Source organism: Streptomyces sp. NPDC002742 (assembly GCF_042888885.1).
GTDB lineage: Bacteria > Actinomycetota > Actinomycetes > Streptomycetales > Streptomycetaceae > Streptomyces.
The window spans coordinates 113105-170775 of the sequence record NZ_JBIAQF010000020.1 but is presented as its reverse complement, the minus strand read 5'-3'; the positions used below and the strand labels follow the sequence as shown (position 1 = coordinate 170775).

At 70.3% G+C, this 57671-nt stretch carries 41 protein-coding genes (2 of these 41 running past the window's edge); 23 read left to right on the top strand and 18 right to left on the bottom strand.

Annotation, left to right across the window (positions count from 1 at the left end; translation table 11 throughout):
* A protein-coding gene (locus ACFYW8_RS31205) for a helix-turn-helix domain-containing protein (RefSeq protein WP_389084507.1) crosses the window boundary here: on the bottom strand, nt 1-1038 show its start. It extends 2682 nt beyond the left edge of the window; 1038 of the gene's 3720 nt are visible here — the first part of the coding sequence; the start codon lies at nt 1036-1038; its stop codon lies off the left edge, out of view.
* Nucleotides 1039-1725: 687 nt separating this feature from the next.
* Between ACFYW8_RS31205 and ACFYW8_RS31200 the strand changes: the two genes are divergently transcribed.
* The 7 genes from ACFYW8_RS31200 to ACFYW8_RS31170 all read left to right on the top strand — a co-directional run bounded on the left by ACFYW8_RS31200 (nt 1726) and on the right by ACFYW8_RS31170 (nt 26026).
* Entirely contained in the window at nt 1726-3000 is a 1275-nt protein-coding gene (locus ACFYW8_RS31200; RefSeq protein ID WP_389084502.1) for an acyltransferase family protein, read from the top strand.
* Between the two features lie 460 nt (nt 3001-3460).
* Nucleotides 3461-5263, top strand: coding sequence for a fatty acyl-AMP ligase (locus tag ACFYW8_RS31195; RefSeq protein ID WP_389084499.1), 1803 nt, complete (start codon nt 3461-3463; stop codon nt 5261-5263).
* A gap of 327 nt (nt 5264-5590) precedes the next feature.
* Nucleotides 5591-20290 (top strand): SDR family NAD(P)-dependent oxidoreductase, encoded by a 14700-nt coding sequence (locus ACFYW8_RS31190; RefSeq protein ID WP_389084496.1) that lies wholly within the window; start codon nt 5591-5593, stop codon nt 20288-20290.
* A 96-nt stretch (nt 20291-20386) separates the two neighbouring features.
* Nucleotides 20387-23062, top strand: coding sequence for a thioester reductase domain-containing protein (locus ACFYW8_RS31185; RefSeq protein ID WP_389084489.1), 2676 nt, complete (start codon nt 20387-20389; stop codon nt 23060-23062).
* A complete protein-coding gene (locus tag ACFYW8_RS31180; RefSeq protein ID WP_365881066.1) occupies nt 23059-24195 on the top strand; it encodes an alpha/beta fold hydrolase in 1137 nt (378 codons plus the stop codon). The genes ACFYW8_RS31185 and ACFYW8_RS31180 overlap by 4 nt, the downstream gene beginning before the upstream one ends.
* A 93-nt stretch (nt 24196-24288) precedes the next feature.
* A complete protein-coding gene (locus tag ACFYW8_RS31175; protein WP_389084481.1) occupies nt 24289-25068 on the top strand; it encodes an alpha/beta fold hydrolase in 780 nt (259 codons plus the stop codon).
* A gap of 217 nt (nt 25069-25285) precedes the next feature.
* Nucleotides 25286-26026 (top strand): SOS response-associated peptidase, encoded by a 741-nt coding sequence (locus tag ACFYW8_RS31170; protein WP_389084475.1) that lies wholly within the window; start codon nt 25286-25288, stop codon nt 26024-26026.
* A gap of 289 nt (nt 26027-26315) precedes the next feature.
* Here the strand turns inward: ACFYW8_RS31170 and ACFYW8_RS31165 are convergent, their stop codons facing one another.
* From ACFYW8_RS31165 to ACFYW8_RS31155, 3 genes are all read right to left on the bottom strand, one after another.
* Nucleotides 26316-26882: a hypothetical protein gene (locus ACFYW8_RS31165; RefSeq protein ID WP_389084469.1), complete on the bottom strand. Its 567-nt coding sequence runs from the start codon at nt 26880-26882 to the stop codon at nt 26316-26318.
* 375 nt (nt 26883-27257) lie between these two features.
* Nucleotides 27258-28760: an FG-GAP repeat protein gene (locus ACFYW8_RS31160; protein WP_389084464.1), complete on the bottom strand. Its 1503-nt coding sequence runs from the start codon at nt 28758-28760 to the stop codon at nt 27258-27260.
* Between the two features lie 247 nt (nt 28761-29007).
* Nucleotides 29008-29418, bottom strand: a complete 411-nt coding sequence (locus tag ACFYW8_RS31155; protein ID WP_389084459.1) for a hypothetical protein — start codon at nt 29416-29418, stop codon at nt 29008-29010.
* Between the two features lie 986 nt (nt 29419-30404).
* Here ACFYW8_RS31155 and ACFYW8_RS31150 point away from each other — a divergent pair.
* Entirely contained in the window at nt 30405-34679 is a 4275-nt protein-coding gene (locus ACFYW8_RS31150; protein WP_389084451.1) for a discoidin domain-containing protein, read from the top strand.
* A 151-nt stretch (nt 34680-34830) separates the two neighbouring features.
* Here ACFYW8_RS31150 and ACFYW8_RS31145 read toward each other — a convergent pair whose 3' ends face one another.
* The 3 genes from ACFYW8_RS31145 to mmsA all read right to left on the bottom strand — a co-directional run bounded on the left by ACFYW8_RS31145 (nt 34831) and on the right by mmsA (nt 39001).
* Nucleotides 34831-35934, bottom strand: a complete 1104-nt coding sequence (locus tag ACFYW8_RS31145) for a sugar-binding protein (protein ID WP_365881080.1) — start codon at nt 35932-35934, stop codon at nt 34831-34833.
* 218 nt (nt 35935-36152) lie between these two features.
* The gene (mmsB, locus tag ACFYW8_RS31140; RefSeq protein ID WP_365881082.1) at nt 36153-37454 is read right to left on the bottom strand and encodes a multiple monosaccharide ABC transporter permease; all 1302 of its coding nucleotides are present in this window, start codon (nt 37452-37454) and stop codon (nt 36153-36155) included.
* A complete protein-coding gene (mmsA, locus tag ACFYW8_RS31135; protein WP_389084445.1) occupies nt 37451-39001 on the bottom strand; it encodes a multiple monosaccharide ABC transporter ATP-binding protein in 1551 nt (516 codons plus the stop codon). Before mmsA ends, mmsB begins: the two co-directional genes overlap by 4 nt.
* A 212-nt stretch (nt 39002-39213) precedes the next feature.
* Here mmsA and ACFYW8_RS31130 point away from each other — a divergent pair, with 212 nt between their 5' ends.
* Entirely contained in the window at nt 39214-40482 is a 1269-nt protein-coding gene (locus ACFYW8_RS31130; protein ID WP_389084440.1) for an ROK family transcriptional regulator, read from the top strand.
* Nucleotides 40483-40665: 183 nt separating this feature from the next.
* Here ACFYW8_RS31130 and ACFYW8_RS31125 read toward each other — a convergent pair whose 3' ends face one another.
* A complete protein-coding gene (locus tag ACFYW8_RS31125; protein ID WP_389084435.1) occupies nt 40666-42396 on the bottom strand; it encodes a RecQ family ATP-dependent DNA helicase in 1731 nt (576 codons plus the stop codon).
* A gap of 329 nt (nt 42397-42725) precedes the next feature.
* On the opposite strand from ACFYW8_RS31125, the gene ACFYW8_RS31120 reads away from it, so the two are divergent.
* Nucleotides 42726-43517: a GNAT family N-acetyltransferase gene (locus tag ACFYW8_RS31120; protein WP_389084429.1), complete on the top strand. Its 792-nt coding sequence runs from the start codon at nt 42726-42728 to the stop codon at nt 43515-43517.
* Entirely contained in the window at nt 43514-43738 is a 225-nt protein-coding gene (gene infA, locus ACFYW8_RS31115; protein ID WP_389084426.1) for a translation initiation factor IF-1, read from the top strand. Before ACFYW8_RS31120 ends, infA begins: the two co-directional genes overlap by 4 nt.
* 180 nt (nt 43739-43918) lie before the next feature.
* On the opposite strand, the gene ACFYW8_RS31110 is transcribed toward infA, so the two are convergent.
* Together ACFYW8_RS31110 and ACFYW8_RS31105 are read right to left on the bottom strand one after the other, a co-directional pair.
* Nucleotides 43919-44269: a PRC-barrel domain-containing protein gene (locus ACFYW8_RS31110; RefSeq protein ID WP_365881094.1), complete on the bottom strand. Its 351-nt coding sequence runs from the start codon at nt 44267-44269 to the stop codon at nt 43919-43921.
* Nucleotides 44270-44512: 243 nt separating this feature from the next.
* Nucleotides 44513-44683 carry a hydrophobic protein gene (locus ACFYW8_RS31105; RefSeq protein WP_389084418.1) on the bottom strand — a complete coding sequence of 57 codons (171 nt, stop codon included), beginning with the start codon at nt 44681-44683 and terminating at the stop codon, nt 44513-44515.
* A 182-nt stretch (nt 44684-44865) separates the two neighbouring features.
* Here ACFYW8_RS31105 and ACFYW8_RS31100 point away from each other — a divergent pair, with 182 nt between their 5' ends.
* From ACFYW8_RS31100 to ACFYW8_RS31050, 11 genes are all read left to right on the top strand, one after another.
* Nucleotides 44866-45042, top strand: coding sequence for a CsbD family protein (locus ACFYW8_RS31100; RefSeq protein WP_365881134.1), 177 nt, complete (start codon nt 44866-44868; stop codon nt 45040-45042).
* Nucleotides 45043-45468: 426 nt separating this feature from the next.
* Nucleotides 45469-45789 (top strand): gas vesicle protein, encoded by a 321-nt coding sequence (locus ACFYW8_RS31095; protein ID WP_389084413.1) that lies wholly within the window; start codon nt 45469-45471, stop codon nt 45787-45789.
* A 40-nt stretch (nt 45790-45829) separates the two neighbouring features.
* A complete protein-coding gene (gvpJ, locus tag ACFYW8_RS31090; protein ID WP_389084407.1) occupies nt 45830-46297 on the top strand; it encodes a gas vesicle protein GvpJ in 468 nt (155 codons plus the stop codon).
* 3 nt (nt 46298-46300) lie between these two features.
* Complete coding sequence (locus ACFYW8_RS31085; RefSeq protein ID WP_389084402.1) at nt 46301-47050, top strand: GvpL/GvpF family gas vesicle protein; 750 nt, start codon at nt 46301-46303, stop codon at nt 47048-47050.
* Nucleotide 47051: 1 nt separating this feature from the next.
* Entirely contained in the window at nt 47052-47306 is a 255-nt protein-coding gene (locus ACFYW8_RS31080; RefSeq protein WP_389084399.1) for a gas vesicle protein GvpG, read from the top strand.
* Between the two features lie 7 nt (nt 47307-47313).
* Entirely contained in the window at nt 47314-48231 is a 918-nt protein-coding gene (locus ACFYW8_RS31075) for a histone protein (RefSeq protein WP_389084394.1), read from the top strand.
* A 6-nt stretch (nt 48232-48237) separates the two neighbouring features.
* Nucleotides 48238-49353, top strand: coding sequence for an SRPBCC family protein (locus ACFYW8_RS31070; RefSeq protein ID WP_389084390.1), 1116 nt, complete (start codon nt 48238-48240; stop codon nt 49351-49353).
* A complete protein-coding gene (locus ACFYW8_RS31065; protein ID WP_389084384.1) occupies nt 49346-49696 on the top strand; it encodes a gas vesicle protein in 351 nt (116 codons plus the stop codon). The genes ACFYW8_RS31070 and ACFYW8_RS31065 overlap by 8 nt, the downstream gene beginning before the upstream one ends.
* 60 nt (nt 49697-49756) lie before the next feature.
* Nucleotides 49757-50569 carry a GvpL/GvpF family gas vesicle protein gene (locus tag ACFYW8_RS31060; protein ID WP_365881110.1) on the top strand — a complete coding sequence of 271 codons (813 nt, stop codon included), beginning with the start codon at nt 49757-49759 and terminating at the stop codon, nt 50567-50569.
* Nucleotides 50570-50572: 3 nt separating this feature from the next.
* On the top strand, nt 50573-50800 hold the full coding sequence (locus tag ACFYW8_RS31055; RefSeq protein ID WP_365881112.1) for a gas vesicle protein: 228 nt from the start codon (nt 50573-50575) through the stop codon (nt 50798-50800).
* Nucleotides 50797-51075, top strand: a complete 279-nt coding sequence (locus ACFYW8_RS31050) for a gas vesicle protein K (RefSeq protein ID WP_365881114.1) — start codon at nt 50797-50799, stop codon at nt 51073-51075. Before ACFYW8_RS31055 ends, ACFYW8_RS31050 begins: the two co-directional genes overlap by 4 nt.
* Before the next feature lie 166 nt (nt 51076-51241).
* On the opposite strand, the gene ACFYW8_RS31045 is transcribed toward ACFYW8_RS31050, so the two are convergent.
* From ACFYW8_RS31045 to ACFYW8_RS31010, 8 genes are all read right to left on the bottom strand, one after another.
* A complete protein-coding gene (locus ACFYW8_RS31045; RefSeq protein WP_389084370.1) occupies nt 51242-51718 on the bottom strand; it encodes an ATP-binding protein in 477 nt (158 codons plus the stop codon).
* Between the two features lie 350 nt (nt 51719-52068).
* A complete protein-coding gene (locus ACFYW8_RS31040; protein WP_389084366.1) occupies nt 52069-52437 on the bottom strand; it encodes an STAS domain-containing protein in 369 nt (122 codons plus the stop codon).
* Nucleotides 52434-53699 carry a SpoIIE family protein phosphatase gene (locus ACFYW8_RS31035; RefSeq protein WP_365881120.1) on the bottom strand — a complete coding sequence of 422 codons (1266 nt, stop codon included), beginning with the start codon at nt 53697-53699 and terminating at the stop codon, nt 52434-52436. Before ACFYW8_RS31035 ends, ACFYW8_RS31040 begins: the two co-directional genes overlap by 4 nt.
* The gene (locus ACFYW8_RS31030; RefSeq protein ID WP_389084512.1) at nt 53699-54508 is read right to left on the bottom strand and encodes an alpha/beta fold hydrolase; all 810 of its coding nucleotides are present in this window, start codon (nt 54506-54508) and stop codon (nt 53699-53701) included. Before ACFYW8_RS31030 ends, ACFYW8_RS31035 begins: the two co-directional genes overlap by 1 nt.
* Before the next feature lie 303 nt (nt 54509-54811).
* The gene (locus ACFYW8_RS31025) at nt 54812-54967 is read right to left on the bottom strand and encodes a DUF6131 family protein (protein ID WP_365881122.1); all 156 of its coding nucleotides are present in this window, start codon (nt 54965-54967) and stop codon (nt 54812-54814) included.
* A gap of 126 nt (nt 54968-55093) precedes the next feature.
* Nucleotides 55094-55675, bottom strand: coding sequence for a DUF2231 domain-containing protein (locus tag ACFYW8_RS31020; RefSeq protein WP_389084355.1), 582 nt, complete (start codon nt 55673-55675; stop codon nt 55094-55096).
* 523 nt (nt 55676-56198) lie between these two features.
* Nucleotides 56199-56606, bottom strand: coding sequence for a hypothetical protein (locus ACFYW8_RS31015; RefSeq protein ID WP_389084350.1), 408 nt, complete (start codon nt 56604-56606; stop codon nt 56199-56201).
* A 152-nt stretch (nt 56607-56758) separates the two neighbouring features.
* Nucleotides 56759-57241 (bottom strand): DUF6193 family natural product biosynthesis protein, encoded by a 483-nt coding sequence (locus ACFYW8_RS31010; RefSeq protein WP_389084345.1) that lies wholly within the window; start codon nt 57239-57241, stop codon nt 56759-56761.
* 353 nt (nt 57242-57594) lie between these two features.
* Between ACFYW8_RS31010 and ACFYW8_RS31005 the strand changes: the two genes are divergently transcribed.
* A protein-coding gene (locus ACFYW8_RS31005; protein ID WP_389084340.1) for a glycoside hydrolase family 5 protein crosses the window boundary here: on the top strand, nt 57595-57671 show its 5' end (the start). 2464 nt of this gene lie beyond the right edge of the window; 77 of the gene's 2541 nt are visible here — the first part of the coding sequence; the start codon lies at nt 57595-57597; its stop codon lies off the right edge, out of view.

Sequence of the window (57671 nt, the reverse complement as noted above, 5' to 3'; positions counted from 1 at the left end):
GCCGTGCAGGCATCCGGCCGCCTCGTACCCCGCCATGGTCAGTGTCTTGCCGCGGCGGCGGCGCCAGGTCTCCAGCAACGCGTGGGACAGGAGCGGCAGCCCTCCCGGCGCGTCGGTGACCTCCTTCACCAGCCGGTCGGTAAGGGCGCGTTCCACGGTCAGTCCGGCGGCGGTGGCCGGCTTGACGACGGCGTCGCGCAGTTCCGTCCGGCTCATCGCTCCGGCCAGGAGGTTGGCATCGCGCAACGCGTCTGCCAGGTCGCGGTGCTCGGCGCAGCGGCCGTAGAAGTCGCCGCGCACCGCCAACAGGACCCGCAGGCGGCTCTCGGGCTGCCGGGCCGTCAGCAACAGATCGATGAAGCGAGCGCGCTCGGCCGCATCGTGGCAGAGGGTGAAGACCTCCTCGAACTGGTCGACGATCACGAACGTGTCCGTCCCAGCGCCGCCGTCGTGGGCAGTTGCTGGTGTGAGGAGGGGAGCGTGGCTGCGGGCGGGGCGTTCGCCCGGTGTCAGGATCCGGATCGCGGCCGGTCGCAGGCCCGGCTCCTGAGCACGCCGGAGGACGGGTATCAGGCCGGCGCGCAGCAAGGAGGACTTACCGCTGCCGGACGGGCCGAAGAGGGCAACGAACCGCCGATGGCGCAGCAGATCGACCAGTTCGGCGGTGAGCTGGTCCCGGCCGAAGAACAGGCCGGTGTCCCCGCTCTCGAACCGTGCCAGGCCTCGGTACGGCGCGCGGGATCCATCGATGTCCCGAGAGCCGTCACCGGCGCACTCCTCGACCGCCTCGTTCCACCGGGCCTCCCAATCCGCCCGGTCTCCACCGCACGCCGCCGCATAGGCCAGGGCCACCGGCAGTGTCGGCAACTGCTCGCCCGCCGCCGCCTGGGACAGCGTGGTCACCGAGTAGCCCGCCCGCAGGGCCAGCGACCGGTACGTGATCCCGTCCGCGTCCGCCCTCAGCTTGCGTAACTCGAACGCGAACCGCTGCACCGGACCAGCCGCCGGATCCACCGGCACCTCACGACGCCCCGCCACACCTTCACCCCCTCCAGCACCCCGCATCACAGCGGGGAGCCGGTCGATACACCTCAGTGACACCCGCAGGGCTCGCGCGCCCCGTTCTTTGTTCGGCAGCCAGAACGGTACTGCCGAACAATGTTCCAGCCGCTGGACTCGGTGATGCGAGACGGCGCGGGGACCGCTCCGAGGGAACCCTTGCTGGTCGTCGGCGCCCCGCAGGGAGCGCGGCCCAAGCGTACGCAGCAGGCCCACGTCACCCCTGGGAAGCCGCCCGGCTCCTTCACGTCAAGGCCGCAGCGAAAGGGATGAAACAGTGCACCGGAACCGAGTCCGAGGCGGCGAGTGGGTATCTCGCCAACAGCCGCAGCAACAGCCGCAGCAACAGCCCACAACCGCGGGGGCGGAGTTCGGCGGGCGCAGGCAACCGGCACAGCACCGGGGCAGACAGGCCCATGGGCGCTGTCAGCCTGCAACGCGGGTGACGGGCATGCTCGCCGCCTTCTTGGACCAGGCCGGCCAGTGAACAGCACACCGGCGATCGCGACGTAGACCACTCAGGCACGCTTCGCGTTCCGCCGCCCACGGTCGCACCTTCGTCGGCCGACTCGAAGGCCTGATGATCCCCCGCCGTTGCGGACCGCGTCGGCACCGGCCTCACGACAGGCCCAACGGACACCCAACCGAAGAGGACTTCGTCCACGCATGGAATCCCCGCCCCTCGTTCCCGCTGCACCGAATCGATCGCTCTCCGTAGCTTCACGATTACTGAAAGTCATCTCGCCGACCGGTCCGTCACGGTTGGGCTGGCTGGACGCCTTGCGCGGCATCGCCGCACTCGTCGTGGTCTTTGACCACTCGTCGTACACCTTCATGGCGGAATTCCGGCGTGAGTTGATGCCTGAGTTCAACACCAGCCGCTACGGCATCATGGTGTTCTTCCTGGTGAGCGGCTACATCATCCCCGCGTCGCTGGAGCGCCGGGGCTGCGTCCGGACGTTCTGGATCGGACGGATCTTCCGTGTGTACCCGCTGTGGACGGCTGTCGTCACGGCGCTCCTCGCCGCCGACCTCTTGGGCATGGCGAAGTGGCGTGACTTCGGTCATCTGAGCGCTGCCACCGTGGTTTTCGCCCACGCGACAATGCTCCAGGAGCTACTGGGGACGCCCAGTCTCCTGCTCGTCCTGTGGACGCTCTCCTACGAGATGTCCTTCTACCTGCTGGTGGTCGCTCTCTTCACGGTCCGCCTTCACCGCCATTCTGCGGCGGCCGCGGTCATCTTGGCCGTGCTCGCCGCTGTGAGCGTGACGGCGGGAGTGGTGCTGCCGGCCTCTGCCCTGTCCGGCCTGGTCGGCACCGGCCCGCTGGTCGCGTTCGCCTCGATCGCCATGGGGGTCGCCGTCTGCTGTGCGGGCGCCAGGTCATCCGTGCTCCGCGTGTTCGGGGGCGTGCTGGGCGGTGCGTTGGCGCTCGTCCTCGTCTCGTTCAACGGCACGGTCCCGCAGTGGGAGGGGCTGGTGATCCTCGCCGTGATGTTCCTCGGCACCGCCGTCCACCGCGCCGAGAACGGTCAGGGAACCTGGCGCCATGCGGCCGGCGCCTCCGTCGTAGTGGTCGCCTGTGCCGCGGGGAGTGCGTACGCGTACGGCGACGGTGACCACTTCGCGCGGCGGGGCTGGATCGTCGCGTTCCTGCTGGCTGTGCTCACCTTCGGCGCCGGACTGGCGTCGCGCCGTCGGCGCGTCCCCCGGATGCTGACCGGATTGGGGACGATCAGCTACTCGGTCTATCTGGTGCACCCGGTGCTGCTGGCGGTGATCGACCACACGGCCGGCCGACAGCGGCAGGACAATCTTGCGCTCGAAGCGGTGTTCTTCGCCGTGCTGCTGCCCCTGTGCCTGCTGACCCACCAATACATCGAAGTGCCGAGCCAGGCCTGGGGCCGCGGGTTGGCGCGCCGCGTGCGGCCACCGTACTGAAGGCCGGTTCCTTCGGCGGTCACCCCTCAAAGGCGGCCGCGGCTCCGCGACATGCCCGGGATGGGGGTGGTGTCGGACGTGAGGGGCGCGACCAGGCGGCTCGAACGGTGTTCGGAGAAACGTGACGCGGCACACATGCCGCTCCGAGGCGTCCCGCTTACCAGCCACTTCACCCGGTTCACGTGTGGTGACTGAGCGTCAGATCGCCCAATTCCTCATTTAGTACCCGGAGTTACATCTGTGGGCGCGGTCGGACTTGCTATCGTGTTACTCGTTGGTAGCAATCCGTAGGGGGCCACGGGAGCCGGCGCGAGCATCGCCGCCGCATCCCGGGCGGATTGGCCGAGAAGGACGTTCTGGCAAGGGGGCCAGGCGGACACGGCATCTGCGGCGTACCCATGACGCGGCCTCCGAACTCCAGTCCTCCCGCTCACTTATCCGAACAGGTGAGACTCCTTTTATGGCTCGTTCCCTGGTCGATCTACTGACCACGCATGCCTCCCGACAGCCCGACCGGACCGCCTACCGGTACCTCGTCACGGGTGACTGCGACGGAGAGCTCCAGGACATCTCCTACGGGCGGCTCGCGGAGCGGTCCCGGGCCGTCGCCGCCTGGCTGCAGGAGCGTGGCCTGGCCGGTTCCCGCGCCATCCTGCTGTATCCGCCCGGCATCGAGTTCATCTGCGGTTACCTCGGCTGTCTTTCGGCCGGGGTCGTCGCCGTGCCGGGCCTGCCCCCGCAGGGGCGGTCGCAGAACCACCGTGCCCTGCTCCGGATGAAGCGACTGATCGCCGACGCGGACGCCAAGGTCATCCTGGGTGGCCGTGAGGTGCTCGCGGCCCTCGCCACCATGTCGGAACACCTGCCCGAACTCGCCGAGATCACCTGCGTCGCGACCGAGGACATCCCCGACGAGGCGGCCGGTTCCTGGCGCGAACCCGACCTCACCGCCGACTCGCTCGCCTTCCTCCAGTACACCTCCGGGTCCACCTCAGCCCCGCGCGGGGTGATGGTGACCCACGGGAACCTGCTGGACAACGAACGGGTCATCACGGAGCGGATGGGCCACACTCCCGACGTGATCGAGGAGTACGACCATGAACTCTTCGTCAGCTGGCTGCCCGTCTATCACGACATGGGCCTCATCGGTCCGGTCCTGAACGCGGTCTACCTCGGCGTGACCGCCACTCTCTTCTCCCCGCTGCACTTCCTGCAGCGGCCCGAGCGCTGGTTGACCGCCATCAGCCGGTACCGCCCGCACACCAGCGGCGGCCCCAACTTCGCCTACGAACTGTGCCTGAAGCACGCCACCCCGGACCTCCTCGACGGCCTCGACCTGAGCCGGTGGAAGGTCGCCTTCAACGGCGCCGAACCGGTGCGGGCCGCGACCCTGCGCCGGTTCACCGAGACCTTCGGTGCGGTCGGCTTCCGCCGTGAGGCCCTGTATCCGTGCTACGGCCTGGCCGAGGCCACGCTGATCGTGACCGGCGGTTCGGTGCAGGCCCCGCCCACCCTGGCCAGTGCCAGTGCCAGTGCCAGTGCCAGTGCCAGTGCCAGTGCCACTGACACCGCCACCGCCGACGGCTGGGCCGGGGCGGGGCCGCCCGCCGGCGCGGCGGAGGCCAGGTCGGCGGACGCGGCAGCGGTCGGCTCAGGCCGGCCCGGCCCCGGCATCACCGTGGTGATCGCAGACCCCGAACGGCAGGAGGAGCTGCCCGAGGGCGAGGTCGGCGAGATCTGGGTCTCCGGAGCGAGTGTCGCCAAGGGCTACTGGCGCAACGCGCTCGCCACCCGGCAGACCTTCCGGGCCACCCTCGGGGGGCGCGAGGGCCGGTTCCTGCGCACCGGCGACCTCGGATTCCTGCGCGACGGCGAACTCTTCGTCACCGGCCGTCTCAAGGACCTGATGGTCATCGACGGACGCAACCACTACCCGCAGGACCTGGAACTGTCCGCCGAGATGTCCCACTGGGCGCTGCGGCCCGGCTGCACCGCCGCCTTCTCCGTGGACGGCGGAGGGGAGGGTGAGCAGCCCGTCGTCGTCGCCGAGGCGGCACCTGAGGCGGCGGGCGAGTCCGAGAAGATCATCGATCTGATCCGCGGCGCCATCGGCGAGGCGCACGGTCTGCCGGTGCGCGACGTCGTGCTCGTCCACCCCGGCACCATCCCCAAGACGTCCAGCGGGAAGATCCAGCGCCGCGCCTCCCGGGCGGCCTATCTCGACGGCACTCTCTCCCTGGTCGGCGGGCCCGCGACGAGATGATCCGCACCGCCGACGGCGCGCCCACGCGCCGTCGGCGGCTCAACGGCGGCCTCGGGTAAGTCTGTTCCTCGGTCATAGGCCGTCGCTGCGGCGGTGGTGTGTCATCGCCGCGGGGGTCTTGCCGCGCTGGTACTGCCACCGGAGTCCGCCGCACGCCAACCGAATTCACCGTCTGCCGTCTGCCGTCTGCCGTCTGCCGTCTGCCGTCTGCCGTCTGCCGTCTGCCGTGCGACGTGCGTCGGCGGCATCCGTCGTACGCCGAGCGCGCCCGTCGCGCCGGTCGTACGGAATCCACTTGAGCCCAAGTTCACGAGGACACCAGCCCAGATGCCTGCGAACGAGTCCCCGAAGCAGCTCCCCGAGACGTCCCCGACGACCTCCGACGGGGTGCGGGCCTGGTTGACGTCGGCCGTCGCCGAGGTGGCCGGGCTTGCCCCGTCGAACGTATCGCCGGAGCGCCCGATCGCCGAATTCGGTCTGGGATCACGGCAGTTGGTGACGTTGGCCGTAGGCCTGTCCGAGTGGACCGGGCGGCCCGTTGAGCCTTCCCTCGTGTTCGACCACCCCACGATCGCGGGGATCGCCGAGGCCGTATTCGAGGAACAGCCCCGGGGTGCGGCCGATCCCGCCCCGGCCTTCGCGCCCGCGGTCCCCTCCGCGCGGAGGGACGACGACATAGCGATCATCTCCATGGCCTGCCGGTTCCCCGGGGGCGCCGACGATCCGGAGGCCCTCTGGCGGCTGCTGGCGGCTGGAGAGGACGCCGTCGGCGAAGTGCCCGCGGACCGCTGGGACACCCAGGATCTCTACGACCCCGACCCGGAGGCCATCGGCAAGGCCTACACCCTGCGTGGCGGCTTCCTGACCGGCATCGACCGTTTCGACGCGGCCTTCTTCGGGATCTCGCCGCGCGAGGCCGCGGCCATGGACCCGCAGCAACGGCTGCTGCTGCAGACCGCCTGGGAGGCGATCGAGCGCGCCGGGATCGTCCCGGAGACGCTGAACGGCAGCTCGACGGGCGTCTACGTCGGCCTGTACGACAGCGGATACCTCGCCTCGGCCCCGCTGGACCGGCTCGACGGGCACGTCGGCACGGGCTCGGCGTCCAGCGTGGCGTCCGGGCGCATCGCCTACACCCTCGGACTCCAGGGGCCGGCCGTCACGGTCGACACCGCCTGCTCCTCCTCTCTCGTGGCCCTGCACCTGGCGGCGCGGGCACTGGCCGGCGGCGAGTGCGACCTCGCGCTGGCCGGTGGCGCGACACTCCTCGTGACACCGCGCGGGCACGTCGAGTTCAGCAGGCTGCGCGGGCTCTCGCCGTCCGGGCGGTGCAGCCCGTTCTCCACCGAGGCGGACGGGGTGGTGTGGGCCGAGGGCTGCGGTCTGGTGCTCCTCAAACGGCTCGCGGACGCGCGCCGGGACGGCGACCGGGTCCTGGCGGTCGTCAAGGGGTCGGCGATCAACCAGGACGGCCGCAGTCAGGGCCTGAGCGCGCCGAACGGCCCGGCACAGGAACGGGTGCTGCGCGCCGCTCTCGACGACGCCGGGCTCCGGCCGGAGGACCTGGACCACGTCGAGGCGCACGGCACGGGCACGCGGCTCGGCGACCCCATCGAGGGCCGGGCCCTCGCCTCGGTCTTCGGACCGGGGCGCCCGGCGGACCGGCCGCTCGGCGTCGGCTCCCTGAAGTCCAACATCGGTCACACGCAGGCCGCGGCCGGCATCGGCGGCGTCATCAAGACGGTCCTGTCCTTGGGGCACGAACGGCTGCCGGCGTCCCTGCACGCCGAGACCCCGACCGAGCACGTCGACTGGGCAGCCGGCGGCCTGCGTGTGCACAGCGGCGCCGAGGCGTGGCCACGGCGCGGTGACCGGGTACGGCGGGCCGGGGTGAGCGCGTTCGGGATCAGCGGCACCAACGCGCACGTGGTGCTGGAGGAGTCGCCGGAGGATCTGACACGACCGGCCGCGACGCTGACACCGGCTGCGGCGCCGGCAGCGGCCACGACGCCGACACCAACTCCGGCCGCGATGCCGACACCAGTACCGGCGCTGACATCGGCACCGGCCGCGACGCTGGCACCAACTCCGGCTGCGGCACCGGCACCGGCACCGGCACCGGCACCGGCTGCGGCAGCGGCCGCGACGCCGACACCAACTCCGGCCGCGACGCCGACACCAGTACCGGCACTGACATCGGCTCCCACTCCCACTCCCGCTCCGGCGCTCGCCCAGCACCCCCGTACCGGGGAGCCCACCCTCTTCCCGCTGTCCGCCCGCACCCTCCCGGCCCTCCGAGGGCAGGCGGCCCGCCTGCTCGACGTGCTCGCCGCACGACCGTGTCCGGCGCTGTCCGACGTGGCCGCAACGCTGACCCACCACCGCACACACTTCGAGCACCGCGCCGTCGTCCTGGCGGGCGACCACGACGAACTGCTCACCGCGCTCCGCGGCCTGGCCGAGGGGACCCCGGACCCCGACCTGGTCGTGGGTCCGCAACAGACCCTCCCACCGGGCAAGTTGGCGTTCGTGTTCCCCGGTCAGGGTGCCCAGTGGTCCGGTATGGCACGCGAACTCCTCGACCGGTCGCCGGTGTTCGCCGACGAACTCGACCGCTGCGACGCCGCACTGCGTCCGTTCACCGACTGGTCGGTGGCGGCCGTCCTGCGCGGCGACGAGGGCGCCCCGTCCCTGGACCGGGTGGACGTCGTCCAGCCGGTCCTCTTCGCCGTGATGGTCTCCCTGGCGGCGGTGTGGCGGGCCCGTGGCGTACGGCCCGACGCGGTGATCGGACACAGCCAGGGCGAGGTCGCCGCAGCCTGCGTCGCGGGGGCGCTGAGCCTCAACGACGCCGCCGCGGTGGTCGCCCTGCGCAGCCAGGCCCTGACCGAGCTCTCCGGCACCGGGACCATGGCCGTCGTCGCCCTGCCGCACACCGAGGTCGCGGCGCGCCTGGCCGGTCTCGGCGGCCGGGTGTCCGTCGCCGCAGTGAACAGCAACCGCTCGACGGTGATCGCCGGTGACGTGGAGCCGCTCGACGCCCTGCTCGCCGACCTCGACCGGGAGCAGGTGTTCGTCCGCCGACTCGACGTCGACTACGCCTCCCACAGCGCCCGGGTCGAGCCGCTGCGCGCGACGGTCCTCGACGAACTCGACGGCGTCACCACCTCCCCGACCGCTGTCGCCTGGTACTCCACGGTCACGGGCGAGCCGGTCACGCAGGAGCTGGAGGCCGACTACTGGTACACGAACCTGCGTGAACCCGTACGCTTCGCGCCGACCGTGGAACGCATGGCCGCCGACGGCTACCGCCACTTCGTCGAACTCAGCCCCCACCCCTCCCTCGTCACCGCCGTGCGCACGGTCGCCGAGGACCGCGGCCACGAGGACCTGATCGCCGTCGGATCGCTGCGCCGTGACGAGGACGGGCCCGCCTGTCTGGACCGCGCCGCCGCCGAACTCCACGTCCACGGACGGCGGATCGACTGGCGCCGTCTCGTTCCCGACGGGCCGACGGCCGACCTGCCCACGTACGCCTGGGATCCGCAGTCCTACTGGATCGAGCCGGAACCCGGGTCGGGGACCGTGGACTCCGGTCTCTTCGACCGCGCCGCGCACCCGTTGCTCGGGGTTCAGCTGCAGTCGGCGGACGAGACCCGCTGGACCTTCCGCAACGAATGGTCCCCGGCCACCGCCGACTGGCTGCCCGACCACGCCGTGTTCGGGCGGACCGTGGTGTCGGGCACGACAGTGATGGAGCTGTGCCGTGCCGCGCTCGCCGTGGCCCGCCCGGACGCTTCCGGTGACGTGACCGATCTGCTCCTGCTCGCGCCCCTCGTGCTGCCGGGGACCGGCACGGTCGAGGTGTCGGTCGAAGTGGTCATCACCGGATCCGCGCCCGAGGTCACCGTGCACAGCCGCCCGCGCGGCGGGGAGGCCCAGGGCTGGACCCTGCACGCCACCGCGTCGGAGGCCGCCCCCGCCCCCGCCCCGGCGACGGCGGCGCGGCCGCCGGTATGGCCGGAGGGCGCCGAGTCCGCCTGGAGCGCCGGGACGTACGAACGGCTGGCCGCGCTCGGTCTCGGCTACGGGCCCTCCTTCCAGGGCGTCCGGTCGGCGGTCACGACCACCGCGGACGGGGAGCTGCTGGCCAGGCTGTCGCTGCCCGCCGTGGCCCGCGACGCGAGCGATCCCTACCCCCTCCACCCGGCGCTGCTGGACGCCGCGCTGCACGTGGCAGCCGCGCTGGACGCGTCCGACGGCCGGGTGCTGCTGCCGGTCGCGGTGGGCCGCTGCGTCCTGCCGCCCGGAGGCGCGAGCGACCTCACGGCGCTGGTACGCCGTACGGGCGGTTCGGGGACGGACCTCACCCTCGACGTGACCCTGTGGGACACCGACGGCCTCCCGGCGGGCCGACTGGAGGACGTCCGGCTGCGGGCCGCCGACCCGGCGGACCTGAACGGCGCGTCGGAGAACGGCCGTCACCTGTACGAAGTCGCGTGGACGGCCGTGACCGGACAGCCCGCGGCACTCCCGGGCGCCACGTGGGCCGTCCACGGCGACCGCTCGGACCCGCAGGTCGCGGCCGCCCTGCGCGGCCTGGCGGCGGCAGGCATCCAGGTGCGCGAGACGGGCGCCGACGTCGTCGTACGATTCTGGTCGCGTCCGGCGACCGACGCCGAACCGGCCGCCGCTGCCCAGGAGTTGGCCGCCACGGCGCTGGCCGAACTGCGCGCCCTGATCGTGCCTGCGGACGACCGGCCGTCCGCCCGGACCGTCTGGGTCACCTGCGGCGCGGTCGCGACCGGCGCCGCGGACACCGTGCCCGGCCTCGCCCAGTCGGTGCTGTGGGGCCTCGCCCGCACCGCCCGGACCGAACACCCGCACCTCGGGCTGACCCTGCTCGACCTCGAAGGCTCCGATCCCGCCGACACTCTGCGGGCGGCCGTCGCCCATGCCCACGAACCCGAACTCGCTTCCCGCGAAGGCTCCTTGCTCGTCCCGCGGCTGGTGCGTGCCCGCACGGCCGACGCACTGCGGATCCCGGCCGGTGACTGCTACGAACTGGCCGGTCCCGCGGCCGACCCGACCCTGCGCGCGGTGGAGTCCCCGGCCCTGACCTCGGGCCGGGTGAGGATTCTGGTGCACGCCATGGCGGTTCCCGGGCCCGGTGGGGAGCGGCCGCGTACCGCCTGCGCCGGTGTGGTCACCGAGACCGCCGACGACGTGACGGACCTGAGCCCCGGTCTGCGGGTCGTCGCCCTCGCCGACAGCTCGCCCGGCTCCATGGCGATCGCCGACGCACGGCTGGTCGCGGTACTCCCGGACGACGTGCCGTTCACGAACGCGGCCGCCCTGCCCCTCGCGCCCGGCGGAGCCACCACTGTCGAGGAGGCGGCCGGGACGCTGCACGAGTTCCTCGCAGGGCGGCTGCGTCCGGCCCGCCCCCAGGTCCTGCCCGTCAGCGCCGCACGTGAGGCGATACGGCGTGCCAGGATGTCGAGCGCCCCCGTCGTCCTCGACCTCGTCGGCCGAGGCGCCCCGGTGCCCACCGACGGCACGGTGCTGATCACCGGCGGGCTCGGTGCCGTCGGCCGCCACATCGCCCGGCTCCTCGCCGAACACGGCGTCCCCCGGCTCCTTCTGACCTCACGTCAGGGAGCGGCGGATCCGCGTGCCGCAGAGGTCACCGCCGAACTGACCGCGCTCGGAGCCGAGGTCGAGATCGCCGAGTGCGACGTCGCGGACGCGGCGGCCCTGGCCGGCGTTCTCGCCCGAGCCGACGACGCGTTGCCGCTGCGGGGTGTCGTGCACTGCGCCGGAGTCCTGGACGACGGGGTGGTCGCCGACCTGTCGCCCGAACGCCTCGCGCGGGTGCTGCGTCCCAAGGTGGACGGCGCCGCCCATCTCCACCGGCTCACGGCCGACACCCCGCTCGACCTCTTCCTGCTGATCTCCTCGGCGGCCGGAGTGCTCGGCAGCCCGGGGCAGGCCAACTACGCGGCGGCCAACGTCTTCCTCGACCAACTGGCCCACCACCGGCGGGCCCTGGGCCTGCCCGGAGTCTCCGTCTCCTTCGGTGCCTGGGCGGGCGAAGGGCTCGCCGCCGAACACGCCGACCTGGACCGGATGGCCCGTCTCGGCCACCGTGCCCTCACTCCCGACCAGGGCCGCGAACTCGTCGAACTCGCCCTGCGCCGCGGCACACCGCACCTGATCGCCTGGTCCCTGGACCTGCCTCGCCTGCGCGAAAGCACGGCCGCCACGGAGGACGGTACGGCGGCCCTGTGGCGCTCGCTGCTGCCCGCGTCCCGCACCGGCCAGGACGGCGGTGCCCATCTGGCGGACCGGCTCGCCCGGCTTCCCGAGGCCGACCGCGCCGCACGTGTCCTGGCCCTGGTCCGTGAGGAGGCGGCCCGGGCGCTCGGCCTGCGCTCGGCCGAATCCGTGGGCCCCGATCGGCCGCTGCGTGAGCTCGGCATGGACTCGGTCACGGCGGTGGAGCTCCGCAACCGCATCGGCACCCGGATCGGCGCCAGACTCCCCGCCACCCTGCTGTTCGACCACCCCACCGCGGCCCGGCTCTCCGCCCACCTGCTGACCACCGCACTCGCCACCGACGGCCGCACCGTCCGGCGCGGCGCACCCGCCCCGGGGCCCCACGGCACCCCGACGCCGACGTCGGACGAGCCGCTGGCCCTGGTGGCCATGGCCTGCCGTCTGCCCGGCGGCGTCAGCGACCCCGAGGGACTGTGGCATCTCGTCGCCGAGGGCCGCGACGCGGTGGGTCCGTTCCCGGCCGACCGCTGGGACGTGGAGTCGCTGTACGACCCCGACCCGGAGGCCCTGGGCACGTCCTACGCCAAGGAAGGCGGCTTCCTCGGCGACCTGGAATCCTTCGACGCGGGCTTCTTCGGCATCACCGCGAAGGAAGCGGCGGCCATGGACCCGCAGCAGCGGCTGCTGCTGGAGACGGCGTGGGAGGCACTGGAGCGCGCCGGGATCGTGCCGGCCGAACTGGCGGGCAGCAGCACCGGTGTGTACGTCGGCATGTTCGGCAGCGACTACCTCACGGGCTCCCGGCTCGACCAGCTGGACGGGTACGTCGGCACGGGATCGGCGCCGAGCGTGGCCTCGGGCCGGCTCGCGTACACGCTGGGCCTGAACGGACCGGCGCTGACGGTGGACACCGCCTGCTCGTCGTCCCTGGTGGCGTTGCACCTGGCGGCGCAGGCGCTGCGGTCCGGCGAGTGCGACCTGGCGCTCGCCGGCGGGGTGACGCTGATGGTGACGCCGGGAACCTTCGTCGAGTTCAGCCGTCTGCGGGGGCTGTCCCCGACCGGCCGCTGCCGCTCCTTCTCCGACGACGCCGACGGTGCCATCTGGGCAGAAGGCGTCGGCATGGTCGTACTGAAGCGGCTCGGCGACGCGCGGCGCGACGGCGACGAGGTGCTGGCCGTCCTGCGCGGTACGGCCGTCAACCAGGACGGCCGCAGCCAGGGCCTCTCCGCGCCGAACGGTCCGGCCCAGGAACAGGTGATCCGGCGGGCACTGGAGCTTTCCGGTCTTGAACCCGCCGACATCGACTACATCGAGGCGCACGGGACCGGCACCACCCTGGGCGACCCGATCGAGGCGAACGCCCTCGCGGAGGTCTTCGGCACCTCGCGGCCCGAGGGCCGCCCCCTGTACCTGGGCTCGCTCAAGTCCAACATCGGTCACACACAGGCGGCTTCGGGCGTGGCCGGTCTGATCAAGGTCGTACAGTCCCTGCGGCACGGGTCCCTTCCGCGCACCCTCCACGCCGATACGCCCAGTCGCCATGTCGACTGGGACGACAGCGGGTTGCACCTGCTGCGGGAGACCGTCGCCTGGCAGACCTCGGGCGAACGCCCACGGCGGGCCGGGGTGAGCGCCTTCGGCATCAGCGGAACCAACGCGCACCTGATCGTGGAGGAGGCCGGTCCGGCCGAAGTCCCGCCGCAGGACGAAATCACCCCGGGGAAAAGGCTGTTCGCACTGTCCGGGCGCGGTGAGGCCGCCGTGCGGGGGCAGGCCGCGCAGCTGGCCCGGTACCTGGACGAGGACGTCGCCCTGCCCGACGTCGCCCACACCCTGGCGCGACACCGCAGCCACTTCGAACGGCGAGCGGCGATCGTCGCCGGTGACCGGGACGAACTGCGCTCACGGCTGGACGCGTTGGCGACGGGACGGACACCGCTGGCCCCGCCCCGCGCCGAGCCGACGGGCAAGGTGGCCTTCGTCTTCGCCGGGCACGGCGGCCAGTGGCCGGGCATGGGCCTGGAGTTGGCGGCGGAGTCGCGGGCCTTCCGCGAGGAGCTGGCCCGTATCGACGCGGCGGTGCACCGCCGCGTCGGCTGGTCGGTCCTCAACGTGCTGCGGGCACCCGAGGAGCACGCCCCGCTCGACCGCACCGAGTACCTGCAACCGGTGCTCTTCGCCGTCAACGCGGCCCTGGCCGCCGCCTGGCGTGCGCTCGGCGTCCGCCCGGACGCCGTGATCGGGCACAGCCTCGGCGAGATCGCCGCCGCCTACAGCGCGGGCGCCCTCACCCTGGACGACGCCGTGTCCGTGGTGACCGGTCGCGCCCGAGCGGTCGCCCCGCTGGTCGGACAGGGCGGCATGCTGGCCCTGGAACTGCCGCGCACGGAGGCCGAGAAGCTGCTCGCGCACCACCCGGACCGGCTGTTCGTCGCGGCGGTCAACAGCCCGCACTCCACGGCCGTCTCCGGGGACGCCGAGGCGCTGGCCGAACTGCGCGCCCACCTCGAAGCACGGGACATCCCGGTCCGGCGACTGTCGACGCCGTTCGCCTCCCACACCCCCTTGATGGACCCGGTCCGCGCGGATCTGCTGGACCGCCTCTCCGGCATCCGGGGCACGCGCACGACGACCCCGCTGTACTCGACGGTGCTGGCCGAACCGGTGCCCGGCGACCAGCTCGACGCCGACCACTGGTACGCGAACCTCGGGCGCCCCGTCCGTTTCGCGGACACGATCCGGCGGATGCTGGACGACGGCTACCGCTACTTCGTCGAACTGAGCCCGCACCCCTCGCTCACCGCGTCGGTCGAGGCCGTGGCGGCCGAGGCGGGGATCGACGCGGTCGCCGTCGGCTCGCTGAGCCGCGGGCGGGACGCACGGGGTGTTCTGCTGGGCCGGGTGGGGGAGTTGTACGAGGCCGGGCACACGCCCGACTGGCCGGTGCTGCTCCCCGGGGGCCGCCGGATCGACCTGCCCACGTACGCCTTCGCCCGCGAACGCCACTGGCGCGCACCCGCCCGGGCCACTGGGACGGCCGGGGGCTCACCGCTGCTCGGCACGCATGTCGAGGCCAGCGACACACCAGGCCGGCACATCTTCCAGAGTGAGATCGATCTGCGCGACAGCCGCTTCGCCTACCTCGCCGACCACCGGGTCACCGGCGAGGTCTGGCTGCCCGGCGCAGCCTTCCTCGACCTGGCACTGGAGGGCGCGTCCGTTCTGCGGGACGGCGGCGAGGCGCGACTGGCCGACGTGAGGTTCGTGCGGCCCCTGTCCCTCGACGCGGACAAGCCCGTACGGCTGCAACTGGTTCTGCAGCCCGCCGGACAGGACGGCTCACGGGACTTCACCATCGCCTCGGTGGCCACCGGGGAGCGGCGCGCGCCGTGGCAGCGGCACGTCACCGGACGGGTCGTCGACGGCGCCGCAGATCCCGAGCCCGCAGCGCCCGACGCGGGCGAGGAGATCGCCGTGCTGCGCGAGCGGTGCGCCGAAGAGGCCGACCTGCAGGCCCTCTACGCGGGGCTCGCGGCCCTGGGCATCGACTACGGCCCCGCCTTCCGCGGCCTGGCGCAGGGCCACCGCGCCGGTACCGCGGCGGTCGGCCGACTCGCGCCGCGGCCGGCCGCAGGCCATCTGCTGCACCCCGCGGTCCTCGACGCCGCCTTCCACACGGCGGCCCTGCCGGCCGACGCGCCCGCGGGCCGGGCCTTCGTGCCCGCCGGTGTCGGACGGCTGCGCTTCACCGGCCTGCGTTCGGCGCCCGTGTGGGCGACCTGCCGGCTGCGCTCCGTGGACGGCGACACCGCACTCCTGGACCTGCGGCTCTGGGACGAGAAGGAGCAACTGGTCCTGGAGGCGACGGAGTTCGAGCTCGCCGCGCTCTCGCCGCTGGACGGCGCGCTCTTCGAGACCCGCTGGCAGCCGCGCCCGGCCGCACAGGAGCGGCCGGGCGACGGTGGCTGGCTCGTCCTGGCCGACGAGACCGGGATGGCCGACGCACTCGCGGAACGGCTGGCCGCGGCCGCCGTGCCGCATGTGATCGTGCGCAGGGGCACGGAGTTCGGCGCCCGGGGGCCCGGCCGCTATGTCCTCGATCCGTCCGATCCTCGGCAGCTGACCCGGCTGCTCGACGAGGCCTTCAGCGACGGACCACCGGAGAAGGTGGTGCAGCTGTCCGCCCTCGACGCGCCGGCCGTGGTGGACGCCGCCACGGCCGAAGGGGCCGCGCGGTGCTGCTGCTTGAGCACCCTGCACCTGGTACGGGCGTTCGCCGACCGTTCGAGGGGCCGCGCCCCGCGCCTGTTCGTGGTCGTGCGGGGCAGCCAGGCCGCCGGTGACAGCACCCAGGTGACGCACCCTCAGCAGGCCCTCGCCTGGGGCTTCGGACTCTCGGTGGCCCAGGAGTACCCGGAACTGTCGACCACGCTGATCGACCTGCCGGCCACGGACGGCGGAGACGACCTGTGGACGCAGTTGCGGCACGCGGACGACGAACGGCTCGTCGCGCTGCGGGAGTCGGGCCGCCTGGTACCAAGGCTGGCCCGCACCCGCCCGGACGACGGCGGGCACGGCGGGATCACCGCGGACGGCGTCCAACTGGTCACGGGTGGTCTGGGCGGCCTCGGCCGAGTGGCCGCCGAGCGGCTGGTCCGCCAAGGTGCCCGCCGACTGGCCCTGTTGAGCCGGGGCGGGCCCGACGCGGCCGCGGAGAGCTGGATCAAGGGGATCGAAGCGCGCGGTGTCACCGTGCACCTCGCCCGCGCGGACGTCGCCGACCGTGCCGCGCTGACGGCCGCCCTCGACACCGTACGACGAGAGGTGGGCCCCATATCGGCGGTCGTCCACGCGGCAGGTGTCCTCGACGACGCCACGGTCGCGAACCTGACCGACGAACGCGTCCTGCGTGTGCTCGCCCCCAAGGTCCTGGGCACCACCCTGCTCACCGAACTGATCCCGGAGGCGGAGAGGTTCGTCCTCTTCGCCTCGGCGGCCGGTGTCCTCGGCTCGTCCGGCCAGAGCCACTACGCGGCGGCGAACGCCTTCCTCGACGCCTGGGCACACCACCTCTCCCGCACCGACCGCCGGGCGCTGAGCCTGGACTGGGGCGCCTGGACGGAGGTCGGCATGATCGCCGGATCCGGCACCCGGGCCGCCGAGATGAGCCGTTCGGGTCTGGTCGCCTTCACCCCGGCGGAAGGGGGCGACCTGTTCGAGCGGGTGCTCGCCACCTCCCGTCGCCAGCTCGCCCCCCTCGCCCTGGACCGGGAGGCACTGGAGCTCGACCCGGACGCGACCCGCACACGGCCGATCCTGGGCGACCTGATCACCGTCGCCGAGGACGCGGCGGGCACGGACAACCTCGTCGCACGGGTGTTCGCGGCGACGACGGACCGGGACCGGGCCGCACGCCTCGAAACGTACGTACGGGCCAAGGTCGGCCAGGTCTCCGGTGGTGCCACGGAGGTGTCCGCGACCATGGCCCTCAAGGAACTGGGCCTCGACTCACTCATGCTGGTCCGGCTGCGCAACGCCTTCACCCGCGAACTCGGCGCCGAACTCCCGGCCGCCGCCGTCTTCTCGGCGCCCGACATCCAGGGCCTGGCACGGGCCCTGGGTGAGGTGCTGCCCGAACACGACACCGGGGCACGGAGAGCGGAGCCACAGCCGGACGGTACGTCCGAGGCGCCCGAGAGCGAGCTGCGGCCCGCGACCCGCGACGTCGTACGGCTGTTGCGCAGCGCCCAGCCGGGCATGCCGGACGCGGCGCACGCCGTCGGTCTGGCGGTCCGGCTCACCGCGCCGACCACCCGCGAGGCACTCACCGACATCGTCACCCGGCTGGCCGGACGGCACGCGGCCCTGCGCACGGCGATCGCCGCAGGGGACGGGCGAGGCCGACACCTGCGTGTGGAGCGGCGGCCGACCGAGCCGCTGCTGCGCTGGACGGAGCTGCCCGCCGAAGCCGTACTCGACGCCGATGACCGGTTGTCCCGGCTGCTGGAGCCGCCGTTCGACCTGGCGCAGGCACCGCTGTGGCGGTTCGAGCTGCTCGACGCCGGTGCGCGGGGCCAGATTCTGCTGTTCGGCGCGCACCACGCGGTGAGCGATCTGCAGTCGCTGCTGCTCGTCGCGGGGGAGATCGACGCCGAACTGTCCGGTGCCTCACTCGGCGCCACCGTCACCAACCGTGACATCGACCTGCTGATCGAGGCCCAGCGGACCGGCGATGCCTCCGGCGCCGCCACCACCGACTGGCGCGAGGCCTTCCACGGCAGCGAGCGTCTCGACCTGACGCTCGCCCGGCCGCGCCCGGCGACGCGTTCCTACCGGGCCGGGAGCGTGACCGTGGCCATACCCGACGGGCTGATGGAGCGGGTGTCGGCGGCCGCGAGCAGGCTCGCCGTCACCCCGGCCGCCTTCTGTCTGGGCACTCTGACCGTCCTGCTGGCCAGAACGCGGGAGCGGGAGCGCTTCGTCCTCGCCGTGCCCGTCGACACACGCATCCACGCCGACGCCTACGACGCGGTGGGATTCTTCGGCGTACCGGTGCCGTTCCCGGCTCAGGCGGCGGCGGGAGAGCGGATCGAGGAGGTACTGCGCCGGACGGACGCGCGCCTGGACCGGGTCCTCGCGAAGGGCGCCATGTTCTCGGACGTGCTGTCGACACTGGCCGGCCAGGGCCTGCACCGGGCGAACGCCCCGCTGGTGGAGGTGTACTTCAACTACGTACGCTCCTCGGCGGCCCGCCTCGGTCGACTGGAGGTGCTCCCGGCCGGAACGGGGTACTCCGACCTCGACCTCATGGTCACCATGACCCCGGACGCGGGCCGCGTAAGGCTCGACCACAACCTCGACATCCTGGACGCGGTGACCTCCACCGAGCTGGCGGAGGCGTTCCTGCGACTGCTCGCCGTGACGGCCGACGACCCGACCGTGACGGTCCGTAAGGCGGGCGCGCCGTCAACTGCCGCGTCGGGTACGACGGCAGCTCCGTTCGCGACGGGTTCGACGGGTTCGACGGGTACGACGGGTACGACGGGTACGACGGCAGATCCCATCGCGACGGGCACGACGCCGACGCCGATCGCGACAGCAACTCCGGTCGCGCGGGAACCCGGTGCCCGTCCGCGCCGCTCGCTCGCCCTCGCCGCCACCTTCGCGCTCGGCAACCTGCCGCTCCTGTGCGAGGCGGCGCTCCAGGAGTCCACGGGGGAAGGAGCGCGGGAGCGGGCGCGGGACGAGGGCCCGACGGTCGTGGAAGCGCCGTACCACCAGGTGCTCTCCGCCTTGCGCGACCCCTCGGGCATCCTCGGTGACCCCACGGCAGCGGTGGGTGTGGTGCTGCTGCGCGCGGCGGACCTGGAGCGGTTCGGTCCGGTGAACGACACGGTGCTGACCGAACTGCGCACCGCCTACCCTGCCGCGCTGCGGGCCCTGTCCGAGCGGACCCGCAGACCGCTGATCGTCGGCATCCTGCCGTCGGCGCGGCAGGAGGACCGCTTCGCGCGCTGGGAGAGCGAACTCCTCGCCGAGCTGGCCGATTCGCCCGGCATCGCGGTGTTGGGCCCGGACGAGTGGACGCGCCACCACCCCGTCGCGGAACGCTTCGACGAACGGACCGAACGGCTGGCCCACCTCCCCTTCACCCCGCACTTCCAGGCGGCGGTGGCCCTGCGGCTGGCCCAGGTGGTGGGAGCGGTTCTGCGCCCCGCGCCGAAGGTGATCGCGGTGGACGGCGACGAGACCCTGTGGGGCGGGGTCGCCGGGGAGATCGGCCCCGAGGCGGTGGATCTTTCCGGACCGCGGGCGCTGCTGGCACGGAGGCTGACGCGGTGGCGTGCCGCGGGCGCGCTGCTCGCGCTGGTCAGCAACAACGACGAGGACACCGTACGGGCCGTCCTGGACCGTTCGGACAGCGTGCTGAAGGCGGAGCACTTCAGCGTGCTCTCCGCCGGCTGGGGCCCGAAGCCGGGTCGTCTCGCGGAGGCGGCGCGCACCCTCAACCTGGGGCTGGACAGCTTCCTGTTCCTCGACGACAACCCGGTCGAGATCGCCGGAGTGCGGTCCGCGCTGCCGGAAGTGCTGTCGGTGACCTGCCCTCCGTCGGTCGAACTGGAGGACTTCCTCTGCCGGTTGTGGCCGCTCGTTCCGGCGGCGGCGACGGCCGAGGACGGACTGCGGGCAGGGTTCTACGCGCAGGAGCGGGAGCGGGACGCGGTGCGCGAGCAGGCCGGTTTCGAGGAGTTCCTCGCCCAGCTGGAACTTGAGGTCGACATCCGGGCCCTGTCCGGGGCCGACGTCGAACGGGCTGAGCAACTCGTCCGCCGCACCAATCAGTTCACCCTCCGCCCGCGGTCAGCCGACGGTGGCGATCTGGCGCGGTGGCGGGAGCAGGGCGAGGTGTGGACCGCTGCGGCGCGGGACCGCTTCGGCGACTACGGCCAGATCGGCCTGCTCGCCCTGCGCGTGGACGGCGACCGACTCGACGTCCTCGCCTGGATGTTGAGCTGCCGCGCGCTCGGCCGAGGCGTCGAGGACCGGCTGCTGGCGTGGCTGGCGGACCGCGCCGACCGACTCGGCTGCGTGAAGGTCCGGCTGACCGCGGAGCGCACCGACCGCAACGTACCGGCCCGGCGTCTGCTGGCCGCGCTCGGTGGCGGCGACCAGGACGACGAGCAGCTGGAGACCGTGATCACGCCGGAACACCTGCGGGCCTTCCGCTCCTGGCGGCGGCAGTGAGCGGGCCGGCGGCCGGGCCCGCGGAGCCGGCGCGGACAGGGACAGTGCGGAAACGGACAGTGCGGAAACGGACAGTGCACGGGGGGAAGGGCTCTCATGGGTGAAGTGAACGAGGACGCGGTGGCGTACGCCGGACGACGGGCGACCGCCGAGGCGATCGAGCGAGGTGACGGCGGGCCGAGCGTGGAGGCCCTGCTGGCAAGAATCAGACAGGCCCCCGAAGCGACACCCGCAGCGGCCGGAACCGGAACCGGAACCGGAACGGGCACGGAGTCGGTTGTGGGGACGGGTGCGGACACCTTCGCGTCCCGTGCCGGTGCCGGTGCCGGTGCGGATGCGGATGCGGATGTGGATGTGGATGTGGGTAGGACAGTCGTGGCCTCCGGAGCGGGTGCTGGTGGCGGCACCGGTACCGGGACGGACCGCGATGCCGGACCCCTGCCCGCACCCGCCGTACCCGCCGCAGGCGCTGTACCCCCCGCCCCCGCTGGACCCGCCGCACCCGACGCGGACGCCCTGGCCGCTGTCGTCGCCGCGGCGGCCGGTCCCTTCGTACCCGGAGGGCATCTGTCGCCCGACACCGACTTCTTCGATGCCGGGGGCACCTCCGTAGGCGCCGTGGAACTCGTCGCGGCCCTGGAGGACGAGCTGGGCATGGAGATCGACCTCGACGAGGTGTTCGCCGACGCCCGGCCGCGCAGCCTCGCCCAGCGCTGGCTGGCGACCGCGGGTGCCACGGCGACCCTCTCGGCACCGGTTCCGGCGGCAACTCGGACGGCCGCGCGGGCCCCGGCCCCGGCGACCGACACGATCGGCGCCGCACAGGCCCCGGACACCTTGCGGATCCCCGCCCCGGCGTTCAGTCCCGCTCTCGCCCCGGGGGCCTTGCCAGGGACGACGGTCACCGCCCGGACCACCGGCGCCGGCACCCCGTACGCCTCGGCCCGTCCCGAAGACCTCGACCAGATCCTGGCCGACCTCGCGCTGGCCGACCGCCTGCCTTGGACCGGCTCGCCCGAACCCCTGCCGCCCCGCCGGATCCTGCTCACCGGTGCCACCGGCTTCCTCGGCAGCCATCTGCTCCTCGATCTGCTCAGGCACAGCGACGCGCACGTCCACTGCCTCGTTCGCGCGGCCGACGAGGAGGCGGCCACGGCCCGGCTCGGCGAGGCGCTGAAGAGCCACCGGCTGCCCTGGTCGAAGGAGATCCGCCGCCGGGTGACCGTGCTCCCCGGCGACATCAGGCGTCCGCACCTCGGCCTGTCCGACGACGTCTGGAACAAGCTCGCCCACGAACTGGACAGCGTCGTGGGCGTGGCGGCGGCCGTGGACTTCCTGCGCGGCTACCAGTCGCTGAGGCAGAGCAACGTCATCGGCGCGCTGACCCTGGCCGAACTGGCGGCGACCGGCCCGCCCAAGCCGCTGCACCACATCTCCTCGATCGCGGTCTTCAACGAGGTCGGCATCTCTTCCATGGGCGAGGACGATCCACTCGCCCGCGTCGGCCGCCTCGTCGCGGGCTACGACCAGACCAAATGGGCCGCCGAGGTCGCTCTGCGGCGGGCCCGCGACCACGGCCTGATCGTCACCGCGATGCGCCCGGGAGGCATCGGAGGCCACACCCGGACGGGCGCGCACAACCCGCAGGACCTCAGCAGCGGTCTCGTCTCGGCCTTCGGCCGCTTCCGCACGGTGCCCGCCTTCAACTGCCTGAACGCGGCCCCGGTGGACTGGGTGAGCCGGGTCGCGGCCGCCGTCGTCTGCGAACCCGACGCCTGGGGGTTCGACTACAACCTGACCGGCGTACCCAACACCCTCGACGACGTCGTACGGGACATGGCGTTCGGCGGGACGCACGTGCGCGTACAGGACTGGGACGAGTGGCGTACCGACGTCCTGGCCCGTCTGGAAGCCGACCCTGTTCCCGAACTGAGTTTCCTCGCCCGGGTGTTGCGAAGTCCCACCGCCCTCAAACTGTGCGAGGCGACCCTGAAGGGGCCGGCGGCCACCGGCGAACGCACCACCGCGCTCGTCGAGGCGCTCGGCCTCCGTCCCGCGGCCCGCTACGACGCCCGGGCCCAGCTGAGGACGTTCGAGCGGCTCGCCCAGGACGGCCTGGCCCGGCTGCCCCACAAGGACGACCAGCCGTACCTGTGGTTCCCCGAGACGACCGAGGGCGCCGTGGGCCCGGTCGGCGCCGAGGCCGACACCCCCTGCTCGATGGCGCTCACCCTCTCCATCGCGAGCATGTACCAACTGGTGAAGGAGCGCCGGGTGGACGTCGGCGGCGAGCTGGTGTGCGCCGCGGCCCATCCCGCGCCGTTGCTCGTGGAGCGGGGCGACGTCTGGATCCGCCCCGAGGAGGGCATCCCGCAGCGGCACGGGATGCGCCACCAACTCCTGCGCTACCGGCTGACGTTGCGCGACGCCGACGGAGGCCGCTGGTGGCTGGAGGGCCACAAGTACGCCCGCGCCCGCCGTGACGTATGGCGGCAGACCCGTGCGCTGAGCGTCGAGTTCGGCCGCGAGGGCGAACCGGCCCGCTTCGAAGGCGAGTTGGTCGTGCCCGCCGACAGCTATGTACGCGACCAGATCGACGGCATCAAGGTCGACCCGCGACTGACCGGCCAGGAGAAGCGCGCCGCCAAACTGACCTGGCTCGCCTGGTTCGGCGCGGAGATGGGCCGCGGACTGATCAGCCCCTTCGCCCGCGCCGCCGCGGACCTCCTGGACCTGCGGCGCACCCGGACCCCCTCGGAGCGCCACCGATGATCCTCAGAACCGCCAACTCCCGCACCAGGCCCGCGATCCGCAAGGTCAGGACGGGCACGGTCCTACGGCCGCTGCGCCACCGCCTCGACCCTGCGCAGGTCGAGGAGATCCCCTTCCATGCCGGGGACGGTGTACGCCTCGGACTCACCCGCATCGACAGCGGCGAGCGGGACCGGCCCGCCGTGCTCCTCCTGCACGGGCACACCGCGTCCGCGGACATGTTCCTGCTGCCCGAGACCCGCAACCTCGTCGACGTCCTGCTCGACGACGGCTACGAGCCCTGGCTGCTCGACTGGCGGGGCAGCTGCCGGCTTCCGTACAACGAGACCGGCCAGAGGTACACCTACGACGACGTCGCTCTCCACGACATCCCCGAAGCGGTCTCCCGCATCCGTGAACGCATCGGCGACCGGCCGCTGTTCGTGGTCGCCCACTGCATCGGCTCGCTCACCCTGTCGCTGAGCATGACGGCGGGGCTGGTGCCCGGCCTCGCGGGCGTCGTCTCCCAGGGGGTGTTCCTGACCCCGAAGCTCGCGGGACGCACCTCGCTGCGGATGACGGTGGCGGGTGAACTGCTGAAGAACCGGATCGACCACATCCCGGTCGACTTCCGCAAAGTGGGTCTCCGGTCGAGGTACACGCCGCTGTTCGCGCTGGCCTCGCGCGGGGCGGGCTGCCCGGACCCGACCTGTCAGATCCTCCACAACTCGGCCTGGGGCTCGGGCGCCTCGCTGTTCCTGCACGAGAACCTGTCCGAGGCCACCCACGACCGGCTCGCCGAACTCCTCGGGCCCGCGCCCCTGTGGATCCTGCCGCACCTGCGCCGCATCGAACTGGCCCGCAGCGTCGTCCGCTGGCACGACACCGACCATCGCTACCGGGCGCTGCCACCCAACGCGCTGGACGCGGCCGCCCGCATCGACACCCCGGTGCTGCTGCTCGCGGGCAGCGAGAACGGACTGTGGCTGGACTCGCAGAAGCTCTGCCACGAGGTCCTGGCACACCGGCAGCCCCAACTGGACGTGTCGTACACCGAGATCCCCGCCTACGGCCACCTGGACACGTTCCTGGGCCGGGGCGCCGCCCTCGACGTATTCGGGCACATCCTCGAATTCCTCGACGGACGACGGTGACGGCGGCCCCTCGCCCAGATACCGTACCGACCAGTAACCACGCCGGCCGGTGACCGGATCGACCGGCGATCAGACCGCAGTCCAGGAGGCTCCATGCCGCAGCTCGAAGTCGACGGCGCCACGCTGACGTACGACGACGAAGGCCCCCGTGACGGCGACGGCGTGCCCCTGGTGTTCATCCACGGCTGGACGGCCGACCGGCACCGCTGGGACCACCAGGCGGACCACTTCGCCCGGAAGCGGCGGGTCGTACGGCTGGACCTGCGTGGGCACGGGGACAGCGACGGGTCGGGACGGCGGACCGTGGCGGAGCTGGCCGTCGACGTTCTCGCCGTCCTCGACCACCTGGAGCTCGAGCGGTTCGTCCTCGTCGGCCACTCGATGGGCGGGATGATCGCGCAGACCCTGACGCTCGACCACCCCGAGCGGGTCGAGCGGCTGGTGCTGGTGAGCTCGATCAGCAGGATGACGTACAGCCGGGGGAGGGGTCTGCTGATGGCGGTCTCGACCCTGGTGCCGTTCAAGCTGTTCGTGGCCGCCAACATCCAGCGGGCCTTCGCCCCGGGCTACCCGCGCGAGAAGATCCGCGAGTACGTCCGGGCCTCGGCGGACACGCCCAGGGAAGTGGTCATGACGTGCTACGGCGCCATGCGGTCCTTCGATGTCTTCGACCGGCTGGGGGAGATCCGGACTCCCACCCTCCTCGTCCACGGCTACCACGACATCCAACTGCCGGTCTCGCAGATGCTGCGGATGGCGAAGGCCTACCCGGACGCCGTGGTGCGGATCTTGGACGCCGGCCACGAACTGCCCGTGGAGAAGCCGGCGGAACTCACGGCCGTGGTCGACCGGTTCGTGACCGACCAGCCGTAGCCGGGCCTGAAGCCGGGGGCCCGCCGAGCAGGCCCCCGGCCCGCGAGAACCCCCGTGCGGCTCGCGCCCCACGCGTCACCCGCACGGGGCCGGGCGGCCCCGATACCGCGCTCCGGTCCGGGACCGGTGCTCCGCTCCGCCAGGGTGACCGGCTTCGTCCACGCGACACGGCACCACCACGGCGCGGAGTACAGGGAAGGGTGGGAAAGTGGTCGGCATGTGCGGTCGCTACGCCTCCACCCGCAGCCCTCAGGACCTGGTCCAGTTGTTCCAGGTCACCGACTGGCGTGCCGAAGAGGCTCTCGCGCCGAACTGGAACGTCGCCCCGACCGACAACGTATGGGCCGTCCTTGAGCGCGTTCCCCGCGAGAGGGACCATGCCGCGGCGGAACGGGAGCTGCGGCCACTGCGCTGGGGCCTGGTGCCGTCCTGGGCCAAGGACCCGAAGGCCGGTGCACGGATGATCAACGCGCGGGTGGAGACCGTGCACGAGAAACCCGCCTACCGCCGAGCCTTCGCCAAACGCCGCTGCCTGCTTCCGGCCGACGGCTTCTACGAGTGGCAGCAGGTCAAGGACGAGGCCGGCGGCAAGCCCCGCAAGCAGCCGTACTTCATCCACCCCGAAGACGAGCAGGTGATGGCGCTCGCCGGGCTGTACGAGTACTGGCGCAACCCCGAGGTCGAACAGGACGACGACCCCGCCGCCTGGCTGACGACCTGCACCATCGTCACCACCGAGGCCACCGACGCGGCCGGCCGCGTCCACCCCCGCATGCCGCTCGCCCTCACGCCGGACCACTACGACGCCTGGCTCGACCCCCACCACCAGAACACCGACGACCTGCGCGGCCTGCTCACCCAGCCCGCAGACGGTCACCTTGCCGTCCGGCCCGTGTCCCCGGCCGTCAACAACGTCCGCAACAACGGCCCGCACCTGCTGGACGAGCTCCCTCGGTAGGAGTCGGTACGGTCCGGCATGGGCGCGACGAGCCACTCCCGTGTGTGGTCCGCCACCGGCGATCTGCCGCGTATCACCCGAACGGGGCCGGGCAGCCGAGAAGGCTCGGCTGCGGCGACGTACGGGCATGGGCATGGGCCGGGCTCCCGAGGTCGACGCCGGGGTGGTCAACGGGTGCCCCGCGGACCACTCGCCGCAGCAGCGAGCTGTAGCCGACCGGATGAGGGCGCGACAGCCGTCAGGCACCCGCGTCACGTCACCCGGCCGGATACCGCTGAGGGCGAACCCCTCACCAGGTGTGGGCGACGTCGACCACCAGTCGGCCGGAGAGCTGGGACACCCGGAACGGCAGCTGGGCCCGCACACCGAGCCCCACCTGTGTGACTCCCTCGAAGCTGGCCCCGAACTTCGCGTCCCGGAAGGTTCGGTAGCCGGTCAGGTCGACGCCCGGAAGGGGCTGTCCGCCGCGGCCGGGGTAGGTCGCGGAGTGGGTCTCCGGGTCGTAGGCGGGGGCGGACACGATGATCTCGATGATCGCCCCGCCGGTGATCGGGATGCGTATGCCGGACGGGTCCTGGTAGAACGCGTCGACGTAGTGCGCGGTGTACCCGATCGGGTCGGTGCCCGCCGTGGGTACGTCGAAGACCATGCGGTCGTAGCAGTCGTGCTCGCCTGTCCTGATGTCGGTCAGGGACCCGGTGGCGGCGTCGGCCGCGGTCTTCGGAAGGCTGCCCCAGCCGGTCGGGCACGCGACAGCCGTCGTGGCGGCACCCGCCGTGGTCGGCGCTGCGACTCCCACACCCACACTGGCCATCGTGAGGGCGGCCAACATCGCCCCGTATCGTCTTGTGCGCATTTTTTCCCCTTGTTTGCGGCTCTTTTCCCTGTGATGTACGACATGCCGGTCACGGGTTTGGTTGTACGGGTCACCCCGGAATTGGCCTGCGGCCCGAGCGCTCGTCGAGGTGCCGCGTCCGGGGTGCTCGCCCCGCGGACTCCTCACGGGCAGCCGACCCCGGTTGCCCGTCGAGGACACTGGGCGGGCGACGGCCTCCGCGGGTCGTCATCAGTGCCGACCGCGCTCTTACAACTGTGGCGCCGTGCCCGACTCCGCACGGACACAGCGCCACACTCGGCGATCAGAAGGCCGGGTCACCGCCTCCCAAGAGGCGTACAGGGCAAGTGAGTCGTGCCGACCTCCGCTGAACTCCCAGCGCTCCTGGGGGCTTCGCTACTCGTCGATCGCCGCACCGAACCGCCCATGGGCCACCGGTGCCCCGAGGCTCGCCCCGGCGTAGGTCCACGAACCCTTGGCGGCCAACCCCGACGACGAGGCAGGAACGACCCATACGACGCCGTCGTCGGAGTTCTCACCCGGCGCCGAGGCCAGCAGACCGAACAGGCCGTCCTTGTCAGCGTCGATCAGCCGCACCTGGCCGCCCCAGCGGTCCGAGGCCTCCGCGACGCCGGGAACGCCGGCAGAGTTCTGGTCGAAGCTGCGTGCGCCGGTCGCTGTCAGGCCGCCCGGTGCGCCGCGCAGTGTCCAGACCGCACCGGCATCGGACACGGAGCCCACGTCCTCGCCGGGCGCGCCGATCGCGAGGTCCGGGCGGCCGTCGCCGTCGGTGTCACCCGATGACAGCTCGGAGCCCCACCGGTCGCCCGCCTCGGCTGTGCCGGGGACGCCGGGGGAGTCCTGCGTCCACGTCTGCGCCGGGGTCGGGTCGAGGCCGGAGAGGTCGCCCCGGCCCAGGTAGACGGAGACCGATCCACCGACGGGCGAGCCGACGCCCGTGTCGCCGATGGCCAGGTCGTCCTGCCCGTCGTGGTCGAAGTCGCTGGAGACGACCGCGGGACCGCCTTCGAACGTGCCGCCGTCCCCCAATTCCTCGACGCCGGGCGCGCCGTGCAGCACCCGGGTGGCGCCTGTGCCGGGCCGGTCTCCGGTGGTCACACCGGAGACGGCCAGGTCGGCCCATGAGTCCTCGTTGTAGTTGCCGTGGCTGAGACTCCGGAAGGCGAAGCCCGTCGCCGTGGGACCCAGGTCCCGGGCCCGGAGTCCGGTGTCCATCGCCTTCAGTTGCCGGGCGGCCGCCTCCGGTGCGGCGGTGAAGAACAGCAGTGTGTCGTTCTCCAGGAGGGCGATGCTGTCGCGCGGGTCGGCGTCCGGGGCTGCCGGGTCCGGCGCGAAGTACCGGGCCGCTTCGACGGCCAGGCCGAAGTCCGCGCCGGCCCGCAGCCCGTCGGGATCCTGCAGCCAGGTGCTGTCGGTCCCGTGCAGCCCGCTCGGCGAGCCCCAGAAGACGATGGCGCCGCCCGCGTCGGAGAGTCCGGCCAGATCTTCGCCGGGGATGCCGACGATCGCGTCGTCGTAACCGTCGTTGTCCAGGTCACCCGAGGCCACGGCGCTGCCGAAGCCGTCGCCTGCCTCGGCGGCACCCGGGACGCCGGAGGTGCTCTGGTGAAGGACGCTCTTCCTGGTCGTGCTGAGACCACTTGACGAGCTGTACTGCACGGTGACGTAGCCGGCGGCCTCGGCTCCGCTCACCGTGGCGGCCGGGGCGCCGATCAGCACGTCGTCGAACCCGTTGCCGTCGTAGTCGCAGTTGTGCTGCTGCCAGCCGATGGACGGAAAGGGCACAACGGCCTGCGCCGCAGGGGCCGTCATGATCGTGCCGCCGCCGAGGGTCAGGAGTACGGCGGCCGTCAGGGCCGCTCTTCTGATGTGACGCACCGGAGAGATCCTCCTTCGTTTCTGGATCGGCCTACGGGGTCCTGCTCGGCCGAAGTGCCCTGCCGTGCCTCGCCGTTGGCCGGGGAACTGCAGGGCACCTGCGGCGCCCCGCGCTCCTCACTCAGAAGACATCTCAAGTTTGTACGGGGTTGTAGTCCACCTCCGACGGTCTCGGCCTGGGGAGCTGATGCGGTCCAGCGCCAGTTGAGCGCAGGCCTTGACCAACAGGCCGTCGCAGGAAGGACCTTCAGCCTTCGCTGTCCTTTGTCGGGATCAAGTGTGGGGCGCGGGCACCGAGTATGCCGAGGACCTCGCGCGAGGCCTGTCCGTGGAGCTCTGCGAAGAAGTCCCGGTCGATCCTGTCCTGTTGGGCCCAGATACCGGCGAGCGACTCCGCGCAGAGCTGGGCCAGCACGCTGCTGAAGTCCTCGGCACGGATGGTCCGGATCAGGCACGACTCGACGAGCGGGCCGGGGAAGTCCTCCATGTACATCGCCGCGTCGTACTGTTCGTCCTCGCGTGCCGTGGGGTCGTCGAGGATTCCCACGAGGAGGACCGCGCGTTCCTCGGGCGAGATGTCAGCCCGGCTCTCCAGCGGGTTCTCATCTGTGGTGCGGGACCGCCCGTTTCGGAACAACCCCTCCAGCCAGGTCCTCATTCGCAACAGATCCTCGATCCCGTCCACAACGCGCCGATTGCCGACCACGCCACGGGGGCAACGCTCGCGGGGTCGCTGACCGTCGGGCCGACCGACTCGCCGACAAAGCCGGCCTCCGCCCCGATTTCGGTACCCCAGAGGCTTGCGTCGACGACGCCACCCACCAGGCCGGCACTGCCGTGGACGGTCGTCCGGGTCCTGCTGCGGCAGCCACATCCTAGACGCGCGGGCAACGGTCGCAGCGATCAGGGATCAGGGATCGGCGATCAGCGCTGCACCCCCGACCCGGCACGCGGGACGCCTTCGACGTTTCACCCACCGGGACCGGGCGCGTTCCTCCCGTGTGAGCCGTACCCGGACGAGCGAGCGACGGATCCGGGCGGTCATTCCGATGGGCCAGGTCCGCAATGTGATGCGACCTGGTCTGCGTGACGTTCGGATTGTGCGACGTTGCGTGGGAGCGCAAAAAATTGCGCAACTTGCGTGAACTTGCATTGTGGGGGTGCGAGGTCTGGATCGGCGCGCGCGGGCGCTGACGCCAGCAGAACTCGACGGCGGCGACACCTGACCCGCAAGGGACGGCGTGCGGCTTTCGGTGTGAGGCATAAGGAGATTGACCCCGGAGGGAGGGTGCTGCGGGGCTGCCCCGCTGACTTGCCTTGGCGCTTCGGGCCTCGCGCGTGGACCGGTTCATGGGTCTGCCGACTCCGCGCGCCAGGTTCTCGGTGCTGAGGCGCGGCTGTTGATCGTGAAACTTGCGGCGTCCTGGCCGTAGACGTCCTCGCAGTGCTCTGCAATATTGCGATGAAACAATGCAAGAACCTGCGCACCATCCCTCTTTCGGGGATCGCGCATGTCTGTACCGACAGCCTTCCCGTTCAGCCCGTTCAGCCCGTTCAGTCGTACCGCGCCATCGCTCTGCCCAGGAACGAGCCGACCTCGCCGCCCCCTCCGGCGCGCGAACCTCCGCAGGGAGTGAACCCCGTATGACTCCACACAAGCCGAGATCCTGGAGACGCGGCGCCGTGACCGCCGCGCTCGCCTCCACCGTCATGGTCCTGGGCCTGCCCGCCGTCGGCGCCCAGGCCGCCGGTGGTCCCAACGCCGCCGCGGACACCGCCACCAAGGCCGGCAGCGTCAGCGGCGCGCATACGGCCGCCGAGATCACCGACGGAGACGCCGGCACCTATTGGCAGGCCGGAAAGAAGTCGGCCCAGTGGGTGCAGACCGATCTCGGGCGGACCGAGCGCGTCCGCCAAGTCGTACTGCGACTGCCCGAGCACTGGCAGACCCGCACCCAGTCCCTGGCGCTTCAGGGCAGCGCCGACGGGAAGAGCTTCGCCACCCTCAAGTCGTCGGCGCAGTACGTCTTCAGCCCCGGCAACGGAAACACGGTGAAGGTCTCCTTCCCCGCGACCCTCGCCCGGTACGTACGGGCGGACTTCAGCCACAACTCGGTCGCCGCTACTGCTCAGCTCGCCGAGATGCAGGTCCTCACGACCGCCGCCTCGACCCCCAACCTCGCCCAGGGCAAGCCCTTCAGCGAGAGCGGGCACGCCGACGTGTACGGCGCGGCCAACGCCGGCGACGGCAACCGGGCCACCTACTGGGAGAGCAAGAACAACGCCTTCCCGCAGTGGCTCCAGGTCGACCTCGGATCATCGGTCAAGGTGAACCAGGTGGCGCTGCGGCTGCCCGGCGGATGGCCGAGCCGCAGCCAGACGCTGAAGGTCCAGGGCTCGACCGACAACCAGAACTTCACGGACCTGACGGCCTCGCAGGCGTACACCTTCGACAGCGGCGACGACCAGTCGGCGACCATCGCCCTCGACACGACCACGACGCGATACGTGCGGGTGCTGTTCACCGCCAACACCGGCTGGCCCGCGGGGCAGTTGTCCGAGCTGGAAGTCTACGGGCCGGCCACCGGCGACACCCAGGCGCCGACCGCGCCGTCCAACCTCGCCTTGACCGAGCCGGCCACCGGGCAGATCAAGCTGACCTGGAACGCGGCGAGCGACGACACTGCCGTGACCGGTTACGACATCTACGCGGGCGGCCAACTCCGGGCGAGCGTCGCGGGGAACGTTCTGACGTACACCGACACACAGCCGGCCGGCAGTGAAATCACGTACTTCGTGCGGGCCAAGGACGCGGCGGGCAACGTCTCCTCCAACAGCAACAGCGTCACCCGCCCGGGATCGGGCGGAGACACCCAGGCACCCACGGCGCCCGGCAACCTCGCCTACACGCAGTCCGGCAGCGACGTGAAGCTCACCTGGCAGGCTTCCAGCGACAACGTCAAGGTCACCGGCTACGACGTCTACGCCGACAACCAACTCGTCACGTCCGTGGCGGGTGACGTCACGACGTACACCGACAGCCCGTCGGCGACGGCCACGGTCACCTACTACGTGAAGGCGAAGGACGCCGCGGGCAACGTGTCGGTCGCGAGCAACAGCGTCACCCGGACCGGCTCGACCGGTTCGGGATCCGACCTCGCCCAGGGCAAGCCGGTCGAGGCGTCCTCCTACACCTTCACCTATGTCGCGGCCAACGCCAACGACGGCCAGATCGGCACCTATTGGGAGAGCGGAGGTGGCGCCTACCCGGCCACCCTCACCACCAAACTGGGTGCCAACGCCGACCTGCGCCAGGTCGTCGTCAAGCTCAACCCGGACGCCGCCTGGTCGACCCGTACCCAGAACATCCAGGTGCTCGGCCGCGACCAGGACGCGACGGCCTTCACCAGCCTCGCGGCGGCGAAGGACTACACGTTCAACCCGTCCAGTGGCAACAGCGTGACCATCCCTGTCTCCGGCTCCGCCGCCGACATCCAGCTCAAGGTCACTTCCAACTCCGGCGCCCCGGGCGCGCAGGTCGCCGAGCTCCAGGTGATCGGCACTCCGGCCGCCAACCCCGACCTCAAGGTCACCGGCATCACCAACACGCCCGCGGCGCCTGTCGAGTCGGACGCCATCAGTCTGACCGCGACCGTCACCAACAGCGGGAGCAAGGCGGCCAAGGCCACCGACCTCAACTTCACACTCGGCGGGACAAAGTCGGCCACGGCGGACGTCCCGGCGCTCGCGGCCGGTGAGACGAAGACGGTCACCACGAGCATCGGAGCCCGGGACGCGGGCAGTTACCCGGTCGGGGCCGAGGTGGACCCGTCGAACAAGGTGATCGAGCAGAACGAGGCGAACAACACCTTCACCCGCTCCGACGCCCTCGTCGTCAAGCCCGTCTCCAGCTCCGACCTCCTCGCCGCACCGGTCTCCTGGACCCCCTCCAGCGCGTCGGCGGGCGACGAGGTCACGTTCACCGTCGCGATCAAGAACCAGGGGACGGTGGCGTCGGCCTCCGGCGCCCACGGTGTCACGCTGACGATCCAGGACTCAACGGGCGCTACGGTCAAGACGCTCAGCGGCTCCTACGCCGGCGCCATCGCCGTGGGCCAGACGACCGCACCGGTCGGTCTCGGTTCATGGACGGCCGTCAACGGCAAGTACACCGTGAGGACGGTCATCGCCGACGACACCAACGAACTGCCCGTCAAGCGGGCCAACAACACGACCACGCACGCCCTGTTCGTCGGCCGGGGCGCCGACATGCCGTACGACATGTACGAGGCCGAGGACGGCACCCTCGGTGCCGGCGCCAAGGTGGTCGGCCCCAACCGGACCATCGGTGACATCGCCGGCGAGGCGAGCGGACGCAGGGCGGTGGCCCTCAACGGGACCGGGCAGTACGTCGAATGGACCACCCGCGCCGCGACCAACACCCTGGTGACCCGCTTCTCGATCCCGGACGGCACCGACACGACGCTCGACGTGTACGTGGACGGCCAGTTCCTCAAGGCGATCGACCTCACCTCGAAGTACGCCTGGCTCTACGGCAACGAGACCGCGCCCGGAAACTCGCCCGGCTCCGGCGCCCCTCGCCACATCTACGACGAGGCGAGCCTGCTCCTCGGCAGGACCGTACCGGCCGGCTCCAGGATCAGGCTCCAGAAGGACGCGGCCAACTCCTCCACCTACGCCATCGACTTCATCAACACCGAGCAGGCGACGGCGATCGCGAACCCGGACCCGGCCGCCTACACGGTTCCGACGGGCTTCGGCCACCAGGACGTGCAGAACGCCCTGGACAAGGTCCGCATGGACACCACGGGCCAACTGGTGGGCGTCTACCTGCCCGCGGGCGACTACGAGACCTCCAGCAAGTTCCAGGTCTACGGCAAGGCGGTCAAGGTGGTCGGAGCCGGGCCCTGGTTCACCCGCTTCCACGCCCCCGCCTCGCAGGAGAACACCGACGTCGGCTTCCGCGCCGAGGCGAGCGCCAAGGGCTCGACCTTCTCCGGCTTCACCTACCTCGGCAACTACACGTCCCGGATCGACGGACCGGGCAAGGTGTTCGACTTCTCCAACGTCTCCGACATCACCATCGACAACATCTGGGTCGAGCACATGGTGTGCCTCTACTGGGGCGCCAACACCGACAACATGACCATCAAGAACGCCCGCATCCGTGACACCTTCGCCGACGGCATCAACATGACCAACGGCTCCACGGACAACCATGTCGTCAACGATGACGCCCGTGCCACCGGGGACGACAGCTTCGCCCTCTTCTCGGCGATCGACGCCGGAGGCGCCGACGAGAAGAACAACCTCTACGAGAACCTGACATCGACGCTCACCTGGCGGGCGGCCGGGATCGCCGTCTACGGCGGCTACAACAACACCTTCCGCAACCTCCGCGTCGCCGACACCCTGGTCTACTCCGGCGTCACCATCTCCTCGCTGGACTTCGGCTACCCGATGAACGGCTTCGGGACCGAGCCCACGACGATCGAGAACGTGTCCCTGGAGAGGACCGGCGGACACTTCTGGGGCTCGCAGGTCTTCCCCGCCATCTGGGCGTTCTCCGCCTCCAAGGTCTTCCAGGGCATCAGGGTGAACGACGTGGACATCGACGACTCCACCTACGGAGGCGTCATGTTCCAGACCAACTACTCCGGTGGCCAGCCCCAGTTCCCGGTGAAGGACACGATCTTCACCGACATCTCCATCACCAACTCCAAGAAGAGCGGAGACGCCTTCGACGCCAAGTCAGGATTCGGCATCTGGGCCAACGAACTGCCGGAGCCCGGTCAGGGCCCTGCTGTGGGCGAGGCCACCTTCCGTAACCTGCGGATGAGTGGCAATGCCCAGGACATCCGCAACACGACCAGTACGTTCAAGATCAATATCGAGTAGGGTGCCGGACGGGCACTGAACGGCACGGGGCCGCCCTCGCGGAGGGCGGCCCCGCGCTGTCGTGTCCGCGCCGCCGTGATGCGAACCGCCGTCGCCCGTCCCGGGATGCCTCCGGGACGGGCGACGGCGGTGATCGGTGTCTCCCGCGGTGCTACTTCGTGAGCGGCGAGAGCTTGGGGTCGTTGGCGTAGGCCTCGGCCGCGTTCTCCTTCGTCACGATGACGGGCGGGAGGAGGTACGACGGGACGACCTTGGCGCCGTTGTCGTACGACTTGGTGTCGTTGATGGTCGGCTTGCCGCCCTTCTGCAGGGACTTGACCATGTTGATGGTCTCGGCGACGAGCTTGCGGGTGTCCTTGTTGATGGTCGAGTACTGCTCACCGGCCATGATCGACTTGACCGACTCGACCTCGGAGTCCTGGCCGGTGACGACCGGGACCGGCTTGCCCGCGCCCTTCACCGAGGTGAGGATCGCGCGGGCCAGGGTGTCGTTCGGGGACAGGACACCGTCGAGGGTCTTCTTGCCGCCGTAGGCCGAGGTCAGCAGCGAGTCCATGCGCTGTTGGGCGTTCTCGGCCTTCCAGCCCTGGGTCGCGGTCTGCTTGATGTCGGTCTGCTTGGAGCCGACAACGATGTCGCCCTTGTCGATGAGAGGCTTGAGTACCTGCATCGCTCCGTCGAAGAACACCTTCGAGTTGTTGTCGTCCGGAGAGCCGGAGAACAGTTCGATCGTCCACGGACCCTTGGGCTTCTTGGCCTTCATACCGTCGATGAGGGCCTGGCCCTGGAGCTCGCCGACCTTGAAGTTGTCGTAGGCGATGTAGTAGTCGACGTCCTTGGTGTTGGTGATCAGGCGGTCGTAGGCGATGACGGTGGCGCCGGCCTGCTTGGCCTGCGAGACCTGGGTGGAGAGCTGCGAGGCGTCGGTCGCGCCGATCACGATGACCTTCGCGCCCTTGGTGACCATGGAGGAGATCTGCGCCTGCTGGTCGGCGACGGTGGTCGAGGCGCCCGCGTACTGGACGTCGCCCTTGAATCCCGCGTCCTTCAGACCGTTGGTGAACAGGTCGCCGGCGAGCACCCAGTTCTCCGAGGTCTTGGCCGGCAGGGCGACGCCGATCAGGGCGTCCTTCGCGAAGCCCTTGCCGTCGGCGCCGGCGGTGGAACCCTCGCGGTGGTTGGAGCAGGCCGTACCCAGGGTGAGCAGGGCAGCCGCGCCGACGGCGGCGATGCTTCTGATGACGAGTGAGCGCATGGTGGAGTCGAACCCTTCGTATGGTGCTGGTGGAGTCGTGCCGTGCCGTCGAGTGCGGCGATGGCGGTGCGGTGGGACACCGCCGGACCGTGTGCCCAAGACCGGTCGTACCGGAGTGGGGAACCGGGCACCCGGTGGTCAGGAGACCGGGTGCCCGGTCGTCGGGGAAGGCGGAACGATCGCGGCCACAGGGATCCGGCCGCCGGAGGCTGCGGGCGTCAGCCCGCGACCTTGGCCTTGTCGGCGTCGGAGGCCGGGGAAGGCGGCGCTTTCGGCGTGGACGGATCGTCGTCCCGCCGGAACGGACGCATCAGCGCCCCGAGGATGGAGAAGCGTCCCTGGCTCTTGTTGTAGACGTCGAAGGCGACGGCGAGGAGCAGGACGAGTCCCTTGATCATCTGGACCAGGTCCGAGCCGACACCCTCCAGTTGGAGGCCGTTGTTGAGCAGGGCCATCACCAGTCCGCCGACGATCGAGCCGCTGACGGTGCCGAGGCCGCCGGAGACCGCCGCGCCACCGATGAACACCGCGGCGATGGCGTCCAGTTCCCAGCTCAGTCCGTCCTGGGGGCCGGAGGCCGCGGACCGCGCCACGAAGATCATGCCTGCCAGCGCGGCCAGCACGGACATGTTCATCATGACGAAGAAGTTGACCCGCTTGAGCTTCACGCCCGACAGTTCGGCCGCCCGCGCGTTGCCGCCGACGGCGTAGATGTGCCGGCCGCCGATGGTGTTGCGGGTGTAGTACGAGTACGCGAGGACCAGGACGATCAGGATGATGCCGGAGATCGGCAGGCTGGTGCCGATCCGGCCGCCCGCGAAGCGGAGTGCGGCGAAGACGATGACACCGATCAGGACGGCCAGCCGGATGCCCATGACCCACATCGGCGCCACGTCGGCCTTCATCTCACGGCGGGTCTGGCGAGCCTTGAACTCACGCCACACCACGCCCGCGCAGGCGGCCACCCCGAGCAGCAGCGTCAGGTTGTTGTATCCGGTGTCCGGACCCACCTCGGGAAGGAAGCCGGCGCCGATCTTGCGGAAGCCCTCGGGCACCGGAACCGTGTCCGCGTTGCCGATGTACTGGTTGCCGCCGCGGAACAGCAGCATCCCGGCGAGGGTCACGATGAAGGCCGGTATGCCGATGTAGGCGACCCAGAAGCCCTGCCACGCGCCGATCGCCGCGCCGACGAGCAGGCCGAGCAGTATGCCGAGCGGCCAGGGGAGCGAGTACTCCTGCATCGTCTTGGCGACGACGATGCCGGTGAACGCGGCGACGGAGCCGACCGACAGGTCGATGTGCCCGGCGACGATCACCATCAGCATCCCGATGGCCAGGATCAGGATGTACGAGTACTGGCTGACGACCGCGATGAGGTTGCCGGAGGTGAGCGTCAGTCCGTCGGTCCAGATCTGGAACAGCAGGACGATCGCCACCAGGGTGGAGATCATGCCGAACTGGCGGGCGTTGGAGGTCGTACCTCCGAAGAGGTTCTTCTGCAGGTCTGTTATACGGCTCATGGAGTCGGGCTCTTCTTGGTAGCGGTCATCTGCTTCATCAGGAGTTCCGGGTCGGCGTCGTCACGCGCCACGTCGCCGGTGATGGTGCCCTCGAACACCGTGTAGATGCGGTCGCACAGGCCGATCAGCTCGGGCAGCTCGGAGGAGATGACGACGACCCCCTTGCCCTGGGCGACGAGCCGCTGGATGATCCCGTAGATCTCGAACTTGGCGCCCACGTCGATGCCGCGGGTCGGCTCGTCGAGGATCAGCAGGTCGGGGTCGGTGAACATCCACTTCGCCAGGACGACCTTCTGCTGGTTGCCGCCGGAGAGCTTGACGACACCCTCGTCGACGCCGGGGGTCTTGATCCTCAGGCTCTGGCGGTACTCCTCGGCGACTTGGTGCTCGCGCACCGGGTCGATGACGCTGCGCCGGGCGATCTTCGACAGCTTGGCGGCCACCATCGAGGTCTTGATGTCGTCCAGCAGGTTCAGGCCGATCGACTTGCGGTCCTCGCTGACGTAGGCCAGCCCGTGGCGGATCGCGTCCGCCACCGTCTTCAGCTGGACCTCCTCGCCGTCCTTGAAGGTGCGCCCCGACAGCCAGGTGCCGTAGGAGCGGCCGAAGAGGCTCATCGCGAGTTCGGTGCGGCCGGCGCCCATGAGGCCCGCGAAGCCCACGATCTCGCCGCGGCGGACGTGGAACGTCGAGCCCTTGCACACCAGCCGTTCGTCCGAGCTCGGGTGCCGCACCGTCCAGTCGCAGACCTCGAAGAAGACCTCGCCGATGTCGGGCGTGCGGTCGGGGAAGCGGCTGTCGAGCGCCCGGCCGACCATGCCCCGCACGATGCGGTCCTCGTTGACGCCGTCGGCCTGGACGTCGAGGCTCTCGATGGTGCGGCCGTCGCGCAGGATCGTGATGGTGTCGGCGATCGCCGCGATCTCGTTCAGCTTGTGCGAGATGATGATCGAGGTGATGCCCCGCTCGCGGAAACCGCGCAGCAGGTCGAGCAGGTGCTGGGAGTCGTCCTCGTTCAGGGCCGCGGTCGGCTCGTCGAGGATCAGCAGCTTCACGTCCTTCGCGAACGCCTTGGCGATCTCGACGAGTTGCTGCTTGCCGACGCCGATGTCCTTGATCAGGGTGTCGGGGTCCTCGCGGAGCCCGACCTGTTCCATCAGCTCCAGGGCCCGGCGTTGGGCCGTCTTCCAGTCGATCGAGCCGCGTCGGCGCGGCTCGTTGCCGAGGAAGAGGTTCTCGGTGATCGACATTCCCGGCACCAGGGCGAGCTCCTGGTGGATGATCACGATGCCGGCCTGTTCGCTGGCCCGGATGTCGTGGAACCGGACCTGCTCACCCCGGTAGACGATGTCGCCGGTGTAGCTGCCGTGCGGGTGGACGCCGCTCAGCACCTTCATGAGCGTGGACTTGCCGGCGCCGTTCTCGCCGCAGATCGCGTGGATCTCGCCTTGCCGCACGGCGAGGTCCACGTCGGCGAGCGCGGTGACGCCGGGGAAGGTCTTGGTGATCGACCGCATCTCCAGCAGGGTCGAGGCGGTGGCGGTCATGAGCGGCGCTCCCCGCCGCCGGAGACGCGCCTGGGCGTCTCCGGGCCGAGCCGCCCGCGGCATTGCATGGACATCAACTTGCCTCCGGTGGCACAGGTCCGTGCCCTCGCGTCCGGGATGTTTCATCTGCGGCCGGACACTAAATCCATTTGTTTTACTAAGTCAATGGGCCGGGGAAGATATGTTGTCGGGGCATCGAGAGAGGACCGTGCGTGCGGCAGTCAGGAACGAACCTTCCCAAGGTCGGGCGATACAACCGGGCAGTCGTCCTGGACCAGATCCAGCTCGCCGACGGCATCAGCCGTGTCGAGATCGCCCAGTACACCGGTCTGACCCCGCAGACCGTCTCGGGCATCGTGCGCCGGCTCATCGAGGAAGGCATCATCCGGGAGGACGGCGAGAGCAAGGGAGCGGCCGGAGGGAAACCTCGTACCACCCTCAGGGTGAACGCCGACGCGGGCTGTGCCGTCGGCCTCCACTTCGACCCGGTGGAGCTGAGCTGCACAGTGGTCGACCTGCTCGGCCGGCCCCTGGTCGTCAAGAAGCGCCCGGCCCGCCACGTCACCGATCCGGCCGAGGTCGTGAAGGACATGGCCGAACTGGTCGCCGACGTGCTCGCCGAGACGGGTGTCGACCGGGACAAGGTACTGGGGATCGGTCTCGCCACTCCCGGGCCCATCGACCTCGAACACGGCGTGATCGTCGGCGCGCCGCAACTCACCAACTGGACCCGGGTACCGGTCCAGCACATGCTCAGCGAGACGACCGGCCTGCCGGTGACCCTCGACAACGACGCCACCGCCGCCGCGATCGGCGAGCGCTGGTCGGGAGCCGGCAGGGGAGTGGCGGACTTCGCCTACTTCTTCTTCGGCACCGGAATCGGCGGCGGTCTCATCCTCAACCACCAGGTGTACCGCGGTGGTTCACGCAACGCGGGCGAGTTCGGCCACTCCTCGGTGCTGCCCGACGGCCCGGAGTGCTACTGCGGCAACCGGGGCTGCCTGGAACGGCTCATCAACCCCACGGCGATCGTCGCCGAGGTGCACCGCAGACTCGCGGCGGGATCGCACCCGGACAGCGCGCTGGCGCGGGTGTTCGCCGAGGACCCCGACGCGATCGACCACGCCGCCATCCGGGTGGCCGCGGCGGCCGGTGACCCGGTCGCCGCCGCGGTCATCGACGAGACCGCGGAGCATGTCGCCTCGGTCGCGGTCGACATCGCGAACTTCCTCGACGTCGACCTGATCGTTCTCGGCGGCCACGGAATCCAGCACGTCGAGTCCCGCTACGTCGCGGTCGTCGCCGCCGCGCTGAAGAGCCGACCGCTGTCCCGGCACATCCGGGTCGTGGAGGTCGAGGCGTCCCCGCTCGGCACGGACGCGGCGGTGGTGGGGAGCGCGGCGCTCGTCCTGCACGCCACGTACTCCCCGCAGTTGTCGGCCCTGGTGGGGGCGGGGGTGACGCCTGGCAGTCAACGGTGACCGAAGTCCGGTTCTGCCCCGGCGGTTCCGCTGTTCGCGCCAGGCGGCACCGACCCGGGTTCGCCACCGGATCCCGGCCGTCAGCCACCGCCGCGTTCTCGCCGCTTCGACTGCCACGGTCCGGTCCTCCGCGCGGGGCCGGTGTGGGCACCGCACCACGCGTGCCGGGGACGCCGAAGCAGGTCAGCCCCTGGTCGCGGCCGATGACACCGGCGTCAGCAGGCCTCGCGCCCGGACGGCGGGAAGGGACAGCGTCCGATAGCCCACGCTCTCGAACAGAACCGTGATCCTGTCCCCGTCCTCGCTCATCACCTCACCCACGCCCCACACGCTGTGCCCCACCCGCGTCCCGGGCGGGAAGGCGCCGTCGGCCGCCACGGTTTCCAGCGGCTCAGGGCCCGTGCCGGACAGGACATCTCCCGTCCGGACAGGGGCCTCCTTCAACTCCTTCGTACGGGTGCATATGTCGCACCCGGCGCAGTCGCCCTCCGCCAAACCCTCACCGAAGTAGCCGAGCAAGTGGCGTCGGCGGCAGCCGTTCGTCTCCGCGTACCCCCGCATCATCTCCACCCGGGAACGCTCCAGGTCGACACGGGCGGAAGCGATCCGCACCGCCTCGCGGACGCAGGCGTCCCGCCGCGCCCCGGGCACGGTCCGAACACCGCCCTCCTTCTCCGCCGTCACGGCGCCCGCCTCCTCCAACAGGTGCAGCATCGACGTCAGCGGCGTCTGGGACAGACCGGTGCGCTCGCGCAGACGAGCCGCCGTGACCGGTCCCGGGTGTTCGCGCACCGCGTCGATGAGCCCGCCCAGCGCCTCCGGGTCGGGGTGAGCGCCCGTCCGGAACCGCTGCACGCCGAGGTCCTCGGGCCGGTACGCGAGGATCGCCGTCGACGGTTCTCCGTCGCGGCCCGCCCGGCCGATCTCCTGGTAGTACGTGTCGAGGGAACCCGGCACCGATGCGTGCAGCACGAAGCGGATGTCCGGCTTGTCGATGCCCATCCCGAACGCGGAGGTGGCGACGACCACGTCGAGTTCGCCGCCCCGGAAGCGGTCGTGTGTCCGGGAACGCTCAGCCGCCGACAGCCCCGCGTGGTAGGCGGCGCTGTCGAATCCGAGCGCCGACAGTTCCCGCGCGTACTCCTCGGCCTCGCGCCGGGTTCCCGCGTAGACGATGCCCGGCTTGGCCTCGGCCGCGGCGCGTTCCACCACCCATCTGCGCTTCCCCGCGTTCTCCCGGTGCCGTACGACCTCCAGCGTGATGTTGCGGCGGTCGAATCCCGCGACCACCTCGTGCGCCCCGTGCATGCCGAGCCGCTCCACGATGTCCGCCCGCACGGGGGCTGCCGCGCTGGCGGTGAGGGCGAGGAGCGGAGGCCGCCCGATGCGTTCGCGCACCAGGCGCAGGGACAGGTAGTCGGGCCGGAAGTCGTATCCCCACGTGGACACGCAGTGCGCCTCGTCGACCACCATCAGCGCCGGACCGGCCGCGGCGATCTGCTCCACCACCTCGTCCTTGGCGAGCTGTTCGGGTGAGACGAACAGAAAGTCCAGGCTGCCCTCACGTACGCGCTCCCACACGGCTTCGTTGTCCCGTGCGCTCTGCGCGGAGTTGACGGCCGAGGCGCCGGATCCCTCGATACGGGAGAGATCGGCGACCTGGTCCCGCTGAAGCGCTATCAGGGGCGAGACCACCACGGTCGGCCCCTCCAGCAGCACACCCGGCACCTGGTACACGGCGGACTTCCCCGCACCGGTCGGCATCACCACGATGGTGTCCCGACCCTCCATCACAGCTGTCATGGCGGCGAGTTGGGACGGACGCAGACTCTCCCAGCCGAACGCCACACGGGCACAGCGGCGCAGGCGTCTTCTGAGTGACCTGGTCCTGAAGTATCCGACCTTGACGCGCATGGCACTCCTGACGCCGTTCTCCAGTGGGGTTCGGCGCCCGTGTACCCCCGACGGGACGAAAAAGCCAACGTCGGCACCATGTGCCGGCGAAGGCCGAACGGCGGACCGGTAGCGCCGGATCACGATCGCGTCATGAGCCATGGGAAAGGAGTTGAGCGAGTCGGCGCCCCGCTGCTACTTTCGTGGTGGATCGTGAAGTCGTCGTATGGCGGTGAGCCCCGTGAACACAGTTACCCGTGGGTGCTCCCTCAACCCGTCACGGTCCGGCGGCTGACGTTCAGTGTCGCCAGGAGCGCCTGAGTTCGAGGCACTCCTGGAGGGAGACTCCGATGAACACGAAGCCTTTCACATCTGGCCTGAGCGAGAACGCGGTGATGATCACGCGCGTCGCGGACAGGCAATGGCATGCACTGGATGACGACCTGGTGGTCGGCCGCGGGCATGCGCAGTACCGGCCCGACGGACGCTTGTTCGTCAGCATCGACGCCTGGCATGACGCCGCATTCGACCGGCTCGCCGAGGCGATGCTGGCGGAACTCCCGGCGCCGCTGTACACGGTGGTCGACGAAGCCGATGTCGAGCTCGCGGCCGGCTGGCGGCGGGCCGGGTTCACGATCCGGCGCCGCGAGTGGGAGTACGTCGTGCGGACCGACCCGCGGATCACAGGGCTCGAAGGAGTCCTGCCGCCTTCGGGCGTGACGATCGTGCCCGCCGGTCAGGCGGACGAGAGTCTGCTGCGGGCGGTGGACCGCGTGATCCGTGACGAAGTCGAGGCGACCCTCGGATGGCAGTCGATGCCCGCGGAGGTGATCCCCCGCCCCGAAGGCGACACCATCGTCGACCCGTCGAAGTACGCGGTGGCCGCGGCGCCGGACCGCTACCTGGGTCTGATCCGTGTGGTGAGGGTGAACAGGCCGCGCATCGGGCTGGTCGCGGTCCGGGCCGGCGAGCAGCGCCGCGGCATCGCACGGGCGCTGCTGGCCCACGCGCTGGGGACGCTGCACCGCTCCGGGGTCGCCGCGGCCTGGACCGAGGTCCACGAGTCCAACCAAGCGGCCTCGGCGCTGTTCGAGGGCATCGGCGCCCGGCCGATGAGCAGCAATCTGGAGCTGGTGCGATGACGAGGAACAAGAACGTCATCGAGGTCGAGGGCAAGGTCGTCGAGTGCCTGCGAAGCGCCATGTTCACCGTGGAGCTCGAGAACGGCCACCAGGTGCTCGCGCACATCAGCGGGAAGATCCGCAAGAACTACATCAAGATCATGCTGGCGGACCGGGTGCTGGTGGAACTCCCGCCGTACGATCTGACGCGTGGCCGGATCGTGTTCCGCCACCGGAACTAGCGCCGGTCCACCACCTCGCGGCCGCTTCGCCGACCGGGACCGGACGGGCGTCAAAGGCGCCGGACGCCGCGTGATCGGGCCCCTGAGACGCAGGTGAGCACGGGTTGCCGTAGAACACATGGAAAGCGGGGCCGCCCGGAGTGTGTCCGGGCGGCCCCGCTTCTCGTATGCGCTGTGCGGTCAGGCGCGGCGGTTCTCGTAGTAGCCGCCGACCTGCTCGTGGTAGCCGGCGTCACCGACGTGCTTGTCCTTGTCGAACTCGGGTGAGTCCTTGATCTGGTCCTTGGTGAGGGCGACGTAGATCTTCCGCTCGGCCTGGTCGACCGTCTTCACGGTCCCGGCCGGCAGCAGGACATGCTTGCCGAAGATCCACACGCCGGTGTCGACGACGAGGTACGAGGAGCTGACGTCGTCCGAGTGCTTGTCGACCTTCCCGATACTGCCGTCGGTCGCCTCGACCTTGAACCCGGTCAGATCGGTGCCCGCGATATGGCCGGCGGTCGGCTGGTAGCCCCAGATGCTGTCACTCATAAAACGGCTCCCTCATCGAAATTCTTCGCCACTCCACAGAAGAACTGCGGAGTCGTACAAGCGTCATCAAAATTCGGTGACGTTTCCTCGGAATGTCGGGTGCCCTGCATCCCGGATGTTACACACGCGCCCTGACGAAATACCTGGTCCGTATTCATCCCGCGCACCCGGGCAACGGAGCGCGGGTGGGCCCGACGCCTTGGCGTCGGGCCCACCCGCGTCAGTGAGTTGTTCCAGACATGTTTACCAGCGGTACCAACGACCACGCTTGCCGCCGTTTGCCGCAGGCCGGATCACGAAGCCGAGGACCCACACGACCAGCACGATGACGGCGATCCACCATAGAGCCTTGAGTGCGAAACCCGCACCGAAGAGGATCAGGGCGAGCAGGAGAACGAGAAGAACAGGAATCATGGTTATCAACCTCCGAGCCGTCGTGTGCCCCGCGAAACGATCTGCACTCCCACGGAACTTAGGTAATTTTTACGGAACTCGGAGTGACCAAAGGCCGGGAGTCGCCTTCCTGGTTTGAGGGAGCAATCAGGGGTGACACGGGAGACGAAATATTTCTCGACGAGGACAGGGTGTGAATGGTTGTGGCTGCGGACGAGAAGGCCCAGGCCAAGGGTGAGCAGGCCAAGGGCAAGGTCAAGAAGGTCGTCGGCGGAGCGGTGGGCGACGAGTCCCTGAAGGCTGAGGGGCATGTCGAAGAATCCAAGGGCGATCTGCGCTCGGCCAAGGAGAAGGCCAAGGACGCCGTCAAGCCCAAGTAGTACCAGCAGCAGTACCAGCGCCACCGATCCCGGCAGCCGCCTTCCCCTTCTGGCTGCCGGGACCGGTGCTGTCCTGGCAGCGATCGCCGGCCCCGCACCGCCAGGCTTCCGCCGACACCATGCGCTGTGCGGACTACGCCCCGGAGACGGCCTCCGGCTCGCTCGCTTCCCACAGGTGGCGTCGCCTTCACGCGCCGGCCCGTCCGGTGCACGACCAGCCGTCCGTGGCCCTCTGCCCGACCCCCTCGGAACCACCCGTGAGTGAACCGGGTGCCCGACACGTCCAGTTGTCGCGGGACGCGCGACACGGCTCCGGCATCGGCTCGATCGTCGGCCTCACGCCGGCGTCTTGGCCCGTGCCCGGTTCGGACGCTCGACTGGCCCACTCAAGGTGCGTCAAACCGGATACACACCAGACTTGAATCCATGGCAGAAGAGCGCCGGCCGCGCGCCAGGAAGTCCCCGACGACAAGTGCTCGACGCACGCCAGCGGTGCGTGGAGCGGAACATGCCGCGCGTGCTGCCTGCCGGAGCCTGGAAGGTCTGATCGGCCATCCCACGGAGGGTGTATCAGCAGTGGGGCGTGAGGACGACGGTTGGTGTGTCGTCGTGGACGTCCTCGAGCTGCCGCGGATCCCGGACACGACGAGCCTTCTCGCGTCGTACGAGGTGCGGCTCGACCAGGACGGCGAACTCCTGGAGTACCGCAGGGTCCGCCGCTATCGGCGGGGTTCCGCCGACGAGTGAGCAGTGACTCAGGTTTGCCCGACTACCGGAAGGACGCCCCATGCCTGCGACCACCTACTCCGACGAGGTCGTGGCGTGCCCGCCGCGCGCCGGCACGTTGTACGACGTGCTCGAACTCATCCTCGACCGGGGCATGGTGATCGACGTGTTCGTCCGGGTGTCCCTGGTCGGCATCGAGATCCTCAAGATAGACGCGCGCATCGTGGTGGCGAGTGTCGACACGTACCTGCGCTTCGCGGAAGCGTGCAACCGGCTCGACCTGGAACGCGACTCCGGCAGCACCACCGTTCCGGAGCTGATCGGCGGTGGTGCCGCCAAGTCCATCGGCAAACGCAAGGTGCGCAAGGCCGCGGAAACGGTGGGGGACACCGTCCGCAAGGCGGTCGGCGGCGGTGACGACGATTCCGACGAGCCTGATGAGGACGAGGAAGAGCGGCAGGAACGGCCGAGGAAGCGGCGTGCTCCGGCCCGGGGCGGCAGCAGGCGACGACAGCCCGTGGAGGCCTGAACCGTGACCGGCGATGGTGTGTACGTCTACGCGATCATCCGTGCCGGAGCGCGGCTGCCGGGGGACGCGACAGGTGTGGGCAGCCCGGCCGCCCAGCTGCGGGCGATCCGGCAAGGGCGGATCGCCGCGGTTGTGAGTGATGCGCCCCCCAAGCTCCGCGCCAGACGGCGCGACCTGCTCGCTCACCAGGATCTGCTGTTGCGTCTGTCGGAGCGGGGGTCGGTACTGCCGATGAGGTTCGGCATGGTCGCGTCCGACGAGGAGGCGGTGCGTGCCCAGTTGAAGGTCCGCGAGGCGGAACACGTGGCCGCGCTGGAACACCTCTCCGACGGGGTCGAGGTGAACGTCAAAGTGCTACCGGCCCAGGACGCGCTGGCAAGCCTGGTGGCGCAGGACAAGAACGTCCGCCGGCTGCGGGACGAAGTGCGTCGACGGCCCGGTTACGAAGCCACTTTGCGACTGGGCGAGGCCGTCTCGGCCGCTCTGGAGAGCAGGGCCGCCGAGGCCGGTCGGCGAGTTCTGCGCGAGCTCACGCCCAGGGCCCGCGCGGTGGCCTCGGGTCCCGAAGTCCAGGGATGCGTACTTAACGCGTCGTTCCTCGTCAATCGTGGCGACAGCGATGCCTTCCGAACAGCGGCGGAACGTTTCGGCCATGCGAATCGCGACCGTGTGGAGCTGCGCCTCACCGGTCCGCTGCCTTGCTACAGCTTCGTCTCCGCCGAAGCAACTCCCGGCCGAGCCATTGGAGTCTGAGATGGGACTCATCACCGGTCTGCTCACCCTGCCCATCGCGCCGGTCCGCGGCGTGGTCTGGGTGGCGGAGAAACTCAACGACGCGGCCGAGCGGGAGTTGCACGACCCGGGCGTGCTCCGCGCCCAACTGGCTCTGCTGAACCGGGAGCTTGAGGACGGAGACATCAGCCTGGAGGAGTTCGAACGAGAAGAGGAACGGCTGCTCGACCGGCTGCATGCTGCCCAGGCCTGTTCCACGCCGAACGATCGAAGGTGACGAGATCATGAAGGACACGGAAAAGGTGGCTCTCGCGGCTGCGGTAGTGGGCGGCTACGTACTGGGCCGGACCAAGAAGGGCCGGATGGCCCTGTCCATCGCGACCTACCTGGCGGGCCGGCGATTCGGCCTTGAACCTCGCCAGCTCGCCGCCGAGGGGATGCGCAGACTGGGGGAGATCCCGCAGGTCGCCGAGTTGCAGGAGCAACTGCGAGGGGAAGTGCTGGAGGCGGGCCGCCAGGCACTGACCGCCGCCGCCGACCGAGGCATGGCCACGCTCGCCGGCACCCTCAGCGACCGTACGGCGCGCCTCCTGGAGCAGGCGGACGAGGGGGAGGAGGACGAGGAGGAGTACGGCCCGGAAGAGGAGGACGCGGAGTACGAGGAGGAGGAAGAGCCAGAGGCCGAGTACGAAGAGGACCAGGAAGCGGAAGAGGAAGAGCCAGAGGAAGAGCCAGAGGAAGAGCCAGAGGACGAATTCGAGGAGGAGGAAGAGGAGGAAGAGGAGGAACCCGAAGAAGAACCTGAAGAAGAACCTGAAGAGGAACCGGAAGCGAAGCCCCGGAGGCGCCGCGGTTCGCGATCGGATCGGTCCGGCGAGGAACCCGCACCAGCGGCACGTGAGAAGGCTGCTCCCGCCGGCGGACGGAAGCCTCGGGCGGCCAAGAAGACCGCGCCGGCGAAGAAATCAACCCCCAGCAAGACGGCGGCCAAGAAGTCGGCGCCCAGCAAGAAGACCGCGGCCGGCGGGACGGCGAAAAAGTCGGCGGCGAAGAAGACCGCGGCGAAGAAGGCAACTCCTGCCAAGAAGGCCGCGGCCAAGAAGACTGCGGCTAAGAAGACAGCTCCTGCCAAGAAGACCGCGGCCAAGAAGACGGCGTCTTCCAAGCGGACAGCATCCAAGCGTGCCGATCGCCGGAGGTAGGCAGCGATGACCAAGACGGAAAAGGACGAACCGGCAGAGGAAACGTCGGGTGTGGACCGGCTTCGTGAAGAGCTGTCCAAGTTCGTGTCCGCGCAGATGGAGAATCTCGCCGAGAAGGCGGGCGACAAACTGACGGACGTCGCCGGGAAGCTCACAGACGCGGCCGAGAACGGTGGCTCGCTGCCCGCGATCGGGTCCCGCATCCTCCAGGGCGATTCACCGTTGAAGGCCTTTGTGTCGGAGAAGGCCAAGGGTGTCAAGGACAACGTCGTAGAGAAGGCCAAGAGTGCTTTCGGGGGTGGCAAAGGGAAGCGGAAGGCCAGCGGCGGCAAGGTCATGAACATCATCGAGGTCCTCGATGTCGGAGTGCCGCTCCGGGACACCTACGACTACTGGACGCAGTACGACAAATTCAGCAGCTTCGCCAAGGGCGTTCGCGACGTCTCCAAGGACGATGAGGGCGGGAGCGACTGGAAGGTCAAAGTCGGCCCTTCGTCGCGCAGCTTCAAGGCGACCGTCCAGGAACAGATTCCCGACGACCGCATCGTGTGGACCTCCGAAGGAGCCAAGGGCAGCACCCGGGGCGCGGTCAGCTTCCACGAGCTGGCGCCCACCCTGACTCGAATCGTCCTCGTAGTGGAGTACTACCCGTCGGGGTTCTTCGAGAAGACGGGCAACATCTGGCGGGCGCAAGGGCGCCGGATGCGACTGGACTTCAAGAACTTCCAGCGATACGTGACCCTCACCAACGAAGAACCCGAGGGCTGGCGGGGTGAAATCCGTGACGGAGAAGTCGTCGTCTCCCACGATGACGCCGTAGAAGAGGAAGAGGCTGAGCAGGAACAGCCGGAGGGTGAAGAGCCCGAGGGCGACGCCGAGGAAAGTGCCGACTCCGGGTACGAGGACGAGGAGGAGGAGGAGGACGAAGGCGGCGGCGAAGAGGGGGCGGAGGGCGCGTACGAGGACGAGGAGGACGAATACGAGGGCGAGGGCGAAGAGGGGGCCGAGGGCGAGGGCGAGGGCGAAGGCGAGGGCGAAGAGGCGGCCGAGGGCGAAGGCGATTCGGAGGACGAGGAAGAAGCTCCCAAGAAGAGGAGAGGGCAGAGGCGACGCCGTGACTGACGTCGACTTCCGGCAGGGCTCCTACCCCGCTTCCGGTCCTCAGACCACCAACCTCGCCGACATTCTAGAACGCGTTCTGGACAAGGGAATCGTGATCGCCGGGGACATCAAGATCGATCTCCTCGACATCGAACTGCTCACCATTCGGCTCCGTCTGTTCGTGGCATCCGTGGACACCGCGAAGAAGGCCGGAATCGACTGGTGGGAAAACGATCCCGCGCTCAGCTCGCGGGCTTCGCGCAGCGCCTTGCAGGAGGAGAACCGTGAATTGCGCGAGCGGTTGAAATCGCTTGAGTCCGAGGCGCCGGAGAAGTCGCTCGAATCCGGGACGGCGGAGAATTAGTTCCTACGGTGGTTTCACAGCAACGCCCCGAGGCGGCGAGTAACAAGGAGGTCCGAGTACATGACGGAGCGCGGTCCCGGACTGTCGGGCGTCAACGCCATCTACGTGTTCGCTGTCTGCCGGGAACCGGACCTTTCGGCCGTGGCCGGGTTGCCGGGGGTCACCCACGAGACGTCTGTGAGTTCACTGTCGCTGGGGGTGCTGACGGCGATCGTGCAGACCGTCCGGGCGAGCGACTTCACTGACGAGGTCTGGCAGGCGCGCCTGTCGGACCAGCGGGAACTCGAGCGGTACGCACGCGCCCACCACGATGTCGTCGCCGCGGTCGCGGCTCGCTGCCCGACAGTTCCCCTGCCGATGGCCACCGTGTACCACGGCGAGGAGAGGGCGCGAGAGGCACTGGTCAAAGAGGCCGATCGGTTCGATGCCGCGCTCAGACGCATCGCGCACCACGCCGAGTGGGGGGTGAAGGTCTTCGTGCCGTCCTGCCCGCGAGACGACACCGCACCGACCCCGATCCGGCATGTCACGTCTACGGAGCGGTCTCGCCCGGCGCCCGGAGCCGGACTCGCCTACCTGAACCGCAAGCGAGGCGCGCAGGAGCGCCGCGAGCGGATCCAGGACGAGGCCCTGAGGACCGCCGAAGCGGTGGATGCCGAGGTCAGGGGCCTTGCCACCGCGGCCCGTAGGTTGCGGCCGCACGCCCAGCCTTCGGGGGAAAACCGGGTTCATGTCCTCAACGCGACCTACTTGGTGGCCGCGGAGCGCGCCGAGGAACTGGCCCTGCTGACACGGACTCTGCGGGAACGTACCGGGATGGACATCGAACTGTCCGGGCCGTGGGTGCCCTACTCCTTCGTTGGCGAGGTGTAGACCGTGACGCACGAAGTGGTGCCCTGGGACGCTCCCGGGCCCCTGCGCGGACCCATCGGGGTACCGCTCGTCGATCTGTTGGACCGTGTCCTGGCAACCGGCGTGGTGATCAGTGGGGACCTGGTCATCGCCATCGCTGACGTCCCGCTGGTGCGGCTCTCCCTTCACGCACTGCTGTCGTCCGTCAACGAGCGCGTCCCGGCTCCCTGGGCGGACGGCGGCCCGCTGTGAGCGACTCCCGACTCGACCTGGACTCCGACCGGATGGGGCGCGACCTGGTCGCCCTGGTACTCACCGTGGTCGAACTCCTCAGGCAGTTGATGGAGCGCCAGGCGATTCGCCGTGTCGAGCAGGGCGACCTCAGCGAGGAGCAGGTTGACGAGATCGGGACCACGCTGATGTTGCTCGACCAGCGGATGGCGGAACTGTGCGAGCAGCACGGAGTGCGTCCGGAGGATCTCAATCTCGACCTCGGCCCGCTCGGAACCCTTTTGCCCAGAAGCTGAAGGACGCTGATCCAGCTCTACTGGCCCGATGGCAGTCCTCACCGCGCCTGCCGCGGGTGAGGCGACCGGCTCTCCATGTGGTGAATACGGTGCGCGTCATGGTCGAAGACTGTGCGGGTGCGGGTGCGGGTGCGGGTGCGGGTGCGCGTCGCGGCGGAGCCGGTGGTCAGGCCTTCAGGGCATCAGCTCGCCCGGGCCCGGCGTCTTCGGCCAGAGATATGTGCGCCGTGACGCGTTTGCCGGACGGTTCCATGTGGACCTGGAACCTTTGGGCGACGGCCAACACGATCTCCAGGCCGTGCTGGCCTATTCGGTGTGGATCGACGGGGTGGACGACGGGCCGGGCGCGGCGGCTGTCTCGCACGGTCACCTCCACGGCGGCTTCCGCGATACGCAATTCCATGTGTATGGGCCCGGGGGCGTATTTGCCGGCGTTGGTGACCAGTTCGCTGACCACCAGTTGAGTCAGGTCCATCACGCGGGCGGAGACGACGACGTCCTGTTCTGCCTGGGCGCGCGTGAGGAAGTCCGCCGCGAAGTGACGTGCTTCGGCGATGCGCGAGTTGCCTCCGGTCAATGGGACGGTGGTGGCTGTGGGCTGAGTGCTCGGTGGCCCCGCGCGGCCTTTACCAGACGACTCCATTTTGTTCACCTTCGTTCCGGTTGTCCCACATGTACCCCGAGTGGCTGAGAAGATGCTGCTCCAGCTCACTCGGGGCCGGCGAGCGGCCACACCGAGACCGCGGCGCCGATCCCTCGTCGTACAGGCGGCGCCGGTCCTCCTCGTCCCGTGCCCGGGTGTCGCGCGGGCTGGGTGCGGGGCTCGGTCGCCGGTGGCATGCCGGCTGCCGGCGACCGCCCGCTGACGCGCTGCCTCCGTGTCGAACTCCGGACCAAGGAGCATCGTGAGGTTGTTCTGAGAGATGCGATCGCGCGGGACTGTGCCGAGCCGGCACAGGCGTCCTTGCTTGAGCTCGGGCGGGCTGCCCGGGTTCATTCAGAAGGAGGCAGTGATCGATTCCACGCCGCCGCGGCCGCCTGCGAGGTGGGCTGGATGGAGAAGACCCGTTCCAGACCGACCAGGCGGAAGGTCCGGATGACGCTGTCCGGTACCGCGGTCAGAACGACGGACGCCCCGGCTGCCAGCGCGTGGTTGCGTGCGGCGATGAGAACCGTGATGCCGGTGGAATCGCAGAAGGTGAGCCGGTCGAGGTCGATCACGAGTTGCTGACCGGCGGAGAGGGCGAGGCGAGGGAGCACGGTGCGGACATCCGGCGCGCTGTGATGGTCCAAGGCACCGGCCAGTTCGATCACCGGGCCAGCGGGCGTGGTGCGGGTGCGGACGGTCAGTTCGTGGTTCACATCTGCTCTTCGCTGCTGTGTCGGGGCACGTTGAAGGCCAGGACCGCGGTGTCGTCGTCCACGCCGGTGCCGAAGCTGTCGAGCAGGTCCCGGATCGCGGCCACGGCGTCGCGGGCGGTGGTGGGTGCCAGGTCCTGGGCGAACTCCAGCAGCGCTTCGTCGCCGTAGCGCCCGTCGGCGCCGACGGAGTGGGCCTCGGTGAGGCCGTCGGTGTGCAGGAACAGCGTGTCGCCGGGGTCGAGGCGGACGCGGGTGGTGGCGATGTCGGCATCGGGCAGGACGCCGATCAGTTGGCCGCCGGGGGTCGGCAGGTAGTCGGCATGGCCGTCGGAACGCATCAGCAGGGCCGGTGGGTGGCCGCCGCTGGCCAGAGTGACCTGAAAGCCGCCCTCGTCTCCGTCCGGCGTGAGCAGGCCGAAGATGACGGTGCAAAAACGCGGGTCCTGGCCGTTGTACTCGTGATTCAACACGGTGTTGAGATTGGCGAGCACGGCCGCGGGGTCGGGGTCGTACACGGCGGCCGCCCGCAGTGTGTAGCGCGCCAGAGAGGTGACGGCGGCGGCTGCCGCGCCCTTGCCGCAGACGTCGCCGAGGAAGAACCCCCAGGTGCCGGAGGCGAGGGGGAACAAGTCGTAGAAGTCTCCGCCGACCTCGTCGACGGAGGCGACGTGGTAGTACGCGGCGACGTCCAGGCCGGGCACGTCCACCAGGGTGGGGGGCAGCAGCGTCTTCTGCAGGGTGGCGTTCAGTCGTTTCAGGCGTTCACGTTCCCGGTCGGATTCCTGACGGGCGCGCAAGAGCTCGGCTTCGTACGCGCGCCGGTCCCGGGCGTCGAAGACGGTGGTGCGGATCAGCAGCGGCTGTCCGTCACTGCCCGTGCGGATGATCGAGGTCACCAGAACCGGCAGTCGGCCGCCGTCAGCGGATTTGAGTTCCAGGGCGATGCCGCTGATCTCGCCCTGCATGCGCAGCAGCGGGCCGAAATGGGTCTCGTGGTAGAGCCGGCCGCCGACGGTCAGCAGGTCGGAGAAGTCCTTCCGGCCGACCAGATCGCCGCTTTCGTAGCCGAGCCAGTTCAGGAGGGTTTGGTTGATCTTCGCGATGCGGCCGTCCAGCGTCGTGGAGAGGTAGCCGCACGGCGCGTGTTCGTACAGGTCCTCCGCACTGTCCTCCAGCAACGCCGAGAACATGGCCTGGTCGTCGTCCGGCAGCGCATCTGGGGACGAACCCTCGCACTGCCCGTTGCCGTCGGTTCTGCACATCAAAGGCCCGCTCCGGCGAAGGCCGCGATCGCGGCAGCGGTCTCCTCCGGGGCGGCGAGCTGCGGACAGTGCCCGGTGGCGTTCAGCGTGATCAGCCCGCTGCCGGGAATCTGCGCCTGAACGAAGGCCCCCACCTCCGGTGGCGCGATCGCGTCCCTGGAGCATCGCGCCACCAGGGTCGGAACCCGCACATGGGCAAGGGACTCGCGATGGTCGGACAGGAACGTCACCCGGGCGAAGACCCGGGCGATGTCCGGATCGGTGCGGCAGAAACTGTTGGTCAGCTCCTCACCCAGTTCCGGACGCTCGGGATTGCCCGTGATCACCGGCGCCATGGCCCGCGACCAGCCGAGATAGTTCGCGTCCAGCGACTCCAGAAGCTCCTCTATGTCCTCGGCGCTGAACCCGCCCCGATAACCGGATACCGGATCGTCGATGAAACAGGGAGACGGGGTGAGCAGAAGCAGACGACTGAACGCACCCGGCTCCCGTGCGGCGGCCACCACCCCCATCATGGCGCCCACGGAGTGTCCGACGAACGTCACGGGACCCAGTGCGAGCTCGTGACAGATCTCCAGCACGTCCTCGGCATAGCCGTCGATGGTGGAGTAGCGCTGCTCGCTCCACGACGCCAGGTCAGAGTTCCCGGCCCCCACGTGGTCGAAGAGCACCACCGTGAAATCGGGCTCCAGCAGCGGCACCACCAGCCGCCACATGTTCTGGTCGCACCCGAATCCGTGCGCGAGCACCACCACGGGGCCGTCCGTCCGGCCGGTCACCTTCACATGGTTCCTGCTCAGCACGTCCATACGACTCATCTTCGCAGACTGGCCCGGGGCCCCGACCGAACAGCCCACCTGCCCCGTGGATCGCGCGCAATCCTGTCACCGACGTTCGGACGACCGGGCTGATCCGGCCGGCGAAGTCCGAGAGCCGCGATGCGGCTCGGGATGCGGGGAGGACCGGCCCGAAAAACCGCGGGCGTGCCGATCGGCCGGGATATCGGCCACGCCCGCGCCGAAAACCTCCCGGGGCGCCGATCGGCCGGGGTATCGGTCACGAATCGTCGCTGTTTTTGACGGTCAGGTGAAATGCCCGGTCAGCGGCGGCGACTACCAGTAGTGCCGTCGTCCGCCGACCTCATGCCCTACGGCTCCCAGAATCCACAGCACGATTCCGATCGCGACCAGGATGACTCCGATGGTCCAAAGGATTCCAATGCCCGCGACGAGGCCGACAACGAGCAGGATGACTCCGAGGATGATCATGGCTTCCTCCGATGACGGAACGTCGTCTGCGGGCGTCCCCATCTTGTGTCGCGGGTCCCCGTCCTCCCGTGGGACAAACGCGTCATCGGGCCCTCATCGAGGGAACGAGCTCCGACCACGGTCTGCCTACGCCGCGGGATTCGCTCCTACGGCCTGCCGATAGGCCACATGACCGCCCAGCGCACCGCTCACCGCGACGGCTGCCAAGCCGCCCAACGACCACAGCTTGCCCTTCGTCGAGTGACGGCGGAGCCGCGCCGTCAGGGACGCGGCGTAGAAAGTCACCGCGGCCACGTTCGAAACCGCGTGGGCCAGTCCGACCCGGGCCTGTTCGGGCGGCAGGTCCGCCCAGTCGGCCCAGCCCGCGACCGCTGCGGGGGCGACCCCGGCCAAACCGACCGCCGTGAGGGTCGTAGGCGCATGCCCTCCTCCCGGCACGATGTCCAGTACGGCGGCCGACAGCCAGCAACCGATCGGCACCTGCACCAGAAGGGGATGGACAGGATGGCCCATCGGTCGGCCGCGCAACAGCGCGCGTACCTCGCCCAGCGGGAGAGAGCGGATTCCACGCTGGAGAACCCGGATTGCCGGATCCGCGACCATCGACCGTTCCATGCGGTCCAGGGTCGTCAGCCACCATGTCGACGCCGTGTGCAGCGGGGCGGTCGTCCTGGTCTGTGGGGAGGTGTCGAAGGCGTGTGTGTTCACGTACGAGGGTTACCCGGCATCGCGCCACTGTCTCACCGCAGCCCCGACTGCACCCGAACGGTCTGCTTCCCCAGGGTCCAGGGTGGAGTCAGAGCCGGGTGCGTTCCCGGTCCGGCATCGCGCGGAAAGCCGACGGCACCTCCGCGGTCCGGAGGAGCCCGCGGCCCGCCCCGCGGGGGAGCGCGCGCGTGCCAGGGGCGACCCGGTCAGCCAGAGGCCGACAGCGGCGGCTCCGGTGCTTGGCCCGGTCACCTACGACGGCGGACTGATCGAAGGTGGCCATGGAGCCGAGGTTGTAGGACCCGATCAGGCGCCGGGTACCGGTCATGGTGACGAAACGGGAGAGCCGGACGGGGGAGAAGTTCCGCGAGGAACGCAGGCCGAGCGTCATCTCCGGTCAGGGCGCGGGGTTCGGGCTGCTCGGTGCGGAGACGCCGGACACCCCACGAGACGCGCGGCCTCGGGCCGGCACTCGTGCGGTGTCTCGCGTTTGGGGGCAGCCCCGCCACCGGTCGCCGTCGTGTCAGCCGAACCCGATCCCCAGGAGCAGCGTTCCGATGGACGCCAGCGTGAGGCCCAGCGGGATCAGGCTCACCCCGATTCCCACGCCCAGGCTCTTCCTCTTCGCCGGGTACCACGGCACGCCCAGGGAGAGCACCCCCAGCAGGAGCAGCACCAGGGACACTCCGATCGCGGCCTCCGTGCGCCCGCAGGGGTTGGCGGCGCTGCACGAGTCCAACGCCATGGGGGACACCAACAGCAGCAGGGCGGCGACGAGTTGGACCGCCAGCGCCACCAGCACACCGACCAACGGGGCGATCCACCACTTCCGCCGGGGCTGTGCCCTGTCGGCGGACAGGGATTCGGCCGCCGACAGCGACGGTGAGAGAGAAGGCTGAATGGGGACCTGCGGCGTGGCGGATGTGCTCATGGGCACAGTATGGCGCCCTCGTGAACATCCGGTGAAGGCTGGTCCGCTCCGGCGATGCGCGAGTGTGGCGCCGGACGCCTCGGTCGTGCCGGAAGCCCTCAGACCGGCGGCCCCGCACGCATGCTCGTACTCCCCGTCCTCTGGGGGCGCCGTCACGCGCACTCGTCCTCGGAGGTGGCGGTGATGACGGGCTCGAAGCCGACGGGCAGGAGTTCGAGCAACAGAGCCACGGCCTCTTCGGCGTTGTCGACTTCGCCGATCACGGCGCTGGGCTTGCGTCGGCGAACCGTGAACCGTCCGTTGTCCAGCGGTTCGATCGATCCGGCGTGCAAAGTCCAGGGGTAGCTGGTGGAACTGCTGAAGCACAGGGCCAAGTGGCTGGTGAGCGGATACAGCCGCCGGAACCGAGGTTGAGCGGCTGCGGCTTCCAGCAGTGGGACGATGCCCGGAAACGGGCGCTCGGGCGCCCGGATCCGATGGACTGCCTGCCCCCACTGCCACGTGAGCCGTAGGGACTGCCATTTGGCCTCGACGGCGTCAGCCGGCCCGCGTCCGCCTGCCGTGTCGATGTCCGGCGGAACCGGTCTTGGAGGCAGGGGCGGCCGCTGACCGGAGGTCTCGCCGTTCGCGTCCACTCCCACAGTGTCGCCGACCGCGGAAGGGCGACGACGGTGACCGAGACCGGTCGGCTCCGCCCTCGGCAGGGGGCGCCGTCCCGGGAATCCGACGTCGTACGCGGGGCACGTCCCCCCGCGGGGCAGGCCGTCCGCCCGCGGGGCAGCGGATCCGGAGTGGAGGAGCGCCGGGTCCGCCAACTCCGGAACCGCGGGAGCGAGTTCGGATCTCTCCACCCGCTCCGGCGGAAGGCATCGGTCCGGCAGCCCGGGGCCGCCGTGCCGTCCGGACTCGCCCGGGCGTCGCGGATCCGAAGAAATTCCTGCTCACAGGCCTTACGCGTGGCCTTCGAATGGCCCTATCTTCTGCATCCATGCTCCCTGCCGATGATCAGCGCGGCCGCCGTCGGCTTGCCCGCACCGCGTCCCTCACCACCGCGGCCGTACTCGC

Excerpts from the sequence above, each read along its gene's own strand:
- infA (WP_389084426.1), top strand. The coding sequence starts at position 43,514 with ATGACGAGGAACAAGAACGTCATCGAGGTCGAGGGCAAGGTCGTCGAG.
- ACFYW8_RS31170 (WP_389084475.1), top strand. The coding sequence starts at position 25,286 with ATGTGCGGTCGCTACGCCTCCACCCGCAGCCCTCAGGACCTGGTCCAG.
- ACFYW8_RS31105 (WP_389084418.1), bottom strand. The coding sequence starts at position 44,683 with ATGATTCCTGTTCTTCTCGTTCTCCTGCTCGCCCTGATCCTCTTCGGT.
- ACFYW8_RS31025 (WP_365881122.1), bottom strand. The coding sequence starts at position 54,967 with ATGATCATCCTCGGAGTCATCCTGCTCGTTGTCGGCCTCGTCGCGGGC.
- ACFYW8_RS31080 (WP_389084399.1), top strand. The coding sequence starts at position 47,052 with ATGGGACTCATCACCGGTCTGCTCACCCTGCCCATCGCGCCGGTCCGC.
- ACFYW8_RS31180 (WP_365881066.1), top strand. The coding sequence starts at position 23,059 with ATGATCCTCAGAACCGCCAACTCCCGCACCAGGCCCGCGATCCGCAAG.
- ACFYW8_RS31145 (WP_365881080.1), bottom strand. The coding sequence starts at position 35,934 with ATGCGCTCACTCGTCATCAGAAGCATCGCCGCCGTCGGCGCGGCTGCC.
- ACFYW8_RS31060 (WP_365881110.1), top strand. The coding sequence starts at position 49,757 with ATGACGGAGCGCGGTCCCGGACTGTCGGGCGTCAACGCCATCTACGTG.
- ACFYW8_RS31110 (WP_365881094.1), bottom strand. The coding sequence starts at position 44,269 with ATGAGTGACAGCATCTGGGGCTACCAGCCGACCGCCGGCCATATCGCG.
- ACFYW8_RS31095 (WP_389084413.1), top strand. The coding sequence starts at position 45,469 with ATGGCAGAAGAGCGCCGGCCGCGCGCCAGGAAGTCCCCGACGACAAGT.
- ACFYW8_RS31150 (WP_389084451.1), top strand. The coding sequence starts at position 30,405 with ATGACTCCACACAAGCCGAGATCCTGGAGACGCGGCGCCGTGACCGCC.
- ACFYW8_RS31015 (WP_389084350.1), bottom strand. The coding sequence starts at position 56,606 with ATGAGCACATCCGCCACGCCGCAGGTCCCCATTCAGCCTTCTCTCTCA.
- ACFYW8_RS31035 (WP_365881120.1), bottom strand. The coding sequence starts at position 53,699 with ATGTGCAGAACCGACGGCAACGGGCAGTGCGAGGGTTCGTCCCCAGAT.
- mmsB (WP_365881082.1), bottom strand. The coding sequence starts at position 37,454 with ATGAGCCGTATAACAGACCTGCAGAAGAACCTCTTCGGAGGTACGACC.
- ACFYW8_RS31200 (WP_389084502.1), top strand. The coding sequence starts at position 1,726 with ATGGAATCCCCGCCCCTCGTTCCCGCTGCACCGAATCGATCGCTCTCC.
- ACFYW8_RS31070 (WP_389084390.1), top strand. The coding sequence starts at position 48,238 with ATGACCAAGACGGAAAAGGACGAACCGGCAGAGGAAACGTCGGGTGTG.
- ACFYW8_RS31075 (WP_389084394.1), top strand. The coding sequence starts at position 47,314 with ATGAAGGACACGGAAAAGGTGGCTCTCGCGGCTGCGGTAGTGGGCGGC.
- ACFYW8_RS31125 (WP_389084435.1), bottom strand. The coding sequence starts at position 42,396 with ATGCGCGTCAAGGTCGGATACTTCAGGACCAGGTCACTCAGAAGACGC.
- ACFYW8_RS31045 (WP_389084370.1), bottom strand. The coding sequence starts at position 51,718 with ATGGAGTCGTCTGGTAAAGGCCGCGCGGGGCCACCGAGCACTCAGCCC.
- ACFYW8_RS31175 (WP_389084481.1), top strand. The coding sequence starts at position 24,289 with ATGCCGCAGCTCGAAGTCGACGGCGCCACGCTGACGTACGACGACGAA.
- ACFYW8_RS31120 (WP_389084429.1), top strand. The coding sequence starts at position 42,726 with ATGAACACGAAGCCTTTCACATCTGGCCTGAGCGAGAACGCGGTGATG.
- gvpJ (WP_389084407.1), top strand. The coding sequence starts at position 45,830 with ATGCCTGCGACCACCTACTCCGACGAGGTCGTGGCGTGCCCGCCGCGC.
- ACFYW8_RS31155 (WP_389084459.1), bottom strand. The coding sequence starts at position 29,418 with ATGAGGACCTGGCTGGAGGGGTTGTTCCGAAACGGGCGGTCCCGCACC.
- ACFYW8_RS31030 (WP_389084512.1), bottom strand. The coding sequence starts at position 54,508 with ATGGACGTGCTGAGCAGGAACCATGTGAAGGTGACCGGCCGGACGGAC.
- ACFYW8_RS31185 (WP_389084489.1), top strand. The coding sequence starts at position 20,387 with ATGGGTGAAGTGAACGAGGACGCGGTGGCGTACGCCGGACGACGGGCG.
- ACFYW8_RS31165 (WP_389084469.1), bottom strand. The coding sequence starts at position 26,882 with ATGCGCACAAGACGATACGGGGCGATGTTGGCCGCCCTCACGATGGCC.
- mmsA (WP_389084445.1), bottom strand. The coding sequence starts at position 39,001 with ATGACCGCCACCGCCTCGACCCTGCTGGAGATGCGGTCGATCACCAAG.
- ACFYW8_RS31195 (WP_389084499.1), top strand. The coding sequence starts at position 3,461 with ATGGCTCGTTCCCTGGTCGATCTACTGACCACGCATGCCTCCCGACAG.
- ACFYW8_RS31190 (WP_389084496.1), top strand. The coding sequence starts at position 5,591 with ATGCCTGCGAACGAGTCCCCGAAGCAGCTCCCCGAGACGTCCCCGACG.